Source organism: Pseudoalteromonas sp. R3 (assembly GCF_004014715.1).
Classification (GTDB): Bacteria; Pseudomonadota; Gammaproteobacteria; order Enterobacterales; family Alteromonadaceae; genus Pseudoalteromonas.
The window spans coordinates 749,730-807,400 of sequence record NZ_CP034835.1 but is presented as its reverse complement, the minus strand read 5'-3'; the positions used below and the strand labels follow the sequence as shown (position 1 = coordinate 807,400).

At 48.7% G+C, this 57,671-nt stretch carries 51 protein-coding genes and 3 pseudogenes (2 of these 54 cut by a window edge); 27 read left to right on the top strand and 27 right to left on the bottom strand.

Annotated elements, in window-relative coordinates:
* Nucleotides 1-336: the 3' portion of a DUF1415 domain-containing protein gene (locus ELR70_RS08430; RefSeq protein WP_054014555.1), read on the top strand. The gene continues 213 nt to the left of window position 1, outside the view; only the last 336 of its 549 coding nucleotides appear in the window; its start codon lies beyond the left edge, outside the window; its stop codon occupies nucleotides 334-336.
* Nucleotides 337-366: 30 nt separating this feature from the next.
* Here ELR70_RS08430 and ELR70_RS08425 read toward each other — a convergent pair whose 3' ends face one another.
* From ELR70_RS08425 to purL, 6 genes are all read right to left on the bottom strand, one after another.
* On the bottom strand, nucleotides 367-687 hold the full coding sequence (locus tag ELR70_RS08425; RefSeq protein WP_054014554.1) for a YdbL family protein: 321 nt from the start codon (nucleotides 685-687) through the stop codon (nucleotides 367-369).
* Between the two features lie 11 nt (nucleotides 688-698).
* Nucleotides 699-878 (bottom strand): YnbE family lipoprotein, encoded by a 180-nt coding sequence (locus ELR70_RS08420; protein ID WP_010383032.1) that lies wholly within the window; start codon nucleotides 876-878, stop codon nucleotides 699-701.
* A 12-nt stretch (nucleotides 879-890) separates the two neighbouring features.
* Nucleotides 891-1,505: a YdbH domain-containing protein gene (locus ELR70_RS08415; protein ID WP_164881438.1), complete on the bottom strand. Its 615-nt coding sequence runs from the start codon at nucleotides 1,503-1,505 to the stop codon at nucleotides 891-893.
* A complete protein-coding gene (locus ELR70_RS08410) occupies nucleotides 1,502-3,481 on the bottom strand; it encodes a hypothetical protein (protein ID WP_128064540.1) in 1,980 nt (659 codons plus the stop codon). Before ELR70_RS08410 ends, ELR70_RS08415 begins: the two co-directional genes overlap by 4 nt.
* Before the next feature lie 135 nt (nucleotides 3,482-3,616).
* Complete coding sequence (locus ELR70_RS08405) at nucleotides 3,617-4,159, bottom strand: hypothetical protein (protein ID WP_054014552.1); 543 nt, start codon at nucleotides 4,157-4,159, stop codon at nucleotides 3,617-3,619.
* 662 nt (nucleotides 4,160-4,821) lie between these two features.
* A complete protein-coding gene (purL, locus tag ELR70_RS08400; protein ID WP_054014551.1) occupies nucleotides 4,822-8,706 on the bottom strand; it encodes a phosphoribosylformylglycinamidine synthase in 3,885 nt (1,294 codons plus the stop codon).
* A 182-nt stretch (nucleotides 8,707-8,888) separates the two neighbouring features.
* Here purL and mltF point away from each other — a divergent pair, with 182 nt between their 5' ends.
* Nucleotides 8,889-10,277 carry a membrane-bound lytic murein transglycosylase MltF gene (gene mltF / locus ELR70_RS08395; protein ID WP_054014550.1) on the top strand — a complete coding sequence of 463 codons (1,389 nt, stop codon included), beginning with the start codon at nucleotides 8,889-8,891 and terminating at the stop codon, nucleotides 10,275-10,277.
* A 118-nt stretch (nucleotides 10,278-10,395) separates the two neighbouring features.
* The gene (locus tag ELR70_RS24810) at nucleotides 10,396-10,560 is read left to right on the top strand and encodes a hypothetical protein (protein WP_164881437.1); all 165 of its coding nucleotides are present in this window, start codon (nucleotides 10,396-10,398) and stop codon (nucleotides 10,558-10,560) included.
* Here ELR70_RS24810 and tadA read toward each other — a convergent pair.
* A complete protein-coding gene (tadA, locus tag ELR70_RS08390; RefSeq protein WP_054014549.1) occupies nucleotides 10,551-11,072 on the bottom strand; it encodes a tRNA adenosine(34) deaminase TadA in 522 nt (173 codons plus the stop codon). The genes ELR70_RS24810 and tadA overlap by 10 nt on opposite strands.
* Nucleotides 11,073-11,242: 170 nt before the next feature.
* Here tadA and ELR70_RS08385 point away from each other — a divergent pair, with 170 nt between their 5' ends.
* Entirely contained in the window at nucleotides 11,243-12,547 is a 1,305-nt protein-coding gene (locus ELR70_RS08385) for an inosine/guanosine kinase (protein WP_054014548.1), read from the top strand.
* A gap of 48 nt (nucleotides 12,548-12,595) precedes the next feature.
* Here the strand turns inward: ELR70_RS08385 and glsB are convergent, their stop codons facing one another.
* The 6 genes from glsB to ELR70_RS08355 form a co-directional block, all read right to left on the bottom strand.
* Nucleotides 12,596-13,525 (bottom strand): glutaminase B, encoded by a 930-nt coding sequence (gene glsB, locus ELR70_RS08380; RefSeq protein WP_054014547.1) that lies wholly within the window; start codon nucleotides 13,523-13,525, stop codon nucleotides 12,596-12,598.
* Nucleotides 13,526-13,641: 116 nt separating this feature from the next.
* The gene (locus tag ELR70_RS08375; protein ID WP_054014546.1) at nucleotides 13,642-14,205 is read right to left on the bottom strand and encodes a phosphoribosyltransferase family protein; all 564 of its coding nucleotides are present in this window, start codon (nucleotides 14,203-14,205) and stop codon (nucleotides 13,642-13,644) included.
* Nucleotides 14,206-14,465: 260 nt separating this feature from the next.
* Complete coding sequence (locus tag ELR70_RS08370; RefSeq protein WP_128064539.1) at nucleotides 14,466-15,272, bottom strand: hypothetical protein; 807 nt, start codon at nucleotides 15,270-15,272, stop codon at nucleotides 14,466-14,468.
* A gap of 51 nt (nucleotides 15,273-15,323) precedes the next feature.
* Nucleotides 15,324-16,877 carry a hypothetical protein gene (locus ELR70_RS08365; RefSeq protein WP_054014544.1) on the bottom strand — a complete coding sequence of 518 codons (1,554 nt, stop codon included), beginning with the start codon at nucleotides 16,875-16,877 and terminating at the stop codon, nucleotides 15,324-15,326.
* A 693-nt stretch (nucleotides 16,878-17,570) separates the two neighbouring features.
* Nucleotides 17,571-18,125, bottom strand: a complete 555-nt coding sequence (locus ELR70_RS08360; RefSeq protein WP_054014543.1) for a hypothetical protein — start codon at nucleotides 18,123-18,125, stop codon at nucleotides 17,571-17,573.
* Nucleotide 18,126: 1 nt separating this feature from the next.
* On the bottom strand, nucleotides 18,127-18,432 hold the full coding sequence (locus tag ELR70_RS08355; RefSeq protein WP_054014542.1) for a helix-turn-helix transcriptional regulator: 306 nt from the start codon (nucleotides 18,430-18,432) through the stop codon (nucleotides 18,127-18,129).
* Between the two features lie 214 nt (nucleotides 18,433-18,646).
* Between ELR70_RS08355 and ELR70_RS08350 the strand changes: the two genes are divergently transcribed.
* The 3 genes from ELR70_RS08350 to ELR70_RS08340 all read left to right on the top strand — a co-directional run bounded on the left by ELR70_RS08350 (nucleotide 18,647) and on the right by ELR70_RS08340 (nucleotide 22,237).
* The gene (locus ELR70_RS08350) at nucleotides 18,647-19,186 is read left to right on the top strand and encodes a DinB family protein (RefSeq protein WP_054014541.1); all 540 of its coding nucleotides are present in this window, start codon (nucleotides 18,647-18,649) and stop codon (nucleotides 19,184-19,186) included.
* A gap of 262 nt (nucleotides 19,187-19,448) precedes the next feature.
* Nucleotides 19,449-20,594 carry a hypothetical protein gene (locus tag ELR70_RS08345; RefSeq protein WP_054014540.1) on the top strand — a complete coding sequence of 382 codons (1,146 nt, stop codon included), beginning with the start codon at nucleotides 19,449-19,451 and terminating at the stop codon, nucleotides 20,592-20,594.
* Nucleotides 20,595-20,644: 50 nt separating this feature from the next.
* A complete protein-coding gene (locus ELR70_RS08340; protein WP_054014539.1) occupies nucleotides 20,645-22,237 on the top strand; it encodes a hypothetical protein in 1,593 nt (530 codons plus the stop codon).
* Nucleotides 22,238-22,286: 49 nt separating this feature from the next.
* On the opposite strand, the gene ELR70_RS08335 is transcribed toward ELR70_RS08340, so the two are convergent.
* On the bottom strand, nucleotides 22,287-23,792 hold the full coding sequence (locus ELR70_RS08335) for a Calx-beta domain-containing protein (protein ID WP_054014538.1): 1,506 nt from the start codon (nucleotides 23,790-23,792) through the stop codon (nucleotides 22,287-22,289).
* 313 nt (nucleotides 23,793-24,105) lie between these two features.
* On the opposite strand from ELR70_RS08335, the gene ELR70_RS08330 reads away from it, so the two are divergent.
* Nucleotides 24,106-24,366, top strand: coding sequence for a hypothetical protein (locus tag ELR70_RS08330; protein ID WP_082353140.1), 261 nt, complete (start codon nucleotides 24,106-24,108; stop codon nucleotides 24,364-24,366).
* A 66-nt stretch (nucleotides 24,367-24,432) separates the two neighbouring features.
* Here the strand turns inward: ELR70_RS08330 and ELR70_RS08325 are convergent, their stop codons facing one another.
* Nucleotides 24,433-25,548: an FAD-dependent monooxygenase gene (locus ELR70_RS08325; protein WP_054014537.1), complete on the bottom strand. Its 1,116-nt coding sequence runs from the start codon at nucleotides 25,546-25,548 to the stop codon at nucleotides 24,433-24,435.
* A 101-nt stretch (nucleotides 25,549-25,649) separates the two neighbouring features.
* On the opposite strand from ELR70_RS08325, the gene ELR70_RS08320 reads away from it, so the two are divergent.
* Nucleotides 25,650-26,531, top strand: a complete 882-nt coding sequence (locus ELR70_RS08320; RefSeq protein WP_054014536.1) for a LysR family transcriptional regulator — start codon at nucleotides 25,650-25,652, stop codon at nucleotides 26,529-26,531.
* A gap of 85 nt (nucleotides 26,532-26,616) precedes the next feature.
* On the opposite strand, the gene ELR70_RS08315 is transcribed toward ELR70_RS08320, so the two are convergent.
* Nucleotides 26,617-28,089: an alpha/beta hydrolase gene (locus ELR70_RS08315; protein ID WP_054014535.1), complete on the bottom strand. Its 1,473-nt coding sequence runs from the start codon at nucleotides 28,087-28,089 to the stop codon at nucleotides 26,617-26,619.
* A 400-nt stretch (nucleotides 28,090-28,489) separates the two neighbouring features.
* Here ELR70_RS08315 and ELR70_RS08310 point away from each other — a divergent pair, with 400 nt between their 5' ends.
* Entirely contained in the window at nucleotides 28,490-28,669 is a 180-nt protein-coding gene (locus tag ELR70_RS08310; RefSeq protein ID WP_054014534.1) for a hypothetical protein, read from the top strand.
* A 45-nt stretch (nucleotides 28,670-28,714) separates the two neighbouring features.
* Nucleotides 28,715-30,052, top strand: a complete 1,338-nt coding sequence (locus ELR70_RS08305) for a radical SAM protein (RefSeq protein ID WP_054014533.1) — start codon at nucleotides 28,715-28,717, stop codon at nucleotides 30,050-30,052.
* Nucleotides 30,053-30,230: 178 nt separating this feature from the next.
* Here ELR70_RS08305 and ELR70_RS08300 read toward each other — a convergent pair whose 3' ends face one another.
* The 7 genes and pseudogenes from ELR70_RS08300 to ELR70_RS08270 all read right to left on the bottom strand — a co-directional run bounded on the left by ELR70_RS08300 (nucleotide 30,231) and on the right by ELR70_RS08270 (nucleotide 37,907).
* Complete coding sequence (locus tag ELR70_RS08300; RefSeq protein WP_128064538.1) at nucleotides 30,231-30,803, bottom strand: hypothetical protein; 573 nt, start codon at nucleotides 30,801-30,803, stop codon at nucleotides 30,231-30,233.
* Between the two features lie 367 nt (nucleotides 30,804-31,170).
* Nucleotides 31,171-33,476 (bottom strand): annotated as a pseudogene (gene parC, locus ELR70_RS08295) (DNA topoisomerase IV subunit A).
* 109 nt (nucleotides 33,477-33,585) lie between these two features.
* Nucleotides 33,586-35,475 (bottom strand): DNA topoisomerase IV subunit B, encoded by a 1,890-nt coding sequence (gene parE, locus ELR70_RS08290; RefSeq protein ID WP_054014530.1) that lies wholly within the window; start codon nucleotides 35,473-35,475, stop codon nucleotides 33,586-33,588.
* A complete protein-coding gene (locus ELR70_RS08285) occupies nucleotides 35,472-36,068 on the bottom strand; it encodes a YqiA/YcfP family alpha/beta fold hydrolase (RefSeq protein WP_054014529.1) in 597 nt (198 codons plus the stop codon). Before ELR70_RS08285 ends, parE begins: the two co-directional genes overlap by 4 nt.
* On the bottom strand, nucleotides 36,053-36,826 hold the full coding sequence (locus ELR70_RS08280) for a metallophosphoesterase (RefSeq protein ID WP_054014528.1): 774 nt from the start codon (nucleotides 36,824-36,826) through the stop codon (nucleotides 36,053-36,055). Before ELR70_RS08280 ends, ELR70_RS08285 begins: the two co-directional genes overlap by 16 nt.
* Nucleotides 36,813-37,253 (bottom strand): DUF1249 domain-containing protein, encoded by a 441-nt coding sequence (locus ELR70_RS08275; RefSeq protein ID WP_054014527.1) that lies wholly within the window; start codon nucleotides 37,251-37,253, stop codon nucleotides 36,813-36,815. Before ELR70_RS08275 ends, ELR70_RS08280 begins: the two co-directional genes overlap by 14 nt.
* Before the next feature lie 24 nt (nucleotides 37,254-37,277).
* A complete protein-coding gene (locus ELR70_RS08270) occupies nucleotides 37,278-37,907 on the bottom strand; it encodes an NUDIX domain-containing protein (RefSeq protein ID WP_082353139.1) in 630 nt (209 codons plus the stop codon).
* 233 nt (nucleotides 37,908-38,140) lie between these two features.
* On the opposite strand from ELR70_RS08270, the gene tolC reads away from it, so the two are divergent.
* The 3 genes and pseudogenes from tolC (at nucleotide 38,141) to ELR70_RS08255 (ending at nucleotide 41,210) form a co-directional block, all read left to right on the top strand.
* Nucleotides 38,141-39,487 carry an outer membrane channel protein TolC gene (gene tolC / locus ELR70_RS08265; RefSeq protein ID WP_054014526.1) on the top strand — a complete coding sequence of 449 codons (1,347 nt, stop codon included), beginning with the start codon at nucleotides 38,141-38,143 and terminating at the stop codon, nucleotides 39,485-39,487.
* 162 nt (nucleotides 39,488-39,649) lie between these two features.
* Nucleotides 39,650-40,572, top strand: a pseudogene (gene lpxL, locus ELR70_RS08260) (LpxL/LpxP family Kdo(2)-lipid IV(A) lauroyl/palmitoleoyl acyltransferase).
* A 30-nt stretch (nucleotides 40,573-40,602) separates the two neighbouring features.
* A pseudogene (locus ELR70_RS08255) lies at nucleotides 40,603-41,210 on the top strand (TcpQ domain-containing protein).
* Nucleotides 41,211-41,247: 37 nt separating this feature from the next.
* On the opposite strand, the gene glnE reads toward ELR70_RS08255, so the two are convergent.
* Nucleotides 41,248-44,043: a bifunctional [glutamate--ammonia ligase]-adenylyl-L-tyrosine phosphorylase/[glutamate--ammonia-ligase] adenylyltransferase gene (glnE, locus tag ELR70_RS08250; protein ID WP_054014523.1), complete on the bottom strand. Its 2,796-nt coding sequence runs from the start codon at nucleotides 44,041-44,043 to the stop codon at nucleotides 41,248-41,250.
* A 71-nt stretch (nucleotides 44,044-44,114) separates the two neighbouring features.
* On the opposite strand from glnE, the gene ELR70_RS08245 reads away from it, so the two are divergent.
* From ELR70_RS08245 to ruvX, 6 genes are all read left to right on the top strand, one after another.
* Complete coding sequence (locus tag ELR70_RS08245; protein ID WP_054014522.1) at nucleotides 44,115-45,008, top strand: hypothetical protein; 894 nt, start codon at nucleotides 44,115-44,117, stop codon at nucleotides 45,006-45,008.
* A gap of 12 nt (nucleotides 45,009-45,020) precedes the next feature.
* Nucleotides 45,021-45,503, top strand: a complete 483-nt coding sequence (locus ELR70_RS08240) for a hypothetical protein (RefSeq protein WP_054014521.1) — start codon at nucleotides 45,021-45,023, stop codon at nucleotides 45,501-45,503.
* A 63-nt stretch (nucleotides 45,504-45,566) separates the two neighbouring features.
* A complete protein-coding gene (gene rsmE / locus ELR70_RS08235; protein WP_054014520.1) occupies nucleotides 45,567-46,301 on the top strand; it encodes a 16S rRNA (uracil(1498)-N(3))-methyltransferase in 735 nt (244 codons plus the stop codon).
* Between the two features lie 75 nt (nucleotides 46,302-46,376).
* The gene (gene gshB / locus ELR70_RS08230) at nucleotides 46,377-47,336 is read left to right on the top strand and encodes a glutathione synthase (protein ID WP_054014519.1); all 960 of its coding nucleotides are present in this window, start codon (nucleotides 46,377-46,379) and stop codon (nucleotides 47,334-47,336) included.
* An 18-nt stretch (nucleotides 47,337-47,354) separates the two neighbouring features.
* Nucleotides 47,355-47,912 (top strand): YqgE/AlgH family protein, encoded by a 558-nt coding sequence (locus ELR70_RS08225; RefSeq protein ID WP_054014518.1) that lies wholly within the window; start codon nucleotides 47,355-47,357, stop codon nucleotides 47,910-47,912.
* Nucleotides 47,913-47,974: 62 nt separating this feature from the next.
* Nucleotides 47,975-48,421 (top strand): Holliday junction resolvase RuvX, encoded by a 447-nt coding sequence (ruvX, locus tag ELR70_RS08220; RefSeq protein WP_054014517.1) that lies wholly within the window; start codon nucleotides 47,975-47,977, stop codon nucleotides 48,419-48,421.
* On the opposite strand, the gene ELR70_RS08215 is transcribed toward ruvX, so the two are convergent.
* From ELR70_RS08215 to ELR70_RS08205, 3 genes are read right to left on the bottom strand one after another with little or no spacing between them, the layout of a single operon-like run.
* On the bottom strand, nucleotides 48,384-49,331 hold the full coding sequence (locus ELR70_RS08215; protein ID WP_235577069.1) for a hypothetical protein: 948 nt from the start codon (nucleotides 49,329-49,331) through the stop codon (nucleotides 48,384-48,386). The genes ruvX and ELR70_RS08215 overlap by 38 nt on opposite strands.
* Entirely contained in the window at nucleotides 49,303-50,427 is a 1,125-nt protein-coding gene (locus ELR70_RS08210) for a PilT/PilU family type 4a pilus ATPase (RefSeq protein WP_054014516.1), read from the bottom strand. Before ELR70_RS08210 ends, ELR70_RS08215 begins: the two co-directional genes overlap by 29 nt.
* A 15-nt stretch (nucleotides 50,428-50,442) precedes the next feature.
* Complete coding sequence (locus ELR70_RS08205) at nucleotides 50,443-51,489, bottom strand: type IV pilus twitching motility protein PilT (protein WP_054014515.1); 1,047 nt, start codon at nucleotides 51,487-51,489, stop codon at nucleotides 50,443-50,445.
* A 29-nt stretch (nucleotides 51,490-51,518) separates the two neighbouring features.
* On the opposite strand from ELR70_RS08205, the gene ELR70_RS08200 reads away from it, so the two are divergent.
* The 7 genes from ELR70_RS08200 to ELR70_RS08170 form a co-directional block, all read left to right on the top strand.
* Nucleotides 51,519-52,202 carry a YggS family pyridoxal phosphate-dependent enzyme gene (locus ELR70_RS08200; RefSeq protein WP_054014514.1) on the top strand — a complete coding sequence of 228 codons (684 nt, stop codon included), beginning with the start codon at nucleotides 51,519-51,521 and terminating at the stop codon, nucleotides 52,200-52,202.
* Nucleotides 52,203-52,217: 15 nt separating this feature from the next.
* The gene (gene proC / locus ELR70_RS08195; RefSeq protein ID WP_054014513.1) at nucleotides 52,218-53,039 is read left to right on the top strand and encodes a pyrroline-5-carboxylate reductase; all 822 of its coding nucleotides are present in this window, start codon (nucleotides 52,218-52,220) and stop codon (nucleotides 53,037-53,039) included.
* A 10-nt stretch (nucleotides 53,040-53,049) separates the two neighbouring features.
* A complete protein-coding gene (locus tag ELR70_RS08190; protein WP_054014512.1) occupies nucleotides 53,050-53,583 on the top strand; it encodes a YggT family protein in 534 nt (177 codons plus the stop codon).
* 18 nt (nucleotides 53,584-53,601) lie between these two features.
* Nucleotides 53,602-54,048: a DUF4426 domain-containing protein gene (locus ELR70_RS08185; protein ID WP_054014511.1), complete on the top strand. Its 447-nt coding sequence runs from the start codon at nucleotides 53,602-53,604 to the stop codon at nucleotides 54,046-54,048.
* A gap of 1 nt (nucleotide 54,049) precedes the next feature.
* On the top strand, nucleotides 54,050-54,643 hold the full coding sequence (rdgB, locus tag ELR70_RS08180; protein WP_054014510.1) for an RdgB/HAM1 family non-canonical purine NTP pyrophosphatase: 594 nt from the start codon (nucleotides 54,050-54,052) through the stop codon (nucleotides 54,641-54,643).
* Nucleotides 54,640-55,776 carry a radical SAM family heme chaperone HemW gene (gene hemW / locus ELR70_RS08175; RefSeq protein WP_054014509.1) on the top strand — a complete coding sequence of 379 codons (1,137 nt, stop codon included), beginning with the start codon at nucleotides 54,640-54,642 and terminating at the stop codon, nucleotides 55,774-55,776. Before rdgB ends, hemW begins: the two co-directional genes overlap by 4 nt.
* Nucleotides 55,777-55,908: 132 nt before the next feature.
* Nucleotides 55,909-57,671: the 5' portion of a DUF885 domain-containing protein gene (locus ELR70_RS08170; protein WP_054014508.1), read on the top strand. It continues 76 nt past the right edge of the window; the window shows 1,763 of its 1,839 coding nt (coding positions 1-1,763); its start codon is at nucleotides 55,909-55,911; its stop codon lies off the right edge, out of view.

Sequence of the window (57,671 nt, the reverse complement as noted above, 5' to 3'; positions counted from 1 at the left end):
TTCACTGCTGGCTTTAGCGATTTTGATGATTTCTTGGATTTGGTCGATTTAGCGAATGCATTGCTGGTCGCACAGGGCTACGAAGGAGTTTTCCAGCTCGCCAACTTCCATCCAGATTATGTATTCGCTGATTCAGAGCAAGATGATCCGGCCAACTACACCAACCGTGCCCCTTACCCTGCTTTGCATGTGATCCGTGAAGCAAGTATGGCAGAAGCGCTGGAGACCTACGACGATCCAGAGTCAATTCCGGATAATAATATCCGCCTGGCACGCAGAAAAGGCGCCGCTTTTTGGCAGCAGCTGCTGCGCCAGTGTCACCCGCACCAGGATTAAGCATTGGGGCGGTTTGAGCCGCCCTGATTGCTATTTTTTAACCCACTTACCATCAACCTTAACAAAGTGGCCTGGTGCCGTTTTTGCAAAGGTTTTCTTTGCAGCCATAGCTTCCACCTGACTCAGGCTGATGCCATTTTTCTTGGCGAGTTGCTGATACTTGGCCTTGCGCTTGTTGTTAACTTCATCAACCAGCTTCTTAACTTCACTACTACCCTTGATCACACCAAGGTAGCCGGCTGCGGTTTCTCCAACCAGACCTTGTGACTTAGCGTCGTCCAGTGAAATAGCGAATACCGAAAAGCTCATGCAAGCCGCGGCAATCGTTGTCAGTAACTTAGATGCATTCATGATCTGGCTCCTTAGAATAATTCACTGTCATCGCTGAATAAGTCATCCAGCTCTTTGTCGACCTTAACACGGATCTCGTGGTCAACTTTGACGTTTAAGTTGATGGTGATAGGCTCTTTGGTTTCTACCTGTACTTTATGCGTACAAGCCGATACCAAACAAGCAAACACCAAAGTTAGCATCCATTTCATGCTGAGTTGCTCCTATTGGTTTAAAGCTTTTTCTACTTCCTGAGTGATTTCGTCACTCAGGCGCAATGCCCTGAACAGGGTATAAATATTTTCACTGTGCGTATAATTAAAATTCACAGGTTGTTTTTGCTGTTTGTTCTCACCGGCAATTTGCACAGCCAGCTCCAGTTGTCCGTCCTGAGCCATATTCACATCACAGCTCAGGGTTTCAATACTTAATTCATCCAGTACACCAAACACAGTTTCCAGCTCCGGACGCTGAGATTTTAACGCATTAAACGACGCATTATCTTGTACTTTCAGCATGCTATCTACCTCATTACTGAGATAACCACCGCGGATCTCAGCCTGTCCATTGTGCATAAACACAGGTAACCTGCCAGATACTCGGCCATGTAGCTCCACCCCGGATTCCCGACCGGCTTCAGAGATCAACATCAAATCGAGACCTCTGGCTGTCACTATAATCTCCTGGTCCTGCTTACTCAGTAATATCTGCTCGGCTGCTAACTGACCATCAAAGACCCTGGCACTAAACTCACGTAATACCGGCAGGTTGTTATCAGACGTTAGCTGGCCGCGCACCTCCGTTAATACCGGCCCTGAGCGTACTTCAGTGATACTCAAGGGGAAGACTCTATGATTAATTCGCCAGCATGCCATTTGCCCTTTACCGGTAAATCAAGCTCAGAGACATAATGGTGCTCATACAGAAACGCGGCATCATCGACATTAAGCTGAAAATCAAATATCTGACGCGTTAACTCACCGGAAACCTTGGCATTTATCAGACCCTGCTCAATCTTGAGCTTTGGTACAAACTGGCTGGCCAGCGGTTGCAATGCGCCCAGACCATGTTCGGCCAGAGTCAGAGTGAATGGCATTAATCCCGCTTCCAGACGATGAGTAAGCTGCAGCTCAAGATTATCCAGTGTGAGCCGGTGATCTAATGTCAATTGCTCGCTGCCGGCAACACTCCCTTCGCTTTGCAGCACAACATCTCTGAGCACTAGTTGCGGATGTGCGAGCAGCTCAATGGTAGCGCTGCCAGTCAGCTCACCTAGCGGTCCTTCAGGTTGCCACTGACCGGTAAACGCCAGGTGTTGGTTGAGATCTTTGCCACGGAACTCATCATGTTTAAATGAGCCAACCCGAATGTCTGCTTTCATGGTCGTTTCCAGCTGCCCGTTGACGTCTCCCTGACCACTCAGGGCTAGACTACGTCCCTGAATTGAGCCTGCCTGATAGCGCTCGGCTTGCGTTTCCAGCTCCCACTTCACTTGTTTAAATGGTGTATATTCCGCCGATTTATTGTCAGCAGTCACGGCCAACACTGTACTAGTGGACAGGGTACCTGACAGGTTATCTAATCGTATTTCTTTCAGCGATACTGAATTGGCCTGAGGCTGTATTGTGGTATGTAGCGTCAGCTGCTCAGCAATATTTCCTGCCAATGAAAACTGACCTTGCAAAGCCAGATTCTGCCAATCAAGGGGCATTTCTGCCGGTGCCTGAGACACTTCAATCACAGCGCTACCTCTACTATCCAGCTGCGTATCAGCCAGTAAAAAATCCGCTTGCGCATCGAGCTGATTAAGTTCATCACTTTGATGTGAGATCCTCAGCTTACCGCGTAGCTGCTGCCCGCCAACCTGATACTCCAGCTCACTGAGCGTGGCTGATGAGGCTTCATTCACCCCATGCACGGATAATTTTGCTAAGCCGACCATTTGCGTATTAAATGTCACAGGCTCAGCAATTCGGACCTGCCACTGCTTTGACCAGAGGCTGTCCAGCCAGGGTTTTGGAACCTGTGCAAACAGCAACTCGCATCCGGCTGTATTCACTTCAACCGGTAGCTGACTCAGATCCAGCTTGCCACTACTGCTGGTGAGGTCCCATTGCCCCGAGATAGCCCCGTTAACCTGGACCACTGGCTGGCACTGAGCAGATGGATAAACCAATAAGCTACTCAGCAGGATATCCATACTGACAGCCTGACCATCAAATGTTGACTCTAAGGTTCCGGCCAGCTCAGAAACAGTAACGGGGAGTTCTGCTTGCTGTAACAACGTCTGTATAACCGGACTGGACAACTTCAGTGCTGCACGCAATTGTGTATCACTCAGGGTAACATCTGCCTCCACATCACCACTGATGGCAAATGCGAAATCCCCCTTCTGCATTACACTGAGATTGAGTGGCTCTGCCAGCAACGGGCTGGATACGGTGAGCGCTTCAACCTCAAAACTAGGCATGCCTTCTGGCAAGTCGAGCTCTAAAGGCGCCGGGGAATGGACCACCTCGGTCGTATTATCGGTTTGGGTGTGCTGATGAGTCACCATCATACTGGCTACCTGAAAGTGATCTCCATCAAAGGTGGCGTTACTGATTTCAACCGACACCGCTTCACTGCGCCAGCAGAGTCTCTCGACCGCCAGGCGATCCCAGCTGTCGACTGACCACTCCAGGCACTCAAGTAAGCCCTGTTCTTCAGTCAGTATCTGCTTGCCAATGGTGAGTGTCAGTGGCACGCGAAAATAATAGACAGTGATCCCTATCGTAAACAGGGCAAACAGCATAATAAGAAAAAAGCGCCGCATAGGTACCAGGCAGTTAGTGAAAACTGGCTTAAGTGTAAGGGATCTTGATGGCGATGTAATGTTTGCCAAAGTAAGAAGATGTTAAGCCTGCAAAAGTCCCTTACAAGTTAGCCATCATATTGGCCATAGACACGATTATAATTTACCCTTGCGCTTAAGCTCTTCCAGTCGCTCACGCTCAGCGAGGATCATTTTTATCATATTAACGCGAATATCAGCTTCCTGTTGCTTATATTCGGACAACTGCTGTTCAAGCACTTCTATTTCGTCCACTTTTGAAGCGTCACGATACTGCTTCAGGCCTATATGCTCAATCGCCACAGACTCCTCAGATATCTCAGCATCCGCGTGCTGTTGTACCTGCAAGTGACGCTGCTGAACGGACTGCATTAACTTGTTGATCTGTGCCTGTAGTTTACGGATCAAGGCCTGGATCAGCTCCATAGCTTTTTCCAGATCTTCATAGTCCTCTTTGAATACCGGGTTGTCTTCTTTGTACTGCCCCGCCTCTTCATCCAGCTCTTTTGACAGTAATGGAGGTACTGTGTCGACCTCTTCATTACTTTGTGCTTCTTGGTCTGGGGTAGTAGCAGAGACTTTGTCGCTGTTATCACGAATCTGTGAATGCGATACGGGTTTACTTACAGACGCGCTGCCTGGGTGTATTTGTATATCCATACTCACTCCTTGATTGCCATTATTGGCCTCCTGCATCGCTTTGGCGATTAAGAGAGCCACTAATTCAAACAACTTATCGGTATTTGCACAGAAAACTTAAGGAGAGAAAGTATAAGGGACAAATAATACTAAACGATGAACAGGGTGATATTACAGGCAATAAAAAAGGCCACCGCAGTGACCTTTTTCTATTATAGAGTTCTCAATTAACTCACATTCTTACGTGCGTTGCGGAACATGCGCATCCACGGGCTGTCATCATTCCACTCTTGTCGTGGGTATCGCTGCCAAGAGTTAGCTCTTTTCAAGCAATAAAAAAGGCCACCGAAGCGACCTTTTTCTACTATAGAGTTCTCAATTAACTCACATTCTTACGTGCGTTGCGGAACATGCGCATCCACGGGCTGTCATCGTTCCACTCTTATCAAAGGTATCGCTGCCAAGAGTTAGCTCTTTTCAAGCAATAAAAAAGGCCACCGCAGTGACCTTTTACTATTATAGGGTTCTCAATTAACTCACATTCTTACGTGCGTTGCGGAACATGCGCATCCACGGGCTGTCATCGTTCCACTCTTGTCGTGGGTATCGCTGCCAAGAGTTAGCTCTTTTCAAGCAATAAAAAAGGCCACCGAAGCGACCTTTTTCTATTATAGAGTTCTCAATTAACTCACATTCTTACGTGCGTTGCGGAACATGCGCATCCACGGGCTATCCTCTTTCCACTCATCCGGGTGCCAAGAGTTAGCGACTGCACGGAATACGCGCTCTGGGTGTGGCATCATGACTGTTGCACGACCATCCGTTGACGTAATACCTGTAATACCTTCTGGAGAACCATTCGGGTTGTTCGGGTATTGCGTTGTTGGATTGCCATAGTTATCAACGTACTGAACGGCTACTGTGCCAGACTCAAGTGCTGCTTTCACTGCTGCGTCGTTGGCAAACTCAGCGTGACCTTCACCGTGAGATACTGCGATTGGCATACGTGAGCCAGCCATCCCCTGGAAGAATACTGACGGGCTTTCTTGTACTTCAACCAGGCTGAAACGTGCTTCAAAACGCTCTGACTTGTTGGTTACAAAACGTGGCCAGTGCTCAGTGCCCGGGATAAGCTCTTTCAGAGTTGATAGCATCTGACAGCCGTTACACACACCTAAGCTGAACGTGTCTTGACGCTCAAAGAATGTTTGGAACTGGTCGCGTGCCATGTCATTAAATAGAATTGACTTAGCCCAACCTTCACCTGCACCTAGTACGTCACCGTAAGAGAAACCACCACAGGCTACAAGGCCCTTGAACTGGTCTAGCGTTAAGCGACCTTCAAGGATGTCACTCATGTGTACGTCTACTGCTGCAAAGCCTGCACGGTTAAATGCGGCTGCCATTTCAACGTGTGAGTTTACGCCTTGCTCACGTAAGATTGCCATCTTAGGCTTAGCACCGGTTGCGATGTAAGGTGCCGCTACATCTTCGTTAATGTCGAAGCTTAGTTTAACGTTAAGACCCGGATCTTTTTCGTCAAATTTGGCATCAAATTCTTGCTTAGCACACTCTGGGTTATCACGCAGTGCCTGCATCTTATATGTGGTTTCAGCCCAAATCGTACGTAGTTCAGTACGTGTATTTGCCAGTACGGCTTCGCCGCCACGGTTGAAGATAACCTTATCTTCTGTGTTTAGCGCACCGATAGTATGGCTGATAGCTGCAAGGCCGTTGTCAGCAAGAATTGCTTCAACAGCTGCAAGGTCGGAATTTCGAACCTGAATCACTGCACCCAGCTCTTCATTGTAAAGCGCTTCGATGTCAGAGCCTGTCAGGCTATCCAGGTTTACCGTGACACCGGTACGACCTGCGAAGGCCATTTCAGCAACCGTTGTGAATAAACCACCGTCTGAACGGTCGTGGTAAGCAAGTAGCTTCTCATCAGCGACAAGTGCTTGCATTGCGTTGTAGAAGCCTTTTAACAGCTCTGGGCTATCAACGTCAGGCGTCTTGTCACCAAGCTGCTTGTAAACCTGTGCAAGGCTTGATGCACCCATGCGGTTTTGACCTGCACCTAAATCAACTAAGATCAGGCTTGAATCGCCTTTGTCAGTACGAAGCTGAGGCGTGACCGTTTTACGAATGTCTTCTACACGGCCAAATGCAGTGATGATAAGAGAAAGTGGCGCTGTTACCGCTTTATCTTCACCGTCATCTTGCCATGTTGTCTTCATTGACATTGAGTCTTTACCAACTGGGATCGTTAGACCAAGTGCTGGACATAACTCTTCACCCACAGCTTTAACTGCTTCGTAAAGACCTGCGTCTTCACCCGGGTGACCCGCTGCAGCCATCCAGTTTGCAGATAGCTTGATGTTCTCAAGACCACCAATGTTTGCGCCAGCAATGTTCGTTAACGCTTCTGCTACTGCCAAACGTGCTGATGCACCATAGTTTAGAAGTGCTGCAGGTGTGCGCTCACCCATTGACATCGCTTCACCGTGGTAAGTGTCAAACGCAGCTGCCGTTACCGCACAGTTTGCTACCGGTACCTGCCAAGGGCCAACCATTTGGTCACGTGCCACCAGACCTGTCACCGTACGGTCACCAATGGTGATAAGGAACGTTTTCTCAGCAATCGTTGGTAGGCGAAGTAAACGCTTGGCGGCTTCTTCAACGTCGATGCTGTCAGTGTTAAGTGCTTCACCTTCAACTTTCTTTGACTCAACGTCACGGTGCATCTTAGGTGCTTTACCAAGTAATACTTCAAGCGGAAGATCGACAGGGTTGTTATCAAAGTGGCTATCGGCAACGGTTAGATGACGCTCTTCGGTTGCTTCACCGATTACAGCGTACTGTGCGCGCTCACGCTTACAGATCTCTTCAAAACGAGCGAAGTCTTCTGCCGCAACAGCAAGTACGTAACGTTCTTGTGATTCGTTACACCAAATCTCGTGTGGTGCCATGCCCGGCTCATCATTCGGGATATTACGTAGTTGGAATTTACCACCACGGCCACCGTCGTCTACCAGCTCAGGGAATGCGTTTGAAAGACCGCCCGCGCCCACATCGTGGATAAATGCGATGGGGTTTTCGTCACCTAGCTGCCAACACTTATCGATAACTTCCTGACAACGACGCTCCATCTCTGGGTTTTCACGCTGTACAGAAGCAAAGTCTAAGTCTTCGTTTGATTGACCTGATGCCATTGATGATGCAGCACCACCACCCAGACCGATGTTCATCGCCGGACCACCTAGTGCGATTAGCTTGGCACCAACTGGGATTTCGCCCTTTTGAACGTGTTCAGTACGGATGTTACCCAGACCACCGGCAAGCATGATTGGCTTGTGGTAACCACGTACCTCTTCACCATTGTGGCTGTTCACTTTTTCTTCGTAAGTACGGAAGTAGCCAAGCAGGTTAGGACGACCAAATTCGTTGTTGAACGCCGCGCCACCCAGAGGGCCGTCAATCATGATGTCCAGCGCATTAACGATACGACCGGGTTTACCAAAGTTAGTTTCCCACGGCTGCTCAAAACCAGGGATGCGAAGGTTAGACACAGTAAAACCAACCAGACCAGCTTTTGGCTTAGAACCACGGCCTGTTGCGCCTTCGTCACGAATTTCACCACCTGAACCCGTTGATGCGCCTGAGAATGGGGCAATCGCAGTTGGGTGGTTGTGGGTTTCAACCTTCATCAAGATTTCAATGTTCTCTTGATTGTAGCTGTACTCACCGTCTTTATTTGGGAAGAAACGACCCGCTTTAGAGCCCTTCATAACCGCTGCGTTGTCTTTATAAGCAGACAGGACATTTTCCGGGTGCGTCTCGTAAGTATTTTTAATCATTTTGAACAGCGACTTAGGCTGTTCTACGCCGTCAATAGTCCAGTCAGCATTGAAAATCTTGTGACGACAATGTTCAGAGTTCGCCTGTGCGAACATGAATAACTCGATGTCGTTCGGGTTACGGCCTAGCTTAGTGAAGTTCTCAACCAGGTAATCAATTTCGTCATCCGCTAATGCAAAACCTTGCTCTATATTTGCAGTAACAAGCGCTTCACGGCCACCACCAAGAATGTCTACTGATGACATTGGGCGCGGCTCTTCAACGCGGAAAAGCTGACCCGCGTCTTCCAGTGTGCTGTGCACTGACTCGGTCATGCGGTCGTGCAATAGTTTAGCGACCTCAGCTGTCTGCTCTGCACTCAGCGCGCCCTCAACATAGTAGGCAATACCACGCTCTACGCGGTGTACTTTGTCCAGGCCGCAGTTGTTAGCAATGTCTGTGGCTTTAGATGCCCAGGGCGAAATAGTACCAATTCGCGGCGTAACTAAAATCAGGGTTCCTTCAGGCGCATGTTCGGCAATGGTCGGGCCGTACTTTAAAAGCTTGCTCAGCTTGTCCAGTTCAGACTCAGAAAGTTCCGCTGTCAGGTCAGCAAAATGCATGAACTCGGCATACACACCAGTGACTGGCAATTGCGCATCGTTACAGCTTTTAAGGATTTTTTGAACTTTGAAATCAGAAAGTGCAGGTGCACCACGTAGGATCAACATAGGTATTTTCATCCGGGGTTAAGGATTGAACGATATTTTGGGCCGCCATTATAGTCGATTTGCCCTCCTTATTTAACTCAAATTTAGCAATTATCGAAAAAAAGCCCCTTCACAAAAGCACCGTTAATTGCGAGCATGGAACCCTCTGCCACCCTCGTTTACCAAGGAGCCCAAAGTCACTTATGCATTTGCTTTCCTCTGTGCTAATACTGTGCTGTTTGCTGTTACTGAGCAGCTGCGAAAAAATGCCTGCCACTCAGTTGCAACGGATCAAAACGCAGGAAGTGATCCGCATTGGCACTTTGGTTGGTCCAGCGACCTTTTATCAGGGCATTGGTGGTGAACAGGGGTTCGAATATGAACTGGCTGAGCAATTTGCCGATGAACTGGGCGTTGAGCTACAGATGGTGCCTTTTTTTAGTCTGAAAAAACTGTTTGAACGCCTGCAAAGCGGCGATCTGGATATTGCAGCGGCCGGACTCAGTTATCACCCGCAGCGGGCTGCCGATTTTCGTTTTGGCCCTAGCTATAGGGAGATCAGCCAAAAATTAGTCTTTAAGCAAGGAAACACACGACCACGGAACTTTGCTCAGTTGAATGGCCCCGTCACCGTTTTAGCCGACAGCCACCATGTGATTTCTTTACAAGCGGCACAGCAGCAATACCCAGAACTCAGCTGGCAGACGGTTGACGACCGGGATCAGGAAGAATTATTGCAAGGGATCATAGACGGTGACGTCCAGTATACCGTTGTCGATTCGCACTCTCTGGCACTGTTTCGGCGCTATCACCCCAATGTCAGTATAGCCTTTTCAGTCACTCAGGCCGATCCGGTTAGCTGGGTGCTGCGTCACGATAAAGACGATTCATTGTTCGCGTTACTGCCACCGTTTTTTGCCAAGATGCAACACTCTGCGCAGCTGGTAGCACTCGAGGAAAAGTACTTTGGCCATGTCAAACGCTTTAATTATGTCAACACCCTGGCATTTGTCGAGGCTAGTAAAACCACACTACCCAAATATCAGGACTGGTTTATCCAATATGCGGAGCAACACCAGCTTGACTGGCGCTTACTGGCCGCATTGAGCTATCAGGAATCCATGTGGAACCCCAGAGCCAAGTCTCCCACGGGGGTGCGTGGGATCATGATGCTAACTCAACGTACCGCCAAGCAGGTGGGCGTAACCCACAGACTGAAACCCGAACAAAATATTCGCGGTGGAGCCCGCTATCTGCGTAAGCTCATTGACCGTATTCCCAAACAGATCAGTGCACCGGACAGAACCTGGTTTGCACTGGCTGCGTATAACGTTGGGTGGGGTCACGTGAATGATGCACGTAAGCTGACTGAACGCCAGGGCGCAGACCCAATGAGCTGGGCCGAGGTGAAAAAACGACTACCACTGCTCACCAAAAAGCGCTACTATCGAAAGACAAAATATGGATATGCGCGCGGCGATGTGGCAGTAACTTATGTGGATAACATTCGCCGGTACTACGACGCCCTGATCTGGTTAGATGACAATGGGGCCCTTCAAGTCAATACAGACTCAGAGCAACCAACCAACTGATCTGCAAGGCGCTGTGTTAAGTATCCGGTATTATGTCCTGACTCTGTCATTAAGCTGACATACTATTACGCTATAGCTATCGCGCGTAGTTGTTCTCTCACTAAAAATGGAGGTTACGATGCTAAGAAGACGTCGTACTCATCAATTTAAGCGTAACACGCGCAACACGAGCCCAAATCGTCGCCGTATTATGCTCCGCAACATTCACCGTAAAATTTTACTGCGCCGCCGCATCTATGCATTGATCCAGATAGCGGCAGACGAAAGAGCGGCTCAACCCTGAGCCGCTTTGTCGTTTAAATCGGCCTGTCTGGCCTTTTTCTGTGCTTTTATCTCTTTACGACGACGGCGAAAGAACGCCGATAACTTATCACCACATAGCTCTGCTAATACCCCTGAGGTAACCTCAACCTGATGATTGAGTTTGGGCTCCTGCAATAAGTTCATAATCGATCCCGCGGCGCCTGTTTTTGCATCCGATGCGCCATACACCACCCGCTTAATACGACTATGTACCAGTAAGCCGGCACACATAGGGCAAGGCTCTAATGTGACATAAAGGGTGCAATCCACCAGCCGATAATTTTCGACGCGCTGGCCAGCATCTCTGATAGCCAACATCTCGGCATGAGCGGAAGGATCGTGACAACAGATCGAACGATTCCAGCCCACCCCAACCAGCTCACCGTCTTTTACCACTACGGCGCCAACCGGGATCTCATTTTCCTGCTCGGCCTTGTCGGCATACTCCAGTGCCTGCTGCATCCAATAAAGATCTTGCTGTTGTTCGTCCACCTGTGTGCTCCTGGGTACAAAATGGAGGATATTCTAGCGTATTGTCACGAACTGCGCACTGTGACAGTTATATTGCTAAAATTAGCAAATTGCCATGGCTCATTGATATCAATTTAAGCTATAATTCGCCGCTTTTTTTATTTGACGAGCTCAACACACACGGGTAAAACATGAAATTTCCGGGCCGCAGAAGACATAAACATTATTTTCCAGTCGAAGATAAAGACCCTATAATTAACCAGTTACACGTCGTCGACCGACTTAAACGCAACTACATTTGTGGTATAGACCAGATAGTAGTAGACATCGAAGCTAAGGTCGATCAGGCCTTCCTTGATGAGTTTGGGCTGCAACGCGGTATGTCTCAAGTGATAGACAATGATGTCACCAACGCGCTCTATGACCGCCTGAAACGTGATGACATGATTGACTATGAATTTGCTGGCGGCACCATAGGGAACACGATGCACAACTACTCCGTGCTGGCAGATAGCCGCTCGGTGTTACTAGGCGTTATGAGCGAAAACATTCAAATAGGCAGCTATGCCTATAAGTTTTTGTGTAACACTTCCAGTCGCGTCGATCTTGATTATCTGCAACCAGTGCCCGGTCCTATCGGCCGCTGCTTTACCCTGATTGACGACAGTGGCGAACGTACCTTCGCGATCAGCGCAGGTATGATGAATCACCTCAAGCCTGAGTCTATTGACAAGTCGTTGATTGAAGACGCCTCAGCCTTAGTGATCAGCGCCTATCTGATGCGCACCTCAGGCGAAGAAACCATGACTCAGGCGACCATGCAAGCTGTCAAGTACGCGAACGATGCAGGGGTGCCTGTCGTACTCACGCTCGGCACTAAGTTCTTGATCGAACAAGATCCCGCCTGGTGGGCTGAGTTTGTTGAAAAACACGTTGATATTCTTGCTATGAACGAGGAAGAAGGCGAAGCCATCACCGGCTTTGACGATCCACTGCTGGCCGCCGATAAAGCGCTGGACTGGGTAGATTTAGTGATCTGTACAGCCGGACCAAAAGGCCTGTTTATGGCCGGTTACGTGGACGAAGAGAAAAAACGCGAAACCGAATATCCGCTGCTGCCAGGGGCCATTCCTGAATTCAACCAGTATGAATTCTCACGGGCAATGCGTCGCAGCGCTTGCGAAAAGCCAATCAAAGCATACAGCCACACCGCCCCTTACATGGGTGGTCCAGACACCATTAAAAATACCAATGGTGCCGGGGATTGTGCACTGGCTGCGGTATTGCATGACCTGTCTGCCAATGTGTATCACAAGATCAATGTACCCAATTCTGCCAAGCATGAACAACATGCCATCACCTATTCTTCACTGGCGCAGATCAGCAAATATGCTAACCGTGCCAGTTACGAAGTATTAGTGCAGCATTCGCCGCGCCTGTCGCGTGGTTTGCCAGAGCGAGAAGATTCGCTGGAACAAACCTACTGGGACCAGTAAACATCAAAAACGGGCGCCGCGGCGCCCGTTTTTATTTGTGCATCACAGTTAAAACAGCGCGGTACCCAGTTTTTCAGCCAGCTTCTCAAGCGCTGCAATCCCGGCCACAGAATTCCCCACTTTATCTAACCCTGGCGACCACACAGCTACTGTAAAGCGCTCGGGAGCGACCGCAATGATGGTGCCCGACACCCCGGATTTACCCGGCATGCCTACCCGATAGGCAAAGTCTCCGGCGGCATCATATAACCCACTGGTAAACAACAGAGAATTGAGTTGTTGAGTCTGACGTGTGCTCAACACCCGCTGACCACTTTGCTGACACACACCACCGGTTGAAAGGTAAGAGAACGCCCGGGCTAATTCACACACATTCAGCTCAATGGCGCAAAAGTTAAAATACGACCACAGCACCTCTTCAACCTGATTGTCAAAGTTGCCAAATGACTTCATCAAATACGCCATGGCTGCATTGCGATAGCGGTGATCATACTCTGATTGTGCCACCACCTTGTTGATCCCCACCTTAGGATTGGCGGTGTGGCTTCGGTAGCTCTCCAGCATAGTGTGGATTGGCGCACTCAGGCGGCTGAATAAAGCATCACAGGTAACAATGGCACCGGCATTGATAAAGGGATTACGGGGAATGCCGTTTTCAAACTCGAGCTGAGTCAATGAATTAAATGCCGTGCCAGACGGTTCTTTACCTACCCGCTGCCAAAGCTCATCGCCATAACGCTGTAAGGCGAGCGTCAGAGTCATCACCTTGGAGACAGACTGAATGGTAAAGCGGCTATCGCAATGACCGGCACTATAAGTCTGCCCGTCGGCAGTGTGCAAGGCGATGGCAAATTGTCCCAGAGAGTGCTCTGCCAAAGCAGGAATATAATCGGCCACTTTTCCCTGATGGGACAAGGGCTGCACTTGCTGTGCAACCTGTTGCAAAATGGCCTGATAATCGGGCGCAGCAGTAGTCATAGAGAGCTAAATTCATATCAAAAAGCACAATAGCGCGAGTGTAACAGATCTGCGCCCACAAAAAAGCCGCCCTGATATCACTCAGCGCGGCTTTTTAGCTAACGAGTCGGCCTGATTTACTTAGTAAACAAATCTTTGATATTGGCCAAATCTGATTTTCCGGCGATCAGCTCGTCTGGTGTTAACCCTGACAGCTCATGGGGGAAGACCAGCCATTCATCCGACTCATGGATAAAGTAATCCGGCGTCATCGGCACTTTTTTATTGGTTGGCTTGTAGTATGGACAGGCAACACGAATGTCTTTTGGCAGGTTCAGACGCATCAGCTCTTCGAGCTTTTCACGTAACGCATAAATACTGCGCCCAGAATCAAATACATCGTCCACAATAAGCAACGAATCGCCGGCATTTGCGTTTTCGATAATGTAGTGCAAACCATGCACTTTGATCTCTTTCGACTGCTTGCCAATACCATAGTAAGACGAGGTGCGCACCGCAATGTGGTCTGTTTCTATGCCTTTGTAATCGTAGTACTCCTGAACCGCAATACCGATAGGCGCGCCGCCACGCCAAATACCGATAATAAAGTCGGGACGAAAGCCGTCTTCATAAACCTGAGCCGCCAGTCGAAATGAATCTTCAAGTAATTGTTGCGCCGTGATATAGCACTTGTCAGACATACAAACCCCGTGTCATTGAGCAAAGAACACCGTGCAAACCTGCGTTTTAACGTGCCACTACAGACACCACAGCAATCAGCACGGCTGAGAATAACGTATAACCGAGTATTTTAGCTGAGTCGAAAAAAAATTGCTTGCGCTAGCGCAGTTTTTTTACAGGATGATGACTAGCCTTAAGATCTTAGAGGCTTAAATATCGCAACCAGTATAGGAGCGAGTCAAAACCATCATGCTTTGTTATACACTGCTTATTTGTGAAATCATGGGTTCTGTTCTAGCTCACTGAGCGTTATAACCAAACTAGAAGCGAGCTTAGCGGTTAAAGACTTACCGTATGTTGTACTTTTTACGGGAACGCTCACACTCTCACTACTCAACCCGACTTCAATACTGATAGGAGATGGGCATAAATCAATCAGCTCAGCTGGGATGATAAGCTGTTCTTCGACGCTAAAATTATCCGGATCGACAGTCACATCACTGCTTAGTACCATGGTTTGTTTAGCGTTACACTTTTCACCTTCTTTCAATGTACGGATCTGAAAATAGAAACTTTTTAAATCGCTGGCTGAATTGGGATCCCATGTAATGATGACATCACTACCTGAATAGACGAACGTATCATAGTCTTGCTCGCTGGCTGGGTAAGTTAGCTCTACAAGTTGAGGAAAATCAAGCGGATAACTATCTATTTGCTTTGATTGCCTGTTAATACTAAGTTGCCATTGGCCATCAACGGAAGCCGATATATTTTCTGACGCCCAGTACACGTTACAACAATAATCTGTGCCTGTTGTTTTTGACCGGTTATGGGCCGTGATTTCGATCTCGCCAGGACCGGCTAAGATCACAGAGTCATTCCCAGTCAAAGTTGCGCGCTTTGTGTTTTCATCGGCAAGCCATACTTCGCCAATTACTTCCGATTTTAGATGAGTGCCTCGCCATTCGGAAATACTTATGTCGATATTACTTAGGGTAAAATTGGCCTCTGATATCTCATCAGAAGATTTACCACTACAACCTGCCAGAGTCAGTATTAACATGCTTAAGAGTATCGGCTTTGTCATGATGTTACGTTTCCTTGTTGAGGCAGCCACAATGGCTGCCAATTTCTAAAATTAATCTATTCCAATATCTGATTTGGAAAATAATATAATGCGATGATCATAATGCTTCTTGACACTTGCGTTGTAGTAGCGAGATACATCAAAAGCAGCCCTATCCAACGCGGAAGATGCACTAACAAAACTCATGCGTCCGGTTATGTCGTCTGTATCTCTGATACCTCTGTCATAGCCAATGGCCCAGGAAGCGGCATTATCCATCTCCCGAGAAATATCGTAGTAGAGCTGAATATAACTGCCGTTATCATCGGAGCGGGCGCTGCTATATAGCCGGGAGTGGCGGCCACCTGACAGGTGCCACTGAATATCCACCTTGAGATCCAGCGAGCGGTTGCCAGTATAGACTCCAGGAATAGATCTACCATCATCAGAACCATAACTGATGGCCGTAGTATGAGTACCGCTCATATTGGCAAAGTAGTTATCCAGACTACGGATATGGTTTTGTAAGGTGTTGTTTGCCGCGCTGCCCTCATGCAGGTCTTTAAAGGTTGTGCTGGTAAAAATGTCTTTAATTGAGCGCAGGCGATCCCGTTCTCGGCGGCACTGACTACGTCTGGAACCACTGAAAGGGTAACGAACACCGCATCTCATTTTATTGGCCTGATTTTCAATCTCATAGGCAAAACTGATCACATCCGCTGGCATATGCACGCCCCTGAAGGGGGCATCTACAGCCACAAAGTTTTTTACCTTATGGTTAAAGCCTTCTTTTTCCAGATACCCCAGTGCCAGCCGCCCGGCTACGCCACCCATGGAGTGTCCTACTAAGCGAATTTCACTGCTCTGCACCGCCAGTGATTTAAGTGCTGCCGCCAGTGCGTTGGCGTTGTGGCGAACTCCGTCATCCTGCTTGGCATAGCGGAACACCACCAGATCATAGCCATTATCGTATACAGAACGATAATATGACTCATACATCCTGGTGTTGTAAGCAAAATTATCCAATACCTCCCGCTCACTGGGCACCCGATTCGGTGTAAAGCCCCGCATATCAAAATTATAGCCCTGTACCAGTACAATGGGTTTATTCAGCCGGTTGTCATTACCATAGCGAATGCTGACATGGCCACCGGTTTCAGTAAACGGGCGCGAAGCGTACTCTTCACAGATCCTGAATCCGCCCTCTTGTGGAACAATGCTATTGGTGCTCAGTTCCAGCCCGTCGCTGTAATGTACCGGTTTATCCACTCCTACGGGTTGCTCGTCATCCCAGCGCCAGCGAATACAGACATACCGATAGCGAGTCACCTCTGTATCAAAACTGCGGTTTGGATAAACCGTGTAACCACTGTCGAAACGAGTTCGGGTTGGAGGAGGGTTAAAATCGTCGCAATTACGCTGCATAGGCATGAGCGCATCGGGGCTGCGCCTTAATGCTTGCCCACTCGTTTCTCCCTGAGCAGCTTCCAGCGGTGCAACCGGACAAGGCTCCGGATCTGTCCACGCAGGCGCATCCGATAGCATTGCTTCATTTGCATTAGCAATGCCGCAAAGCATCAGGGCCGCAGTGACAGACGTTGCACTTTTTATCAATGGTTTAAACATTAAATCTCCTTTTATTTAAAGTTACCACAACAAAGAAGATACAAAAATATCATGAACCGTAATTATTAAATTCATCAATTTGAAACATACTAAAGGGCCCGCTGGAGGACACTAGGCTATGCAGGTCCGGCCATTAAACCGGCTTAGCCTGCTCTGGTGGTTGCAGCAAATGCATCCTACACGCTTACAAACCACAAAAAGCACATACGTGTGACTGCTGGCCTTTTATGTTGGCTTACTTGAAAGATGTTGGCTTACGTGAAATGACGCCTGACGCACAGTGACAGGCGTTTAAGATATGAGTTGCAGATAACGCTGCTATTGACCCTGCATCCAGCCTTGAAGTTGACCTGACCTGTCAATATTTAGCAATATAACCCCAAACTCACTGGAGCTCTTTTGCAGGAGCTGCGGTTACGACTTGGGGGCTTTTCAATTGGTTGCCTTCTTGGTGGTAAATCCGTATCACCGGGCTTGTTAACCCCACCCTGAACTTTTAACAAATCTGCTTTGCTGATGTTTTTCATTCCTACGCTTCCTCGCTATTTACTGACACACCCTATGGGATTGTACTCAGCATGATGAATTTATTAATACAAATACACACTTTGCGGCCATTAGTAAACCCTGGCTTGTAAGCATGCCCGGCACTAACGACCCCTAACAATCAGTGGCGCCAAGCATTTTGTACTACTAATCGGGTGCTTTGGTAGCAAAGCTTTCCCCACGCTCCTTATAGAAAAGCTCACGGGCTGGTGTTTTAGCGGCATAAGTTAACAAACATAAGTACATCAATAAGTTTAAGGAAACCAATATAAAATTGCGCACACCATTACTCATTATCCAGCCATCAATCACATAAAACTTGTATAGCCATACCTCAAGGTAATTAAATGCGGCCAAAATGAAGTCTATAAGGTGTAAGAATATCAAACCAATCTCTTGCACCGAGAAGTGATGATTTTTATAAACACGTAAAAAGAAAGGAATACCTGTCAACTTATATATAGAAAGCGCAATTCGACTACGGTAAACAACAGGCACTACGATTAACATACATATCACCATGTTGTATAAATACATGTGCGTCGTCCAGGTATAACTAATCTTGTATAGGGCTAAATCGACGACTTCCAAGAGCAACATCAAGAGCAAAAAGTACCGTGAGCTTTCATACTTCCAAGTGTAAACCAGTGCAAATAGTAAAAACGGAATACCTGAATAACTGACTATTGTATAAAAATCCATCTTATGACTCCTCTTCTTCGTTTTGTTTATCCGGACAGTCCGATGGTTTGTCGCTCAGAAAGCGAAAATACAAAGACACCAGGTCCTTACCAAAAATCATAAAGATATCCAGCAGCTGGGCACTGGTCATATCCGTTTTGCCACTTTCCCAGTTGCTGACCGTTGACTGGTCAACCGATGACGACATTTTGGCAGCCAATTCTTTTTGGCTTAAACCGAGCTCATTGCGCATCTGGCGAATGGAGCGCTGAACCAGCTGATTGAATCTAACAATTTCCTGCTGTCGCTTCCTTGGGCTATGCTTCATTCTTTTTTCCATGGGTTAAAATTGTAAACAGATAATTACTATAGGTTAACTAAAGCAACAACTTAAATGCATATGCTCAGGTACATCTATGAATATATTCATCGCCTCCCTGTCTTTTTTATTTATCTTTATAATTACTTATCAGCCACTTGTATTAGTATTACACTGTCTTTATAACAACCACTAAGCACATGCGAAAGGAAATGACACAACCATGAGCCAACTTACTCAGTTCGGATTACTCGCCGACTACAACCAGTGGATGAATCAAAAAGTTTATCAGGCGGCGGCGCGTCTGAGCGAAGAGGCATTAAAACAGGACCAGGGGGCATTTTTTGGCTCAGTACTGGGCACCTTAAACCATCTTGTGGTGGCTGACACAATCTGGCTAAAGCGCTTTGCTTTGAACGCTGCCTGCTCCAGAGCTCTGCAACCCATGTTGGAACAACCAGACCCCACCAGTCTGGACCAGTGTCTTTTTCAAGACCTGACTTGCCTGGCTACACATCGCCAGTGGCTCGACAAACACATTTTATGTTTTATTAGTGAACTACAAGAATCCGATTTAGACACTTCTCTGACCTACCGAAATACCAAAGGCATTGTTTTCAGCAAGCCCCTGAGTAGCGTACTGATGCACTTTTTTAATCATCAGACTCATCACAGGGGGCAAGTTTCTACCCTCTTTTCTCAACTGGGCGAAGATATAGGTGATACAGATCTATTGCTGCTCATTAACAATGTCGACATCTAGATATAGCAAATTGGTATAACAAAAACCTCAAATCACTTTCCCCAGCTTTATTCGCTATTGCAGGTGCCCACTTGCCAGTTCAGAGCTATCCAGCTCTGAGCACCCAGGCCACAAGCTCCTTATCACATTGATGTTGAATTATTACATTTATATACATGAATAAAATTAATGTAATTTAAAGATTAATGCATTGTGTTTAAATTCCGCACAATGTACCCTAATCAGGTTCTCTGTGACACTACAAAATCAATAAGGAAAATGAATGAAATATACCCTACTGGTGGTAGCAATTGCGACATCCTCCTTTGCCGCAAACGCTGCCAGAACAATATCCGCCAGCGCCTATGGTCATACTCAGGAACAAGGGAAGGCCGCGGCAATCTCGTCGCTTGAGCAACGTGCAAATGGTAATCCACTTTCCAACGTACGTGCCAGCTGTCGTTCGGAAAGTTATCCATTACCATGGTACTGTACAGCAACCGCCCAGGTCGCAACGCTCTCTTACGGCAGTGACAGCTATGAAATGTGTGGGCGCTCACACAGTAAGCATGATGCGACCGCACGATTCGAAGCCGCCATTGGTCGAAAGTCCTGTGACAGCAACAAGTACTCGACCTATCGCTCAAATTTCGCAGTCAATGAAAGCAGCTTTGCCGGTAACGCATGTGATTACACATCTCCCAAGGGGCGATTATTCAACAGCATCTGGTTGCTGGATAATGCGGATAAATCAGGTGATAACTCAATTTTAGGCTGGGTCTATCACGAAACACAAAAAGACGTTCACAACACCCATTCTATTTGCGATGAAGGTGTGTATGCCAGATTCAAATGGAAGAAAAAATTCTACAGCTGGGAGTGGGTAAAACGCTCAGAAATGAGCATCAGCCGTCCGGGTTTATATGATCAGGATGTCATTGGACGAGCCGCAACCTTAGTGCACGAAGCCAGACATATGGACAAAGCACATGGTAGCGCTGGTGGCGCATGTAGTGGTTCAAGCTGTGATTCCAACTGGAGTTATAATGGCTCGAACACCTATGAAGCCTTATGGCTATGGTGGTTCGCAGTAAATGGCAAGGATGCAACTCCTGCCATGCGTGCCAGCGCGGAACAACAAGCAAACTATACTATCAATCATCGCTTTGTCACGCCGCCGCCATATCATGCAGATAAAGATGCTGAGATCATCAACAAATCAACTGCATCTGGTTTAACGCGTCCAATGGAGCCTTCAAAAACAGTAACCTACACTGCTGCTGGTGGAGTTGAGTCAACCGTTCGCTCGCAAGCAACCTCGGGCTTTGTCAATAAATATGGTAAACAACCCACCAAAGTTGAATGTCGCCATAATCCACACAGTATGGGCCCTCCTCCGTGGATCTGTGTCGCGACAGGCCCCAGATAACGCTCGATTTAACACTCAGCCCCTGCAAAGGGCTTTTGAAAGGTTATTGTATGAAGTACTCCCATTTTCTGCCTGTGGTCATCGCACTCGGCCTGTCTGTATCTGCATTCGCTGCCAATCAAGCCGATGCTTCAGACCCGCTTAAGCCCGTAACCTGTGAAACAACACAGACGGATGTTACCTGCTCTGTAGCGCTGTTCAGGCTAAATACCACCGCGCTTAAACACATACCTCTGACAGCTTCAGAGTCGCTAGAGCTGGCAAGCTCAGTGCAGTTGAGTGCAATTGAACACCTGCCATCGGGCGATGTTAAGACAGTCCCGGGGTCCGCAGTCAGTTATAAAACGTTCGATATATCAGGGGAAGGTCATGTTGTGCGCCATGCACTGGCGTTTACAAAACTGAACTTTGAGCTGGCACCACCCGGCAATACACAGCTCTATGCCAGGCAATATAACACTCAGCCACCCAAGCCAGGTACCAATTTGCAACCTCTGGCAGCACTGGATATGAACATTGAAGCGTTGAACTGGCAGATCAGTGCAGCCACAAGCCAGCTCAGTGTCACAGCTTCGCAAGCACCGCAAAAGAAAGCCCTTGTTAGTCAGCCGGGCAGTTACCAAAGTGTCACTCTTGAGCCCAACTCAAGCTGGTACATTACTCCCGGGGTGTTTCACCTGATGGCATTCACGGCAGGTGAAAACAGTAAAATCGTCATACAACAAGAACTGAAAAAACGCACCCCCACTACACTTTACGTGTATGGCGACCTGGAAACTCTGCCCGCTATTGAAAACCGTACCAGTGGCTCACTGGCAGTGATATATCTGGGCACAAGCGAAGTCAGGCTCTCACACCGTTTCAACGGCGCGTGGTTTTCACCAGCTGCGCGGCTAACCCTGGCAGCATTACCCAACAACACGCCACAAATTGGTCAGTTCAGAGCGAAAAGTATCCGCGTAGAAGATGGGGCCCACATTCAACATTACCCATTTGACCTGTTCAGCCTTATCCCAGCAGAGCTGATCACTGAAGCAGAAGATTTGAACCCACAACCTGAGCTCAGTGCAATAAATTACAGTAATGCCCGGCTGGAGCAAATGATTGAGGCCCACCTCAACAATTTGTTTGGTATGGGAGAGGATGCCAATCAACAGTATGCGGATTCTCTGGAAGCCCTGCGTGAAAACGCTCATATCGTTGTCCCAGAGCTTATCAAAATATATGACAATACAGAGCTCTCAGTTGCGGGCCAGATGCGACGCTGGTCTGCGGTTCACATATTGAGTGAACTAAACAGCCCGTTGGCAAACAACAAACTATACGAGATTGCTGTCTCCAAACCAGACTATACGTACGCGCCAAAAATTTCCTCTGACCACACACATGGCCCTTCTTATGAATCTCGTGAACTGAGTATTCGCGCCGCAGCGATGGATGGCATTGCAAACCTGGCAACACTGGGCTATTCGCAAAGTGATGAAACATTGGCAAACTACTTACTCGGGCCGCAAGATAAGGAGCCTATGACGCTAAGGTATGCCATCAAAGGCTATTTGCAAGGCAATGACACAGAGGAGCGACGTGAGCAATTGCTAAGGCATTTGGGCCCGGAATATCACGCTTTTATACAAGGCGAATAATCGTTCTTCACAAACCAGTCGGGACTGCCTGAGGCAGTCCCGGAGTTTGTCACTCACACCCTTTTTGAATACTGGACGTCCAGACCTTCAACACAAAGTCGTTGTAGTCACGGTCATTTTGGTCTTCCCAGTATTGCTTATCACCGTAAACACGATAGTTGGAGGTCAACTGATTAGGATTGCCATTAATTGACAACACATAGTCGTAACTGGCGCCGTCAATCACATCGTAGCTACCTGCACCACCGTACTCATCCAGCAACTTAACGTAACTGCCATTAACCCTGATCCCCCAGTCGTTGTTATAGCCTGCACTTTCGCTGACAAACTGATAATGAATGCGCGTATAGTCATCTGGTATACAGGCTGGATCATTATCTTCAATAGTCCCGTTCAAAGAGGCTGTGCCACTGGTATTTGTCGCGCCATCAACCTGTAAAGTCAGTGTTTCACTTGCTTCGTGCGTTGCATCATCAAGGGTTGGAATTGCTATGGTCGCGCTCGTTTGTCCGGCACTAAGGGTGATGCTGGAAACCGGCGCCGTATAATCATCCGCGGACGTCGTGCCATCCTGGACACTGACATCAAGGACCACATCCTGATAGTAAGGGTTACTCAGGGTAACTTGATATTCCAGCTGCCCACCTTCAGGCACAGTATCTGTGAGCGGCACCAGCGTAAAGGTCGGTTCAGGATCTGTCTCACAGCTTGGCGTAGCATAACAGGCAACTGGCTGATCCGTATTCACCGCTAAGTCGTTAAGCCTGACCGGCACGGTGGCAAGCAAACACGTATTACCTGATTGTGGATTCAGTTTATAGAGTTTAGAACGATTAACGTGGCCATAGTCGTTGATCAGCGTGCGGCTGACCACTATGTCACCTGCCTGATTCAACGCAGCCCCGGTTGCCGCAGTCAGGCTGTGATTTGCCAGCTTGGTTGCCTGGAAGGTGGTTTTATTTATCTGATAAACACTTCGACTGGTGATCAGGTACCAGTTACCATTTTGGATCACCAGGTCGCCGCGAAACTTGCCTTTGAGCGAACCCAGTGCCCCCAGTTCCGTCGCCTCCCCCGTATTTTTGTTAATCTCATAGAGCTTTTTAAAATCAGTACCGAGCAGCGCATCGCGCTCAGGATCATAGACCATACTCAATACCTGAGCACTCCTGCCAACCACAGTATGGGTATCAGTTGCAAAGTCGTAGTAAGCCAGGCGCAGGTATTTAAAGCGTTTACCTTCAATCGGTAAATGGGTTAGTTGCTCAGCGCTGAGGTTCAGATGACTCACGTCAACCTGATATTCAAAAGGCCTCGGAGCGGAGAGATAATACATGCGCTTGCTGGTTTCATCGTAGGCCAGCGCGGATGCACTAAATTCTGCCAGGGTCTGAGCAAACGCACTGTTATTTTGCTCATTCAGGCCAAACAAGATCCCCACATCGCCACGCCCTGCATTAATGCCATATAACTGGCCAGTACAGGTATTTGCGAAGCTCACGGAAGAAACGGAAGACGCCACCAGGGCAATCAAAGAAAGTGATGTTTTTAGCATGGTAATAAACTCGTTCGGTTCATCCAAATTCAGGCTAATACAACACAAAGTAATGACACATCCACGTCCATTGTACGATGCGATTTCCTATTCCATTAGGATGAGTGCTTCCATTATTATCTTTGCAATCTGCCGATATGATGCGCTGCACGACACAAAAAATCAACACTAAAATAAGAAAAATGGATTAATTTTGACTTCATGGTGTGTGAAATTAAAAATTTTTAAATAATCTCAATGCAATACAAACTGCTTGATTTTTCGCCACCACGTCCCTATTTCGTATCCTAACTGACTTAAAGGAACAAAGACTATGGACACAGACAGTTTCACCCTATTTGACCTGCTCATGCGAGTGGCGCTGCTCTTCACACTGGTGGTAACCTGCCTCTGGTGCCTGATTAGGATCGTCAGGTGGGCCAAAGGCATGCCCAAAGCCGCCTACCTGGTGATGGCGATTTTTCCATTACTCTCTTTGTTTCCCATCCCACCTCCTGTGTTCAAAAATGTCGCCAAAGCAAAGCAGGAACAACGTAAGCGCAAAGAAGATCAGGGAGATCCTCCCGACTGCTAGCGGTTACTGCAACAATAAAATCGTGACCAACACGTTATTTCATCAACAGCAATACCTACGGCTTTTTTAGGATTCTAACCCCTGCATCCACAGTTGATTCAGCTTTGCCACGGAAAGTGGCGAGCGCTCTGTTGGGCTCTCGTGATGTGCAAAGAAAATCTGCCTGGCCAGTTGCCGGCCACTGTGCTGTGCAGCCGTTGCCTTGGCAATACGCCGCTCATAAAATGTACCCAGCAAAACTGATGGGTCATCATATTTTGATATCAGTCCAGCCAGGTGCCAGGCATCTTCCAGTGCCTGACAGGCCCCCTGCCCCGAGGTCGGCAATGATGCATGAGCCGTATCACCAATGAGTACAACGTTGTCTTTGTGCCAATATGGCAGTGTATCCAGATCATGTACGAAAATACGCTGTATCGCGTCGGTATTGGCCGCTTTGAGCACTGACCGTACGGGCTCAGCCCAGGAACTAAAACGCTGATTTAAGTCATGATACAAGGATGCTTCTGGCCGGTTTTCCTCAATTTCTGAACGCCAGGCACCGGCCCAGAAACATAGCTCCTTTTTTACCGGTACAATGCCAAAACGTTCGCCCGGACGACGAAAATCACAAATGCTATTGTTTAGCATCCCTGGCTCAGCCTTACTGATGCCAATAACATTCACCACACCCTGATACACTGGCTCAATATGTTGAGGATACAAGTACTGACGTACCGCCGAATTCATCCTGCCATCCGCCCCAACAACCAGGTCATATTCTTTCCTAAGTCCGTCAATTTCCTCATGAGTAACAGCCGTATTAAACCGGATCACGCCCCCCAAGGCTGTTAACGCGTCAGCCAGTAAGCGGATCAAATCACGACGCAGTATGGTCACCGTTAGATAGCCACTTAATTTGTTTAACTGCTTAACACTCAGCGCGCTGATCTCTGTTCCCTGGTGGTCATACTGACATAGTGAATCAGGTAAGCCGCCAGCCTGAACGATTTGCTGAGTCAGGCCCATTTGCTCCAATACAAATAATGCATTTGGCCATAAAGTGACGCCAGCCCCCATCGCAGCATGTGCCTGCGTACGCTCATATAAAACAACCTGATGCCCTTGCTTTTTGACCAGCAGTGCCAATGCCATGCCAGCGATACCTGCCCCGACAATCGCAATTCGACGTTTTTCTTGCATGCTTTTCTCCATTCATTGATGTCTTCATGAAGTGTTACAAAGCAACCAGATGGGATAAACATGCTAGTATGACTTTATTAATCCCATTTAATGAGAGAATCATGATAGAGCGAAGCGATCTTCAGTGGCTGCTAAGCTTTCTGGCAGTGTATGAGCAACTGAGTTTTAAACGTGCAGCACAACAACGCCAGTTACCCACTTCTAATGTAAGCCGGCATGTCGCTTTGCTGGAGCAACACCTGAATATCCGCTTACTGGAGCGCACAACCCGTAAAATGCGCCCCACTGCTGCTGGTACCCGGCTTTATCAGACACTCAAGCCACTGACTCTGGCGATGAATGATGCACTGGTCGAAGTGTCACAGCAAAGCAGTCAGCTGTCGGGACACCTTAAAATTGTTATCCCGGATCTGCCCATTCTGGCAGAGCTCATTACGCACTTTTGCCAGCTGCACCCAGATATACAACTCAGCTGTGACACGCAACTCAATCCAACGGAAGGGGTGCTCGAAGGCTTTGACATGATAGTGCGCTTTGACCGCGGCACACTGGAAGACTCGGGCTGGGTGGCTAAAACGCTGCTCCACTTTCCAAGTTGCGTTGTCGCCTCCCCGGAATTAATTACTTCCCGGGGTTTGCCTGATTCCCTTGATATGCTCAGCAAAATGCCCTGCATATCCAGTTTCACTGTACTTCAGGGGGCACCTTGGCGCTTTAAGGGCAATAAGACCCTGCACCTGCCATCACGTTACAAGGTAAACAGTGGCCATATGGCTAAAGCGGCTGCACTTAAAGGGCTGGGATTTGCCATCTTGCCCGAGCATGCCTGCGAGGCAGAAATCGCAGCGGGTACACTGGTCAAAGTCCCGTTAGACCATGAGCCTGAAGATCTTATTCTCTATGCATTTTATTCGGGCAGAAAGTACCCGCAGAAAAAAGTAACCGCACTGCTATCACATATAAAGCAGGGCCTGACTATGTAGTACTCGGCTGAAATAAAAGCGTTGCGTGCCTGTCGTCGTTATCAGACAGGCCCGCAACACTCTATGAATGGTAATTGGCGCCTGGTTATTTCAGCCAGTTCACCATATTTTCCATCAGTGCTTTGGTGGCAACACTCCCTTGCTCACCGCCAACATCACATAAACCTAACCCGCAGCCATCAAAGTGATGCCCCGCATTTTCCAGCAGGTGTAACTCACTGCCGCTGCGACACTGGATTTGCGCATACTGCTGATTAAAATTAAGCGTGTTAGCCTGAGCGGGTCCATCGCTAATATCGCCTGAAAGTGCGTTACAAAGCCTCAGCGATTGACTGGGGGAAACGATGATATCCGCCATCCCGTGACTGATAAACATATCAGGGGCGATGCCAGGATATTGCTCTATGTATTCCAACAGGCTGTTATTCACGATCAGTGGCTCATTGCCACTGAGCTCTTGCCAATCCGATTTGCCGGACAAAATTGCAAGCATATTTTTGATATAGCTGTGTGGATAGCTGCCATCTTGCAATTCCTTCAGCTGATGAGCAAAATCTGCTACCGGGAACATAGGCGCAATTTTGTTGATTAAAAATGGAAACTGCTGCGACAGCCATACCGCCATATGCCCGCCGGCAGATTGCCCCAATAAACGAATAGATTTGAAGCTGTGTGTGTACTTGTAATTGTTAAACAATACCCACAAATAAGCATCTCTTATGTCGTTTTTGCTATCCTCAATCGACACATTATTACACGCAGGCCCAGCCTCTTGATCCTGAGCCAGACGATAAAAAGGCATATACACAACGAAGCCAGCCTCGGTCAGCTGGGCAATTTGCGCCTCCATTAAGCGTGCCGTTTTCAGCCTTGCTAACCACCCTCCACCGTGGATGAGCATGACGGGCGTTGCGCTATGATTATCCATGTTTTTATAAACACGCATTTCAAGATGACACATGCCTTGTTCATTGTGCACTCTTTTATAGGTGCTGCGTTGCAGCAGTGGGATCTCACTAAAAGACTGAGGACGAGTTGTAACAGGTAGTGTGGCACTGTAGCCAGGCATCCAGGCATCACTGGTAGAGTTTAAATCAGCGGTACTGCCATATTTTTCCGCTTTGTGGTCAAATTCACGCACACAAAAATCTATATCCGTTTCAGTTTTATAGTCGATATCGATTCGACATTGGCTGTCACTGTAGTAGTGCCCCTGCTCCGTCACTTCATCCTGAACCAGAAGGCAGCGTCCATCTTGGTAGTGAAAAAGTTCAGGTAATAAATCTGGGCCGGGTTTTGTCGCAATTGCTGCATAACAATAGCTCGCGCTCTCCAGTATATCGACCAACTCCGGCGATTGATTTAAAAGTACCTCTCTCAACTGCTGGTCATGGTGCTGAAAATAGCCCATTGCAGCCTTTAAAGGCGCATCTCCATCGTTATAATCGCCTGAAAGATATTGCTGCAACAACGCCTGGGGGTCAGGTAACGCCGCGGCGCTCACTGATGATGTGGCTGCCAGAGCAGCAAGTCCTAATATATGCGGTAGATGTTTCATAATAGTTCCTTGTTTGATCACCGCCAGCTATGACGCCCTGCGCTATAAAATATTTACTCTGTTTTGTTTGAGTACAATCGCATCACTTGCCCGATCATTACATCTTCACCATCAGTGCGGATTACCGGCCACACCTCAAGCTCAGCTCCTTCGCAATATCCACTTATCAAACCTTATTGAGTTCAATCCCGCTTATAACACAACGACCTAAATAACTGTTTTAGATGTTTATTTTTATTATCCACTGATTTTGACAGCCTTCAAGAGAACTCGCATGATTGATGGCGTACCGATTAGAACTGACTTGCATATCTAACTTGGTGCATCAGTAGCTCAGTTATCGCTACTGACAGGTCAACAGGCCATATGATTGATAATTAACTCATTACAAGGAAATACCATGAAAACAACTAAACAAAACGTAAAAGCAGTCATCGAAGCAGAAGAGCTACTAGCAAAAATTGAAGGTGGCTCAAAGCTGAGTAACAACTATATGAGCAAAGGCATGGCACATGACGTGATGTGCGCAGATGCAGTTGGTCCGGGTGTACAAATCTACGGATGCAGTCTGGCTGACTAACAGCCTGCTTAGTAATACGCACAATACAAATGATTAGGGGCCGGTATGACTGATTTAACAAACAGATCTGATATTCGAATAAATGCTGCATACAGACAAACTTATGCAGTCTGGGAAATTACATTGAAATGCAACCTTGCCTGCAACCACTGTGGTTCGAGAGCTGGCGATGCAAGAGTTGATGAATTATCCACCAGTGAAGCACTGGATTTAGTCGCGCAGATGGCAGATCTGGGTATTAAAGAAGTCACCCTAATCGGGGGCGAGGCTTTTATGCGCCCCGACTGGCTACAAATTGCGGCAGAGATCACCAAAAAAGGCATGAAGGCAACCATGACAACGGGTGGCTACGGGATTTCTCTCGGTACGGCTAAACGGATGAAGGAAGCAGGGATTGCGGCGGTCTCTTTATCAATTGACGGGATGGAACGCAGCCATGACTTACTCAGAGGCAAACAAGGCGCCTGGCAGAAGTGTTTTGAAACCATTGCCCACCTGCGTGAAGCAGGGATCCCGGTCGGCTGTAACTCACAGGTAAATCGTGAGTCCATTGCCGAACTCCCTTCCCTGTACGAAGAGTTACTCAAAGCAGGTATTTCCGCGTGGCAATTGGCCCTCACGGTCCCTATGGGTAATGCCGTCGAAAACTCGCATATCTTACTACAGCCTTATGAACTTCTGGATGTGTTCCCGTTGCTCGCCTACCTGTCCAAACGGGGTAACAGCGAGGGGATACGAGTACACATGGGCAATAACATTGGCTATTTTGGGCCGTATGAGCGATTGCTGAAAGAGCCCATCGCATCAGAAGCAAAGTGGGCCTTCACCCGCGGCTGTAGCGCAGGTCAAAATGCAATAGGCATTGAAGCCGATGGCAGCATCAAGGGCTGCCCATCATTACCAAGCGCGGAATATACCGGCGGTAATATTCGAGACCGTAAGTTGCAGGATATTTACCAGAATAGTCCGGAGCTGCGCATCAACGACATCACCACACCCGAAGATGCCACCCGCCACCTGTGGGGCGAATGCAGCAGTTGTGAATTTGCCTCTGTATGCCGTGCAGGCTGTCACTGGACCGCTCATGTGTTTTTTGGCAAGCGCGGTAATAACCCCTATTGTCATCACAGAGCACTGAAAAAAGCAGCTAAGAATCAAAGAGAAAGGTTCTATGTCAAACAAGCTGCTCCTGGCAAGCCGTTTGACCATGGGGTCTTTGCGATACACGACGAACTGTGCATTGTGAACGAAGATTCAGGTCAGTTCCGCATTGATGACATGGCGATCCCTGATCGCTGGCAGGAAGACGGACTGGATCTGCTCGCCCTGATTCGTGAAGAAAAAGCCAGTGCGATTGAGAGTTATCGGTCATTGGTTAACTAAAACTCACTCCATAGCATACAGGCGGCCTCTGACCAAAAGCAGGCCGCTCTGCCAGCCCTTAACGATTATCCAGTCAGTTTAAAGCTGCTCAGTCAGTTTCTGAAATTTGACACTCGCAGAGACACACTCGTACACCTCGGTAATCACCGGCTTGATGTGTATATTGCTATTTATGGTCTCAGCGTCCACCTGTACAATTCTCAACAAACCTGGACGAAAACGACAATTTACCATCCGTAGTTTGCCAATAAGGCTGTAGCAAATAATAAGGTGATGGCACTGCAACCACCTTGTTCTGCTGGGTGTCCTCAAACTGAATTTGGATATACCAATAGGTTCCCATTGTGCCATACGTATCCCTGAATAAGCCGACTATCTTAAATCGGCTGCCTTTAGGAACACTTGCAACATACTCGCTGTCTCTCAGGCCTGCAGTGCCTGACCACCGCTCGATCCTTGCATTCCATCTAGCTGGATTGGCATGCAATTCTTCTAAGGTGTTAGGAACATCTCGACCTTGCTCACTACGATTTGATTGTGCACCAAAAGCCTGAATACCAAAACACTCCTTGGTTTCCCCTTTACAGTAATTCATAGTGTACAAAAAACTATCTTGGGAAAGTTGATAGCACTGACTGCTGAATTGCGCATAACGCGTATCATTCGCCAAATTTGGGCTTGCTGAGCACCCCATCAAATAGTATGACAAACTTATCAGTGCTACTTTGCCACTTCCCCAAAGTTTCATCATAGCGCTCCTTTTTTTATGATTGTAGTCGAATGGGTGACATGCAAAGCCCAAGAGAAACCGCAACTCTTGTCCGATTGATCAACCACCTCAGACCAGGGGTTCAAATACCCACCCAAGAAAAAGCCATTTATTGGGTCTCCACTACCCAAGCGCGTGGTTTTCATATTGCCCCAACCGCAATATTGCCAAATGGTAGCGAATTTAACTCTGCAGAGTCCGCATAACCTCTTAAATAAAAAAACAGCCACTTTGTAATACCTGGGCACGTGAAGAGGAGACCTCTGTCTGGTGATGAATTTGATGTTTATGAGTACAGAGTGAAGAAAAGCAAGTGGACATCATGCATGCACAATGTCCACACGATAGATTAAGACTCGCTCAAAGGCTGTTCACTGTCGTCTGCTTCAGCGACGTCATTGCCATTGTGCTCAATCTCAAAACCATCAACCCGTTGCAGGCCTCTGGGCAGCTTGTTACCACGACGACCGCGTTCACCATAGTAGTGTTCCAGATCGCTGGGCTTAAGTGTGAGTTTACGCTTGCCGGCATGTAGGGTTACAGCACAACCATCGGGTATTGCTGCGAGCACTTTTACAAACTCCTCGCGGGCCTGCACTTTAGCACTCGGGATAGAGATGATCTTGTTACCCTTACCTTTGGCCAGTTTGGGCAGATCGCGCAGTGGGAAGATCAGCATCCGGCCTTCGTTAGAAATGGCCATACACCGGTCGGTCGCCACATCTCCCACTGTTATGGGTGCCATCAGTTCAGCCCCTTTCGGGATGCTGACGAGTGCCTTACCATTTTTATTTTTACTGACCAGGTCGTTAAACTCAGCAATAAAGCCGTAGCCGCCATCGGTGGCCATTAAATAAAGCGACTGCTCTTCACCCATCACCACATGCTCAAAGTTGGTGCCTGCGGCAAGGTTAAAGCGCCCCGTCATGGGCTCCCCCTGACTTCGGGCTGATGGCAAACTGTGAGCATCGGTGGCAAATGCCCGGCCAGAGCTGTCGAGGAACACCGCCGGCTGATTGCTACGGCCTTTGGCCGATGCCTTGTAGCTGTCTCCGGCGCGGTAATTGAGTCCTTCGGCGTCGATGTCATGGCCTTTGGCAACCCGGGCCCAGCCCTTTTCAGACAGCACCACAGTAACCGATTCCGATGGAATCAGGTCTTTCTCGCTCAGGGCTTTGGCCTCAAGGCGCTCTACTACAGGTGAGCGACGCTCATCACCGTGTAATTCGGCGGCTTCGCGAATTTCTTTTTTCAGCAGCGTCGACATTCTTCGCTCTGAGCCCAGCGTTTGCTCCAGCTTGTCACGCTCAGCGCTCAGTTCATCCTGCTCGCCGCGGATCTTCATTTCTTCCAGCTTCGCCAGGTGGCGCAGTTTTAAGTCTAAGATAGCTTCGGCTTGTTTGTCCGACAGCCCAAAGCGGCTCATCAGCTCTTCTTTGGGCTTGTCTTCGGTGCGGATGATTTCAATGACTTCGTCGATATTCAAAAAGGCAATCATTAAACCTTCAAGAATATGCAAACGCGCCAGCACCTTATCGAGGCGATACTGCAAACGACGACGCACAGTTTCGCGGCGGAAAACCAACCACTCTGCCAAAATAGAACGTAGGTCTTTAACCTGAGGACGACCGTCCAGGCCAATCATGTTGAGGTTAACCGATAGTTCTTTTCCAGATCTGTAGTGGCAAACAAGTGTGCCATCAGTGGCTCAACTTTCACCCGATTGGAGCGTGGTACCACCACGATGCGGGTTGGGTTTTCATGATCCGATTCATCGCGTAAATCAGCGACCATAGGCAGCTTTTTAGCCGTCATCTGCGCCGCTATTTGCTCCAGTACCTTGGCACCGGATACCTGATGGGGCAGCGCAGTGATCACCACCTCGCCCTGATCTTCTTCATACACCGCACGCATTTTAATCGAGCCGCGTCCGGTGGTGTAAATCTTCTGGATCTCGGCTTTCGGCGTGATGATCTCGGCTTCAGTTGGATAGTCCGGCGCCTGCACCATCTCCAGCACTTCTTCAAGTGTGGTTTTCGGCTTGTCCAGCAAAGTACAGCAGGCTTCAGCCAGCTCGCGCACGTTATGTGGTGGAATGTCTGTGGCCATACCTACGGCAATACCAGTCACACCATTAAGCAGAATATGTGGCAGTCGTGCCGGCAGTACCATTGGCTCATTCATGGTGCCGTCAAAGTTCGGGATCCAGTCAACCGTGCCCTGGCCCAACTCTTTTAGCAACACTTCTGAAAACTTAGACAAACGCGCTTCGGTATAACGCATCGCAGCGAACGACTTAGGATCGTCAGCCGCACCCCAGTTACCCTGACCATCGATCAGCGGGTAGCGGTAGGAGAATGGCTGCGCCATCAGCACCATAGCTTCGTAACAGGCACTGTCGCCGTGCGGGTGGTATTTACCCAGCACGTCACCCACAGTACGGGCAGACTTTTTATATTTGGCTGCGGCCGACAGGCCCAGCTCGCTCATGGCATACACAATACGCCGTTGTACTGGCTTGAGGCCGTCACCAATGTGTGGCAAGGCCCGATCCATGATCACATACATGGAGTAATTGAGATAGGCGTCTTCTGTGAAGCGGCCCATCGCCAGTTGTTCAATCCCCTGTAACGACAGGGTTTGCGGATCTGTCATGATACACCTTATTGTTTGTTGTACCGCACACGAGTTATCGCGTTGGCGTAATCATCCGAATTCAATACTTGACGGCGCGCTTCATCGGCGCAGCACCATGGCAGCCAGCTTACACTTCTGCCTTATCACCATGTTGTTCCAGCCAGGTCTTTCTGTCGCCTGCACGCTTTTTGGCCAATAGCATGTCCATCACTTCCAGCGTTTCCTCTGGTTCATCCAGGGTCAATTGCACCAGACGGCGGGTATTGGGGTCCATAGTGGTTTCGCGCAGCTGTATTGGGTTCATTTCACCCAATCCCTTAAAGCGCTGTACATTTACCTTACCGCGCTTTTTCTCCGCCTCAATACGGTCTAATATGCCGCGCTTTTCATCTTCATCCAGCGCATAAAACACTTCTTTGCCCACGTCGATTCGGAACAAAGGAGGCATGGCCACATACACATGACCACGACGCACCAACTCAGGAAAGTGTTTAACGAACAAGGCGCACAACAAAGTAGCAATGTGCAGTCCGTCGGAGTCAGCATCGGCCAGAATGCACACTTTGCCGTAGCGCAGCGCCGACAAGTCTTCAGAGTCCGGGTCGATCCCCAGTGCCACTGAAATATCGTGGACTTCCTGCGAGGCCAAAATCTGCCCTGAATCCACTTCCCAGGTATTCAGAATCTTACCACGCAGCGGCATGATGGCCTGAAACTCGCGATCGCGTGCCTGTTTGGCAGAGCCACCCGCAGAGTCCCCTTCCACCAGGAACAGCTCAGAGCGTTCGGTTTCTGAACCGGAGCAATCGGTTAGCTTGCCCGGTAATGCCGGGCCACTGGTGACCTTTTTACGCACCACTTTTTTAGCCGCACGCATGCGTTTTTGCGCGTTGCTGATACACAGTTCAGCCAATGCTTCGGCAGTGTCGGTGTGCTCATTCAGCCACAGGCTGAAAGCATCTTTGACAATCCCAGAAACAAAGGTGGCGCAAGACCGCGATGACAGTTTTTCTTTGGTCTGACCGGCAAACTGCGGGTCCTGCATTTTCACCGATAATACATAACTACACTTGTCCCAGACATCATCGGAGGTCAGCTTCACGCCGCGTGGCAATAGGTTACGGAATTCACAGAATTCACGCATGGCTTCCAGCAACCCCTGACGCAGGCCATTGACGTGTGTACCGCCCTGTGCGGTAGGAATAAGGTTCACGTAACTTTCAGTGATCGACTCGCCACCCTCAGGCAGCCAGTGCAATGCCCAGTCAACGCCTTCGGTAGAGCCGCTGAAACTACCCACAAACGGGCTTTGCGGCAGCGTTTCATAGCCTTTCGCACTGTCTTTTAAGTAATCTTCCAGACCTGACTCATAACACCATTCCTGCGTTTCTTTGGTTTGCTTATTGATAAAGCGAATGCGCAAACCCGGACACAGCACGGCTTTGGCTTTGAGCAGATAGTTGAGCTTGCTGAGTGAGAAGTTGGCAGAGTCAAAATAGCTGGGGTCAGGCCAAAACTGTACAGAGGTGCCGGTATTGCGTTTACCAACCGTGCCTGTCACTTCCAGGTCTTCAACTTTGTCGCCATGTTCAAATGCCATCTGATACACCTGGGCATCACGCTTAACCGTGATTTCAACCCGGGTTGATAAAGCGTTGACCACAGAGATCCCCACCCCGTGCAGACCGCCGGAAAATTGATAGTTTTTATTTGAGAATTTACCACCAGCGTGCAGTTTGGTCAGGATCAGCTCTACGCCTGGGATCCCCTCTTCTGGGTGAATATCGACAGGCATGCCGCGCCCGTCGTCAATCACCTGGAGCGAATTGTCTTCATGCAGGATCACATCGATCTTGCTGGCATGGCCAGCCAGGGCCTCATCGACACTGTTGTCTATGACTTCCTGACCCAGGTGGTTTGGCCGCGTGGTGTCGGTATACATGCCAGGCCGGCGCTTCACCGGCTCCAGGCCATTCAACACCTCAATGGCTTCGGCATTATAATTCTGCTGACTCATAATTGGATCTGACTTTCTTTGTTCGTGTTGGTGATTTCGAGAAACCTGACAAGGGTGTCAAAGTACCGCTCAAAACCAATAAAACTATGGTCCCCGCCAAATTCAATATGACTGGGGCTGGCGCTGAAGTAGTTTACAGCCTGTTGATAGGGTAACACTTCATCGCCGCTTTGTTGTAGCAATAATATATTTTCTGGTGAGTGCAGTGACTCAACGTAGAGCTGACGCAGAGTTTCAACATGTTGATGCGTCAACGTGTAATGCTGTTGCTGGTAGGGATTATACTGAGGTCCAAGATAGTCATGCAATAGTTCAAATGGCCTGACCGCCGGGTTGACGACCACAGCGCGTACACCATGGCGTTGCGACAAATAAGTCGCATAAAACCCACCCAGTGAACTGCCAATCAACGCAGCGTCTTTGTCTATCAATTGCTCCAGCTGGAGCACAGCTATCGCTGGGTCGAAATGTAAGCGGGGTGTGAGGTACGTGCAGTCTATCGGCTGCTGTGCAAGCCACTGGCCTAATTGTTGCGCCTTAAAGGATTGTTCCGAGCTGTTAAAGCCATGAATGTAGATTAATTTGCGAGCCATTTGACCTCAGTGTGCAGACCTTGTGCTGTCCAGTGGATCAGCCGAAAAGCAGGCCCGAGATTTTGCTGTTGCCACTGCGCCGTATGCTTGGTGAATTGAATAGACGTTGCAGGCGTGGCATAAACAGGTAAGCCTCGGTACTGCTGTGTATAAGCATTATGTACATGACCATGAATAAGTGCCTCAACACACTGACTGTTTACCAGCGTATTAAGTAGCTGTGGGCCATTTTCCAGTATGTGTTTATCCAGATAACCGTCAATCGGGACCGGATGATGGTGACAAAATGCCAACACAGGCCGTGTTGCGTCGCACAGCACGCCCTCCAGCTCTGCCAGATGCGATTTATCGCACCAGCCTGCGGGTGTCGGTCCCTTGCTGTTAAGTAACACAATATCACCCTGCTCGCACTGCAAGTACTTAGCGGCACTGATCTGTCCTTCGCTGATCTGTGCCAGCAAAGCAAGATCATCATGGTTGCCGGGCACCCAAAAGAGCGGGCAATCAAGCGCTGATTGCGCCAGTAACTCAGCAAATAAAGCATAAGAGGCGCTACTGTGATCCTGGGTTAAGTCGCCACCAAATACCACGCCATCGAGCTGCTCGCCAGCCAGGGCATCAAGCACCCTGCTAAAATGCGCCGCCGTGTTAACCTCAAAATAGCATCCCTCACGAGTCCCGAACAGGTGGCTGTCTGTGATATGTGCCAGGCGTAACTCTGCACCGCCGAACTGATACGACTGCTCAAACCAGGCCATTATTGACATCCCAGTTGAGTGGTACCCTGCCACTTTCCAGGCAAGCCATTAACCAGTCCGCTAAAAACGCATTGAGCTGATATTTTTCGTCTTTATGGTGCATGTCCGGATTAGGATAGCGATAGGACGGTTTAATGCGCTGATGAAAATCGTGATGGATCACCTCAGCCACTTTGGCATCGTGATATAAGCGTACAGATAAAGCGAAATCATCCAGATGGGCGCTGATCTGTTGTTTCTGCACCACCGCAATATCTGTGGTGTAACGGGCAATGCCGTCAATGCGGATCTGGTAACTGGCTGCGCCAAGGTGTACTTCACGGCTGCTTCCCACGCTTTCTTCGGGAAGCAGTTTTAGCGCCCGCAGATAGTTGCGTTCGCATAAAGTGATGTATTTGGGTAATGACTGGATGTACTCTTTTTGCATAACCGCTGATCAAACGACCTCATTTTAGATGGACTGAGATTGCCACTGCGCCAACATCTCGGGTTTGTGTAACGCCAACCATTGTAGACTAATCACAGTAGCAGCGTTATCTATTTCCTCATTTTCGAGCCGTGCCATAGCCTCAGAAAAAGGCATCACATGCACTTTGATGTCTTCACCTTCTTCAGGCAAACCATAGATACCACCAGCCTCACTGAGGTCAGCTTTGGCCAGATATAAGTACAAACGCTCCGTAGAACCACCAGGGCTGGATAAATACGACGTCATATAGTGCAGCTCATCTAACACCAGCCCAGCCTCTTCCACCGCTTCTTTGCGCACCACAGCTTCATAATCCAGGCTCCCTTCTGCCATGCCAGCGATGCATTCCAGCAACCAGGGAGAGTCCTTAGTTGCCAGCGCACCGATGCGGATCTGCTCAATGAGTAAGACCTGATCCGTTTTGGGGTCATATGGCAGCACAGCTACCGCATGGCCCCGCTCTAATATCTCGCGATAAATGGTCTGTGACTGACCACCGGCAAACAGCGCATGTTTAAATGCATACAGGTCAATCTTAAAGAATTTGTCATAACAGCGCTCAGGCTCATTAAATTCGACATCCTGATGATTAAATTGTGCAATTGGTTTCATCTTTAATCCCATTTTTTTCATGATCGGGGTTTAATTTTTAACCCCAAGCCCCCATCATAGGGGTTCTCGAATTTTATCTTATTTTACCGTTCTTTAACTGGGGAAGCCCCAAACTGAACCGTATTATATTCTGTTACACTTGTTCTGACGGATTTGCCACTTTCCTTATATAGGAAATGACGAAAACAAGGTAACATGCCGACAATGAAAATTGTCTAAGGACTGAGCAAATAATGAAAAAAAGCATTCTATCTCTGTTTATCGGTGTTGCCTGCGCCCTTTCCAGCACAGCCTCACAGGCAGAAGATCTGTTGCAAGTGTACGAAATTGCCACGGCAAACGATCCCACTGTATTAAAAGCCAAAGCCCAGGCTGACGCACAAAAGTATGCCCAGGACGCAGCCCTTGGCGATCTTTTACCATCACTGGGATTCCGTATGAATTATACGGACAACGATGGTGAATCTACACTGCCTGGCCAGAACGATTCAACCGGCTACACCGTTGTTGATACCTGGGGAGACCAACTAACTCGTACTGTGACACTGAACCAGACTATATTTAGTATGGCAACCTGGCAAAACCTGACCATTGCAGAAAAACAAGCAATGCAGTCGCTGACCAATTATGAGCAGCAACAACAGGATTTGATTGTGCGTGTTGCAGAAGGTTACTTCGACGTACTAAGCAAGCTGGATACACTGGAATTTGTACAAGCCGAAAAACGCGCCATTGAGCGTCAGCTGGAACAAACCAAACAGCGCTATGAAGTGGGTCTGACCGCCATCACCGATGTACACGAAGCTCAGGCACAGTTTGACCAGTCTGTGGCAAACGAGATTGTGGCACAAAATAATGTCGAAACTGCCCGTGAAACCTTGCGTACTATCACAGGTAAGTACCATGCCAAGCTGGACAAACTGAACACAGACAAGTTCTCAACCGTTAAGCCTGGCAAACAGACCAACGACTTTATTGCTCTGGCTAAAGAGCAAAACCTGTCATTGCAGGTCGCAAAATCGGCGTTAGATATTGCTCAGGATCAAATCGACCTGGCTCAGTCTGGTCATTACCCGACCCTGGACTTAACGGCGTCTTATACTGATACATTGAGCAACAGCGAAGGCGCTGAATTACAGCCTCGCACTGATGGTACCAGCATTGGCCTGACGCTAAACGTGCCAATTTACTCAGGCGGTAAAACTGTGGCTGCGACCGATCAGGCACGTGCGTTATACGTTGCAGCCAGTGAAGACTTAGAAGCCGCAATGCGTAACGTGACTCGCTCAGTGATCACCTCTTACAATCAGGTGATGTCGGACGTTGCAACCTACCGTGCGCTAGAGCAGGCCGTTGTATCAGCCGAGAGTGCATTACAAGCAACAGAAGCTGGCTTTGAAGTTGGTACACGTACCATCGTGGATGTATTGGTAAGTACCCGTAACCTTTACAACGCCAAACGTAACCTGGCTGACCTGCGTTATCAATACGTGCTGTCTACGCTAAGACTAAAGCAAGCAGCAGGTACTTTGAACCGTAGCGACTTAGAAGCCATCAACCGAGGTCTGGTTGCAGGCTAACCCTAAGTAAGTTATGAAAAAACCGGCATAAGCCGGTTTTTTTCTGCCCTCAGAAAACCTTGCTCTGGCATGAATTAGAGGTCGGCGCTCATTGCCGCTCTCTTGAGCTGTTCAGCCGATATCGCTAAACTAACCCTTTGAAGTTTGAACGAGAGTCCACCTTTGGTTAACAACCCCACCTTTAAGCTGGCATTTTTAGCCCCTAAGTTCTGGCCAACCTGGCTCAGCGTGTTTTTCTTATATGCCCTGTCCTGGCTTCCGCAGGGCCTGCAATTGTGGCTGGGAAAAATGCTTGGCCGTCTGGTGCACCGCCTGCTGAAGAAACGTCGGCATATTGCCGATGTGAATCTGCGTTTGTGCTTTCCTGATATGGATGAACAGCAGCGTGCCAATATGGTATTAAAAAATATGGAGAACACGGGCATAGCTACATTCGAAACATCGATGGCATGGTGGTGGCCACAGTGGCGTATCAACCGCGTGATAGGCTCAATCAAAGGCATGGAACATATTGAACAGGCACAGAATAATGGCAAAGGCGTACTCCTGCTAGTGCCGCACATGCTACACCTGGAAATGCTTGGCAGAGTATTGGGCACTGAGCAACCTGGTATTGGCTTTTATCGTCCGCATAACAATCCTCTGATGGAATACTTTATGACCAAAGGCCGGTTGCGCTCTAATGAATTCTTGATTGGTAAGCGCGACGTAAAGGGGCTACTACAGGCACTGAAGAATAAAAAACTCTGTTATTACCTGCCCGATCAGGACTATGGTCGCAACCGCTGTGAATTTGCACCTTTTTTTGCCGTACCTGATGCTGCATCTACAACGGGAACACTGCTCTTTGCAGGAAGCAAAAATTGTGAGACATTAAGTTTACATGGCGCCCGGGATGATAAGGAAAATATCATATAGAAATCCAGCCCGCGCTTGCAGCTTTCCCCAGTGGCGATCCTCAAACCGACGTCACGCGGGTTAACCAGCGTATGGAGCAGGCCATTGAACAGGCCCCGGAGCAGTATATGTGGTTGCACCGACGCTTTAAAACGCGTCCGGATGAAAACGCGCCATCGTATTATTAGTAACTTTAGCATTAAGTGTGTCGTGACAGTATGGCTAAAAAACGTTCAAAACGCTTATCAAACATGTGGTTCTGGACCAAACACCTGTCGTTAGGTGTATTACTGGTGTGGGCCGCATATTATTTTTGTATGGCAATCTTCCCTCAATGGAATTTAGGGATACCACTAATGCCGCCGCGCAGGGGTTTACGCAGTTTTACGAGGGGTTTAAACGCAACTTCAACGAGCGTAATACTGAGCGGGACAAATACGTACTGGATCTGGGCAAACCCACCTACCCGCTGGACGATGCCATCGCACAGCGCGGCTTAGTGGTAAAACCCGCACCTCAGCGCTGGACCGGCGAGATCCAACCCCGTCGTTTTGACAGCGGCGAGACCCTGCGTGGTGTGCTGAGCAACTACGCAAAGAAAGAAGACGTTGAGCTATTCTGGTATCTGGATAAAGACTATGTGGTAAAACACAATTTCCGGGTCGACACGAACTTTGTGTCTACTCTGTATCAGGTTGGCACAGCCATTAACGACGACTTTGAATTTGAAGTCTATACCTTCTTTTGTCATCGCCAGCGAGCGGCAGTCATCACCCAAAACCCATCACGCTTTGTGCGCGAAAACTGCCGTCGCCTGACTAAATAATCCATTGAAGCCGGAGAGAGAAGCACTTTCTCCGGCCTTACCCTAATAACTGTTGCCAGGCTGCCCGCACTGCTACCACCAGTTCAGAGACATCCTGCAAGGGTACGCACCGCCCTGCCGCGTTCAGGCTATGTAAGTGATACTGATCACGAAACTCGCAATACGCCTCGGTCAGTGCCTTCTGAGTGCGCTCATCAATGACACCTGCATGATATGCCATCTCGAGAATGCGGATGTTATCGGGGAAACGTGCCAATTCAGAGTGCGCATGGCTGTAATTCAAAACCAGATACTGAGCAATGAACTCAATGTCTGTCATGCCGCCTACGCCCTGCTTCAGATCGAATTGTGAGTCTGTGCTCTTATCCAAATGTCCTCGCATCTTTTCTCGCATCTCAACAATATCCTTGCAAAGTGCGCCACTATCTCTGCTATGGCACAAAACTTCACTGCGGATCTCATTGAATCGAGAAACAAGTTCAGGTTCACCCAGTATCATACGAGAGCGTACCAAAGCCTGATGTTCCCAGGTCCAGGCCTGCTGCAGCTGATACTGATAGAAACTCTCGATATTGATTGCCAGCAAACCAGAATTGCCTTCAGGTCGTAAGCGGGTGTCTAGTTCATACAGGATCCCCGAGTTAGTCCGGGTATTGAACAAGTGCATCAAACGCTGCGCCAGCTTTAAATAGAATTGGCGTGAAGAAATCGACTTATCACCTGTGGTAACGCTGTTACCATCGCGATTATGGACAAACACCAGGTCAAGGTCTGAGTTGTACCCCAACTCCAGCCCACCCGCTTTTCCGTAGGCCACCACAGCAAAGCCTTTGTGTTCGACATCAGCCCCTTCGGGCGCACCATAACGCGCCACCATTTGTTGCCAGGCAATATCCACGGCCTTGGCAATAATGGCTTCTGCCAGCGCAGTGAGGTGATCGCTCACTTTCATGATATCCAATACACCGGTCGCATCTGCCGCAGCAATACGCAGCGCCTGAGTTTGCTTAAACTGGCGCAGCGCTTCCATTTGTAATTCGAGATCCTCACTGTCGATGCGTAAAAAGTACTGCTGTACTTCACTGTAATAGGCACTCAGCGGCAACGGCCGATAAAGCACCGCCGGATCGATCAGCTCATCCAGCAAAATCGGGTAGCGGGCAATTTGCTCTGCTATCCAGACACTGTGAGCACACAATTTAATAAGCTGCTGCAGTGCACCGCGGTTTTCAAACAACAGTTCAAGATAAGCCGTTCGCGAAGCAACTTTCAGTATCACCTGCAGTACCCGCTCCAGTATCTCAGCAACGGGTGCCTGGGTAATCTCACTAAGTAGTGCAGGCATCAGTTTATCCAGTACATCTCTGCCACGCGTCCCCATTTGTATTTTGCTCAATCCCAAATGAAAAGCATCAAGCGACGTTTGCCAGGCTTCGCTGACCGCGTCAGGCAGGGGCGACTCCAGATAACTGATATCGCGTTGCTCCCATGCCGAAATAAACTCTGGCGCCAGCGCTTCTCCCAGCTCAGGCTCTTCACCAATCACCTGAGTAAATTCGGCCCTGACAGCAGCCTGGGCCTGCTCCAGCTTGTTAAGTACCTCGCTGTATTGGGTGCAATCAAGCAACACCGTCAAGCGCAACTGATCCTGTTCGTGATCCGGCAGCGTTTGTGTCTGACTATCGTCAAAAGCCTGTAAATACTGCTCTGTGCGACGTAACAAGAGGTACTGCTGAGACAGCACTTCGCCTACTTCAGCGGGGATTAAACAAAGATGCTGAAGTTGCTGCAATGCCGATAACAAAGACGGCGTCTGTAGCTCTGGCTCGCGGCCTCCGCGGATCATCTGCAGTGCCTGAACAATGAACTCTACTTCCCGGATCCCGCCAGCGCCAAGCTTGATGTTGTTTGTGAGCCCTTTACGCCGTACTTCCTGCGCAATCATATGCTTCATTTTACGCAAGGATTCAATGACCGAAAAATCTATGTAACGTCGAAAAACAAAGGGCCTGATAAGGGTTTTAAATTCGCTCCAATAGCGGTTTTCTTCGCCCAGCAGGCGCGCCTTAAGCATGGCATACCTTTCCCACTCACGCCCCTGATCCTGATAATAGTCTTCCATAGCAGCAAAGCTCATCACCAAGGGCCCGCTATCACCAAAGGGGCGTAAACGCATATCAACCCGAAATACCTGACCGTCGGCAGTGCACTGGTCCAATGCTGCAATGAGCTTTTGTGCCACTTTGGTATAAAACACCTGTGCCTCAATGCTGCGACGTCCACCTTCGGTGGATTTGGCAAATGGATAGGTAAAAATCAGGTCGATATCCGAAGAAAAATTCAGCTCTCCCCCGCCCAGTTTGCCCATCCCCAACACGAGCATAGGTACAGCCTCGCCTTGCTCATCGCACACCTGTCCATTGCTTTTTGCCACACTGGCGTGTGCCCAGCGATTTGCCGCGTCAATCAGCTTTTCACTCAACCGTGACTGATAAGCAATACTGTCGTCAATGGGGTTACCTGCCACCAGGTCGAGCCACATCAGCTTAAGCCAGTAACGCTTGCGGTACTCTCGCAATTGCCTGAAGCAGCTGGCTTCATCGAGTTCACACAGTGGCTCAGTCAGTGGCGATGGACAAGTCCTCAGCCGCATCTGTTCGGCATCCAGCAACCAGTCAATCCACTGTGGGTGACGCTGCAAAATACGATAGGCGAAATCACTCAGGGCGAGCAGCCTTAAAACAGCCTGATTATTCGAGTGTTGGGCAAAAAGTGCCTGACAGCGTTCGAGTGCAAGATGCCCAAGTGAATGGGGCAAGCCACCGAAATCCATAGAAAAATCTCCAGTGCAATTGCAAAAAGCGGTGTTATAGTAAACTTAACTGCCATCACCTTACACTTAGCATGAGTTATTTGTCTTTAGCCAATATCAACTTTTTCGCCATCTTAGTCAGTTTTATCGTGATTTGTCTGTTCACGGTCGCCTTGCGTTTATATGTTCAGTTCAGCGCCAGACAAATGCTGGAAGACGAGCTGGCTAAACGGGATAACTTTGCCTTAGGGATCAGTTATGCCACCCATCTGGCCGTACTGGTGATCTGTTGTGCCTATGTGTTCAATGACACCGGCATGATGGTGTTGCAAGCAGAGTCCTTTCGTAGCGGCGTTATTTTACTCCTGATCTTGGTCTTTATTTATTTCGGCCAGCATATTCATCGCAAGTGGATCCTCTATCAATTCAATGAAGAACAGGCGATTTTAAAACAAAATGTCTGTGCCGCAGTGGTCGACTCGGGCATGTTGATCGGCAACACCATTTTGGTCCTGGGGCTGTATCACTGGATCCACCCGCAAGGCTTTGGCAACTTGCTGGTCGTCACGCTGAGCTTTTTGGTCGTTCAGTTAATGTGTGCACTGGACAGTAAAATTCGCGAGCACCGCTTTGCCAGATATAACCAAGGTGCTTCTTTGCAACAAAACTTTAATCTGGCCAATACCTCGATTGGGATCCGCTACGCAGGCAAGAGTATTGGGCTTGCACTGGCGATTTATGCCGGTTTACACAGCGCACCGTATCATGGTGCGAAAGTGGTCGAAAACCTGTTTGTAATTGTCATGCATTGCGGCGTAATGTGGTTACTTTTATATGGTATCAGTTACTTATTGTTGCAACTGGCGTTACCCAGAGTGGACATTGGGCTGGAAGTTGACCATCAGGACAACATCGGGATTGCTTGTCTGGAGTTTGCTGTTTTCTGCGCAATAGGCTATTTACTTATTAACATGTTCTCAATGTAACCAGGCCTGTTAGTGCGTTTAAACTTAGAAAACTTTTTGCTGGTCGACAGCAACTGGGAGTTCAGCAGAGAGTTTGCTGCGCATCTAAAAGCGCAGCGTCCTGACGTGCCCAGTGAGTTACTGATTGCCGGTGACAACACTAAACAGATGCTGAAAATGATGTTTCAGGAGCAGGTTAAAGATTACTGTTACTGTGACTTTGCAAATGAAATCAGTGTGTCTGAGCTGGCCTCATACCTGCACGAACATCATAAGGTCCGTGGCGTATTGATCTATGCAATTGACTATCACCTCGCCGACGAGACACAAAGGTTTATATTTAATTCATTGCATCGTCAACGAATTACCGTCGAGCAAACCGCCCGGGGATATGTGTACCACCCGCTCAGAGATCCTTTTAATAACAACCATCTGACATGTCATTCCACCGTCTCTGCAACCACCCAGGATACGGTTATCGACTTTGCACAGCATCACACGGACAAAGCAGAATAGGTGCTGGACTCACTGTACATAACCCCTTACCATGACGGCTATTTAACAGCGGAATAGTCCACCATGCGCATACCTCATATTTACCAGCCTTCCGACCTCACCATTGGCCAGACGATTGACCTTGGCGATGATGCTGCCGGGCATGTAGCCCGAGTGCTGCGTATGAGCGAAGGAGATAAACTGAGTTTATTTAATGGCCAGGGCGGAGAGTACCTGGCAACCATCAGCGAAGTCAGTAAAAAGAAAGTCAGGGTCACGCCAGAACAATTTATTGATAAACACGTTGAGTCTCCGCTGTCCATTCACCTTGGCCAGGGCATCTCTCGGGGAGATAAAATGGACTTTACTATCCAGAAATCCGTTGAGCTGGGGATCACTGAAATCACTCCTTTATTTACCACCCGTTGTGGCGTCAAGCTCAGCGGCGAGCGCCTGACAAAGAAACATCAGCAATGGCAAAAAATCGCCATCGCAGCTGCGGAGCAATCTGGCCGCAACACCATTACCACTATCCATCCACCCATTTCAATTGATGAATGGCTGGCGCAATCCAGCGAGGCACTTAAGCTGACGCTTCACCCCAGAGCTGAGCACTCTATCAAAACGCTGCCCGTGCCTGAGCACGGTATTCGCTTTTTAGTCGGCCCTGAAGGGGGTTTTACCGATGAAGAAATGGCTGCAACGGCACAACAGGGATTTATCGATATTCGCCTCGGCCCACGCGTACTGCGCACCGAAACAGCCGCTCTGACGGTACTCAGTGCATTACAACTAGAGTTCGGCGACCTGGCCCTTTAAAACGCCAGTTTCGCCCTCATATCCTAGTCATACAGTTAGCAGTTGAATTGATTCACTTTATATAAGGTTACCCCAATGGCAGCGAAACTTGGGATCATCTCAGATCCAATCAGTGGCTTTAATATCAAAAAAGATACTGGCTTCGCCATGATGCTGGCAGCACAGGCACGTGGTTACGAGCTTTATTACATGGAAATGCAGGATCTGTACTTGTACCAGGGTGAAGCCCGGGCAACCGCTGCCAAAGCAACCGTGTTTGACAACGAACAACATTGGTACGAATTGGCAGAGAAAGACGATATTGCACTGAGCGATCTGGATGTGATCCTGATGCGCAAAGATCCGCCTTTCGATACCGAGTACATCTACGCCACTTATATGCTGGAACGTGCAGAACAAGCCGGCACACTCGTCATCAACAAGCCACAAAGTTTGCGTGATGCCAACGAAAAGCTTTTTACGGCCTGGTTTAGTGAACACACGCCAGACACCTTAGTGACTCGCTCAAGTGCACAGATCCGTGAGTTCCTGACCAAACATGGTGACATCATTCTGAAGCCCCTGGATGGCATGGGCGGCGCCTCAATTTTCCGAGTTCGCCATGACGACCCGAACATCGGCGTGATCTGTGAAACACTCACCGAGCACGGCAGTCGTTTTGCCATGGCGCAAAATTATGTCCCGGCCATCAAAGACGGCGACAAACGGGTTCTGGTCGTCGATGGTGAGGTAATGCCTTACTGTCTGGCACGTATTCCACAAGGCGGCGAAACCCGGGGAAACCTGGCTGCGGGTGGTCGAGGCGAAGCACGCCCTATCAGCGACAGTGACCGTAAAATTGCCGAAGCCGTAGCCCCGGTATTAAAAGAAAAAGGGCTCATTTTTGTTGGTCTGGACATCATAGGCGACAAGCTGACCGAGATTAATGTGACAGCGCCAACGTGTGTGAAGGAAATAGAAGCCGCGTATGATATTTCCATCATGGACAAGTTTTTTGATGCCATTGCGGCAAAACTCGACCATACTAAAGAGTAACGAAAAGGGGGTCTCGCTATGCAATCACTCGCAAATCATTTTTTGGTCGCTATGCCAAATTTGCAAGATCCCTTCTTCAAGCACACAGTCACTTACATTTGTGAGCATAACGAAGAAGGCGCAATGGGCCTGGTCGTCAATCACCCTATTAATGTGACTGTGGGTGAGCTGCTCGATCAGATAGAAATAGATAACGACAAGTCCAGTCAGGCTGCCAGCCAGTCCGTGTTTGCGGGTGGACCAGTTCATACTGACCGCGGATTTGTCCTGCACACCCCAAAGCCGGGCTATGCGTCCAGTCGTGAATTGAGCTCAGATATCATGATCACGACCTCAAAAGACGTACTTGCATCGCTGACATCACATAATTGTCCAGATGCATTTATCATCACACTGGGCTACTCAGGATGGGAACAAGGACAACTCGAAAAAGAGATCCTGGAAAACTCCTGGCTAATCATTGAAGCTGATCCGGCCATTATTTTTAATACCCCACCGGAGAAACGCTGGGAAAAAGCCGTCGAAATGCTTGGCATTGATGCCGGACAACTGAGCACTGAGGCCGGCCACGCCTGAGCACTCACTCTATCGCCACACTGAATGTGACGATTTCTGCGCCTAATGTTTGAGAATACACAATGAGTAATAACGAAAAAAAAGCACCCGGCCAGCGTACGGTCATCGGGTTTGATTTTGGTACCCGCAGTATTGGTCTGGCCGTCGGCCAGGAGCTTACCGGTACAGCCAGTAGTTTGGGCGCAGTAAAAGCCCGTGATGGCATTCCCGACTGGCAGGATATTGCGCCCTATATCGAACAGTGGAAGCCCGATTTACTGGTTGTCGGCTTGCCATTAAATATGGACGGTACGAATCAGGATCTAACCTTCCGCGCCAAGAAATTTGCCAACCGACTGCACAATCAATTCAGGCTACCCGTCGAAACTCAGGATGAGCGATTGACGACAGCCGATGCCAAAGCCCGGTTATTTGAACAAGGTGGATACCGTTCACTGGCTAAAGATAAGATAGACGGCATGTCTGCTATCATCATTCTGGAGAGTTTTTTTGAGGCGCAATGGAGTTAAGTACACGATAGCGCCTTAGATCGGGGATAAATCCGGCCTGCTGGTAAGCCTGACGGATCCGCCCTTGTGATCTGAGCTGGATTAACCCACTTTGTAATGCCTTAAATGCCCGTTCACCGTCAGGATGCAGCCGCGAAACCACAAAGTGACGACTGCCATCAAGCTGAACCACTAGATTTGGATGTGCCACCAGTAAAATGTCATCCAACCTGAACTCATTATTTAAACTCGGCATCAAAGGCATCAACATAAAATCCACCCATTGACGATTGACCATTTGCGCCTGTGAGGCCCATACCGGCTCATTCATTATATGCTTAAGACCCAGGCTGTTTAGCGTTTTCCAGTCTGTCCGCCAACGACTGGTTGACACTGCACTGAGTTCACGCAACTCACTTAAACGGGTCAGGCGTGCAACGGCTAAATTTTCCGGCGCATAGAAAATCCCGGCAAAATACTCACCGCGGCGGATCACTGCCTCACTGATAAACAGTTTATCAGCCTTAGCCTGCGCATCATCAAGCCAGTAGCTGTCAAAACTCAGCAGCAGCTTGCCCTGCTCAAGCAGATTGGAATGACGAAAACTGACATTTCCTGGTCGATATATGAAAGTTTTTTTGAAGCCCCCCAGCGCCAGGGCCTGTTGTACCAGCACCATATCCACCACATCCCGGCGGATGTAATCACCAGAAAACTGTGTCACTTCCAGTGGTGCACGGCCATTGAGAAATCGCAAATAATCGCTATACACATCGTCACGGATATACATTTCCACCGCGTTATGTGTATCACTATTTTGCTCACTGCTTCTCGCCGTTGCATTAAAAGACACGGAGCCGGCAAGCAAACTCAGGGCCAATGCGGCCCCGTATAATGCTTTATCAGCGCTTTTTATCGTCCAGGCCGTCAACAGTAACCCCTTGCAAAAAGCCCGCGCCCTGCTGCTCATTGTTCTGCAATTTAATCATCAGACGAAGATCGTTGGGTGAATCGGCATGGTGTAATGCATCGGCATAGTTGATCCTTTGTTGCTTGTATAAATCAAACAACGCCTGATCAAAGGTTTGCATACCCATTTCTTTGGACTTAGACATGGTTTCTTTAATTGATCCAATATCCCCTTTTTTGATTAACTCCGCGATCATCGGAGAGTTAAGCAATACTTCAATGGCCGCTTCACGCCCTTCCCCTTTGGCCGACGGAACCAGTTGCTGCGCAACAATGGCGCGCAGGTTCAATGCCAGGTCATACTTCAGCTTATCGTGCTTTTCCTTTGGCACCAGGTGCATGATCCGGTCAATCGCCTGGTTAGCATTGTTGGCGTGTAAAGTCGCAACGCATAAGTGGCCAGTCTCAGCAAAACTTAAGGCATATTCCATGGTCTCCCGGGAGCGGATTTCACCAATCAGGATCACATCGGGTGCCTGACGTAAGGAGCTTTTTAATGCTGCTTCAAAGCTTTCTGTATCCAGCCCGACTTCTCGCTGCGTAATGATACTTTTGCGATGCTGGTGAACAAATTCAATGGGGTCTTCGATAGTCAGAATATGACCGCGTTGGTTACGATTGCGATAGCCCAGTAAAGCCGCCAATGAGGTTGACTTACCCGTACCGGTTCCACCAACAAACAATACCAGACCACGCTTAGACATGATCACATCGGTCAATACCGAAGGCAGACCTAAATCGGTTACTTCAGGAATATCCGTTACGATACGGCGGATCACCATACCCGCACAATCGCGTTGCCAAAATGCAGACACCCGGAAACGACCAATCTCGTTCGCCACAGCAAAGTTGCACTCTTTTTCGTCGTGAAACAGCTGCTTTTGCTTGTCACTCATGGCCGACTCAACCATAGCCAGCGATGCCTCAGCATCGAGCACATCGTCATCCAATGCACGTAACTCGCCGTCAATTTTAGCACTCACAGGCAATCCGGCTGACACAAACAAATCTGATGCGCCTTTGTCTTTCATCATTTGCAGATAATGTTCAAGCTCCATCATGACCTCCCGAGATTAATATGTGGTACCGAATTGACTCTTATCATGGGCTTTCGCCTGCGCATCCTGATTAGTGATAAGGCCACGATTCACCAAATTGGTGAGACACTGATCCATGGTCTGCATACCGTGCATTGCACCGGTCTGAATGGACGAATACATTTGCGCAATTTTGTCTTCACGGATCAGGTTACGAATTGCCGGGATCCCCATCATGATCTCATGAGCGGCTACCCGACCGCCGCCGACTTTTTTCACCAGAGTTTGCGAAATAACCGCCTGCAATGATTCAGACAGCATAGAGCGCACCATGTCTTTTTCCTCACCAGGGAAAACGTCTATGATACGGTCAATGGTTTTAGGAGCTGAGGTAGTATGTAGTGTGCCGAACACCAGGTGACCGGTTTCTGCGGCAGTCATAGCCAGTCTGATGGTTTCCAAATCACGCAGCTCCCCCACCAGAATAACATCCGGGTCTTCACGCAGCGCACTGCGCAGTGCAGCATTAAAACTGTGCGTGTCACGGTGCACTTCACGCTGATTGATCAGGCTTAACTTGTTGTCGTGCACAAATTCAATTGGATCTTCAATGGTCAGAATATGGTGATGCTTGTTGCTGTTGATGTAATCCACCATCGCAGCCAGCGTTGTTGACTTACCCGACCCTGTAGGTCCGGTGACCAGCACTAAACCACGCGGACAATCCGAAATTTTTCGGAAGATGTCGGGCGCCCCAAGGTCTTCTAATGTCAGCACTGAGCTGGGAATGGTCCGAAACACCGCCGCAGGGCCGCGACTGGCGTTAAACGCATTAACACGAAAACGCGCCAGATTGGGTACTTCAAACGAGAAATCCACCTCAAGATTTTGCTCATAGTCCTTACGCTGGTTATCATTCATAATATCGTAAACGAGGCTGTTAACGTCCTTCGCTTCCAGTGCAGGAATGTTTACCCGGCGTACATCGCCATCGACACGGATCATCGGTGAAACCCCCGACGAAAGGTGTAAATCCGATGCTTTGTGTTGCACACTAAAGGCCAATAATTCAGTAATATCCATCTAAGACTCCACAACGAGCAAATAATAATATGGTTACAATAGCAGAACGGCTGAACAACGCCTATGATCGCATAGCAAAAGCACAGCAAAAGTGTGCCACAGACCAAGAGGTCGCATTGCTGGCCGTATCAAAAACCAAACCGGTCGAACTCATTGAGCAAGCATACGCTGCCGGGCAGCGCCGGTTTGGTGAGTCCTATGTTCAGGAAGCAGTCGACAAAGTCCGCTACTTTCAGCCGCAAAAAGACATTGAGTGGCATTTCATTGGTCCCATTCAATCTAACAAATCGCGCCAGATTGCAGAGCACTTTTCCTGGGTGCAAAGTGTCGATCGCCTCAAGATCGCACGTCGTCTGAATGAGCAAAGACCCAATAATCTGATGCCGATTAACGTTCTGATCCAGGTGAATATCAGTAACGACGAGCAAAAATCAGGATGTGCTCTGGATGAGCTTGATGAACTGGCCGCCTATATCGACGGCGCGCGTCAGCTGGAGCTGCGTGGACTCATGACAATCACAGCGCAAACCGATGATGCCCAACAACAGCTGGAATATTTTAGCCAAATGAAGGCTTGCTTTGATAAACTAAAGACTCAATATCAACAGCTGGATACCTTGTCGATGGGCATGAGTGGCGATCTTGAAATGGCAGTTCAGGGTGGTGCAACCATGGTACGCATAGGCACGGACATTTTTGGCAAACGACAATAAGGTGACACACTCCTAATGGCTAATAAAACGATTGCATTTATCGGGACCGGAAACATGAGCTACGCCATCATTGGCGGCATGATAAAAAACGGCTTTGCTCCACAGAGCATCATCGCAACCAATCGCAACGCTGAGAAGCTCGCTAAGGCCCATGCCGATTTCGGGGTGCGTACCGAACAAGACAACCTAAAAGCAGTTCAACAAGCCGATGTCATCGTACTGTCTGTGAAACCACAGATGATGGCCGATCTGTGTCAGACCTTTGTCGATGCCGGGCTGGATATCAGCGATAAGCTGTTTGTGTCTGTTGCGGCAGGGATCACCGTCAAACGCCTCAGAGAAATGCTGGCACAAGACGTTAAGCTTGTGCGCTGCATGCCGAACACCCCGTCACTACTTGGGCGTGGCGTGTCAGGTCTGTTTGCCGCTGATATCAGTGATGAAGAAAAAACCTATATTGAGCAAGTATTTTCATCAACTGGCATCGCTATTTGGCTGGATAAAGAATCACAAATCAACGATGTTATTGCCGTCACAGGGTCGTCACCTGCCTACTTTTTCCTGTTTATGGAAGCCATTGAAGAAAAAGCCATTGCGCTGGGCTTTTCACCACAACAGGCGCGTGCACTGGTGCAACAAACCGCACTGGGCGCTGCAGAGATGGCGCTTTCTCAGCAAGACATCAGTATTGAGCAATTGCGTGCTAACGTTACCTCCAAAGGCGGTACCACACACGCAGCCGTTGAACATTTAAAAGCAAATCAGCTACCACAAACTGTAGCCGATGCCATGGATGCCTGTATTGCACGGGCAGAAGAAATGGAACAACAAATCTAGAGGACACACGATGAACGCCATGCAATTTTTGGTAGGGATTATTTTTGACCTGTTTTTGATGGTCGTACTGTTGCGTTTTTGGCTACAATTAGTCAAAGCGGATTTTTATAACCCGCTGAGTCAGGCCGTGATCAAAGCGACCTCTTTCGCCGTTAACCCATTGCGAAAACTGATCCCGGGGTTAGGCGGGCTGGACCTGGCATCTCTGGTACTGGCGCTGTTGGTCGGCTTTGCCAAAATGTCGGTACTGATGCTGATGTTTGGTGGCTACTGGGATGCCATGCAGGCAGCCATTTCAGGTGCCCTGACCGTGATCAAAGAAGCCTTCTCACTGGTGTTCTGGGTATTAGTTATCCGTGCCATTTTGAGCTGGGTGGCACAGGGCTATAACCCGATTGCCGCGGTATTTGATCAGCTTACTGAACCTATGTTGCGCCCAATTCGTAAAATTATCCCACCGCTGGGCGGCCTGGATTTGTCGATACTGGTGGTACTGATTGGCATGCAGTTTTTACAGATTTTAGTGATGGACCTGCTTCGTTAAGCAGTCGGAGTCGTAACAATGAAACCCTTTTTGACACTTATTTCAATGCTGGCCATGCTGCTTTTAGCTCAGCCAGCACAGGCTTCCAATCCACAAGGAGGCCAATACAAACAACTCGGCGACTGGCAGGTACACTATATCGCCTTCCCGTCGACCTTTATTCAGCCAAATATTGCCAGCGCATATGGGTTAACCCGCAGCAACAGCAAGGCCATCATTAATATTTCCGTGCTGGCTGATGATGCCAACAACACAGCGCAGCGCGCCACGCTCACCGGTCAGGCGCGCAACCTGATCGGCAACAAAACCACCTTAACATTTAAAGAAGTGGTTGAAGGCGATGCGGTATACTATCTCGCGCAGATGGATGTGGATCACGAAGACACCTATCGCTTCGAAGTCACCATCCAGCAGGGTAACACGCGCCACGTGCTCAAATTTCAGCAAAAGTTTTATGTAGATTAATATGACCAGACAAATCGTTCTCGCTACCGGCAATCCGGGCAAAGTCGCCGAGCTTGGCAGCATGCTCAAAGATCTGAATATCGAAATCCTGCCGCAAAGCCAGTTTAACGTGGGGGATGTCGAAGAAACCGGCACTACCTTTGTGGAAAATGCCATTATCAAAGCCCGTCATGCAGCCAAAATTACCGGCTTGCCAGCCATTGCAGATGATTCCGGTCTTGAAGTTGATGCCCTCAAAGGCGCGCCTGGAGTGTATTCGGCGCGCTATGCAGGTGCAGGAGCCAGCGACCAGGACAATATCGATAAACTGCTTGAAGCAATGACAGACGTTACAGAGCGGACTGCACGATTCTGGTGCGTACTGGTTTACATGCGCCACGCCGATGACCCTACGCCGGTCATTTGTCAGGCCAGCTGGGAGGGGCGCATTACCGACGATCAGCAAGGTTTACAGGGTTTCGGCTATGACCCGGTTTTCTGGGTTGAACAAACGCAATGCACCTCAGCTCAGCTGAGTAAAGAAGAGAAAAATGCCCGCAGTCACCGCGGTCAGGCATTACAGCAACTGCTGGCGCATTTTAAAGGTCAGCTGTGAAACTCCCACCGTTAAGCTTGTACATTCACGTGCCCTGGTGCGTGCAAAAATGCCCTTATTGCGACTTTAACAGCCATGGCCAAAAAGGCGAGATCCCGGAGCAGGAGTATATTCAGCACCTGCTTGCGGACTTGCGAGCCGACCTGTCTCTGGTACAGGGTCGTAAACTCCACAGTATCTTTATCGGTGGGGGAACCCCCAGCCTGCTCAGTGGCGCAGCCTACACTCAGTTACTGGGAGAAATTGAAGCGCTGATAGGCTTTGCTGATGACATAGAAATCACCCTGGAAGCTAACCCGGGTACGGTGGAAACGGATCGCTTTAAACACTATGTTGCTGCCGGTATCAACCGTATCTCTATCGGCGTGCAGAGCTTGCAAGCAGATAAGTTAAAAGCGCTGGGCCGTATTCATGGTGAACAAGAAGCCCGACATGCCGCCTTTGAAGCCCATGATGCCGGACTTAATAGCTTCAATATGGATCTGATGCATGGTCTGCCGGATCAGTCCGTTGCAGATGCACTAAGCGATCTTCAACAGGTGATAGATCTGAACCCACCCCATTTATCCTGGTATCAGCTCACCATTGAACCCAACACTCAGTTTGCATCTAAGCCACCGACCTTGCCTCAGGATGACATCCTGTGGGATATCCAGGAGCAAGGCCAGGCTTTGCTTGCCAAACATGGCTATCAGCAATACGAAATTTCCGGCTATGCCAAGGCCGGTTACCAATGTCGGCATAACCTGAATTACTGGCAATTCGGCGATTATCTGGGCATTGGCTGCGGAGCTCATGGCAAAATCACCCAACCAGATAGCAATGAAATAGTGCGTACCGTCAAGGTCAAACATCCGCGCGGCTACATGGATCTCACTAAACCCTATTTATACGACAGTTGGCAGGTAAAACCCGCCGATCGCCCGTTTGAGTTCTTTATGAACTGTTTTCGCTTACAGGCGCCATGTACAAAACAGGATTTTTGCGATTATACCGGCTTATCCCTGAGCGAAATTGAACCAGCAATTGCCCGGGCGATTGAACAAAAACTGCTAATAGACCAGGGCGATTCATGGTTGGTAACAATTAAGGGCCACAGATATCTCAATGACCTGCTAGAATTGTTCGTCTGATACCTGCTCTTAGGATAAGATTGGGCTGGTAAGCTTGCCGGTAGATGATAAAACACCTGCCGGACACAATTTTTGTTGGTGACATTGCACCAACACCCGAATCCAAGTGGAACACAATAAAAAAGGTAACCCATGCGTAAAATGACACTCCTTGCCGCAGCCGTGGCAGCAGCGCTCCTCTCAGGTTGTCAGCAAACTGCAGAGCAACCAACTAACACCGCCAAGGCGGAAGTAACACAACAAGTGGTACAAAGCGAAGTAGAAAAGGCTAATGCCTTTTTCGATGAAGTTTTTATGCGCGGCGTGATGCGCAGCCCGGTTTACCAAACTTACCTGGGTATTAAACAAGATTACGACAAGTGGGATGATGGCTCTGAAGCTCGTGCCAAAGAAGATCTGGAGCTCACCAAGAAAGACTTGGTTACTTTAAAGGCAATTGACCGTAGTAAGCTGGATGCACAAACTCAGGTAAGCTATGACTTATTCAAGCAAAACCTGGAGAATCAAATTGCCGATTACAAATGGCGTTATCACACCTATCCGGTCAATCAAATGTACGGCACTCACGCGATGGTCCCTGCATTTTTGATCAACCAGCACCAAATCACTGATGTAAAAGACGCAAAAGCGTATATTTCACGCCTAAATGGTGTTCCTGCAGTATTCGATCAGCTAGTACAAGACCTGGATACCCGTGCTGACAAAGGCATTATCGCGCCTAAGTTTGTCTTCCCTCACGTCATTGATTCAAGCAAAAATATCATCAAGGGTGCGCCGTTTGCCAGCGGTGACGATTCAACTCTGTTGGCTGATTTTAAGCGCAAAGTCAACAAACTTGACATTGCAGACAGTGAGAAGCAAGCCCTGATTGGCGAGGCAACAGAAGCACTTAAAACAGCGGTTAAACCAGCCTACTCTAAGCTAATCAGCTACCTGCAACAGCTTGAAAAGCGTGCTGATACTCGTGACGGTGCCTGGAAGTTCCCTGATGGTGAGAAGTATTTCAACAATGCGCTGGCACGTACCACCACCACAGACTTAACCGCCGCAGAAATCCACAAAATTGGCTTGTCTGAGGTTGCACGTATTCATGATGAAATGCGTGAAATCAAAGAAAAAGTTGGTTTCAAGGGCGATCTAAAAGCCTTTATGCAGTTCATGCGTACCGACAAGCAGTTCTACCTGCCTAACACTGAAGAAGGCAAAGCCAAGTACCTGGCAGACGCGACAGCCATGATAGACAACCTGAAAGGTCGTCTTGACGAGCTGTTCATCGTCAAGCCAAAAGCCGACATGATAGTCAAACGCGTAGAAGCTTTCCGTGAAAAATCAGCGGGTAAAGCCTTCTATCAGCAACCAGCTCCTGATGGCTCACGCCCGGGTGTTTACTATGCAAACCTGTATGACATGGAAGCTATGCCAACCTATCAGATGGAAGCACTGGCTTACCACGAAGGTATTCCTGGCCACCACATGCAAATCGCCATTGCAATGGAACTGGAAAACATGCCTAAGTTCCGTAAGTTTGGCCGCTATACCGCTTACACTGAAGGCTGGGGACTGTACTCTGAGCTGGTACCAAAAGAAATGGGCTTGTATGAAGACCCGTATTCTGACTTTGGCCGCCTGGCGATGGAACTATGGCGTGCTTGTCGCCTGGTCGTAGACACTGGTATCCATGCAATGAAGTGGACGCGTCAGGAAGGCATTGATTACTATGTAAACAATACACCAAACGCGAAGTCAGACGCAGTGAAAATGGTAGAGCGCCACATCGTGATCCCATCTCAGGCGACGGCTTACAAGATTGGTATGCTGAAAATTGTTGAACTGCGTGAAGCTGCTAAGAAAGAGCTGGGCGACAAGTTCGATATTCGTCAGTTCCACGATGTAGT

Bases quoted from the DNA above. Each gene is read 5' to 3' on its own strand.
- ELR70_RS08360 (WP_054014543.1), bottom strand. From the start codon at position 18,125: ATGGATTTTTATACAATAGTCAGTTATTCAGGTATTCCGTTTTTACTA.
- ELR70_RS08375 (WP_054014546.1), bottom strand. From the start codon at position 14,205: ATGTCTGACAAGTGCTATATCACGGCGCAACAATTACTTGAAGATTCA.
- ELR70_RS08340 (WP_054014539.1), top strand. From the start codon at position 20,645: ATGAAGTACTCCCATTTTCTGCCTGTGGTCATCGCACTCGGCCTGTCT.
- ELR70_RS08350 (WP_054014541.1), top strand. From the start codon at position 18,647: ATGAGCCAACTTACTCAGTTCGGATTACTCGCCGACTACAACCAGTGG.
- rsmE (WP_054014520.1), top strand. From the start codon at position 45,567: ATGCGCATACCTCATATTTACCAGCCTTCCGACCTCACCATTGGCCAG.
- ELR70_RS08330 (WP_082353140.1), top strand. From the start codon at position 24,106: ATGGACACAGACAGTTTCACCCTATTTGACCTGCTCATGCGAGTGGCG.
- ELR70_RS08325 (WP_054014537.1), bottom strand. From the start codon at position 25,548: ATGCAAGAAAAACGTCGAATTGCGATTGTCGGGGCAGGTATCGCTGGC.
- ELR70_RS08305 (WP_054014533.1), top strand. From the start codon at position 28,715: ATGACTGATTTAACAAACAGATCTGATATTCGAATAAATGCTGCATAC.
- ELR70_RS08205 (WP_054014515.1), bottom strand. From the start codon at position 51,489: ATGGATATTACTGAATTATTGGCCTTTAGTGTGCAACACAAAGCATCG.
- ruvX (WP_054014517.1), top strand. From the start codon at position 47,975: ATGAGTAATAACGAAAAAAAAGCACCCGGCCAGCGTACGGTCATCGGG.
- ELR70_RS08315 (WP_054014535.1), bottom strand. From the start codon at position 28,089: ATGAAACATCTACCGCATATATTAGGACTTGCTGCTCTGGCAGCCACA.
- ELR70_RS08355 (WP_054014542.1), bottom strand. From the start codon at position 18,432: ATGAAGCATAGCCCAAGGAAGCGACAGCAGGAAATTGTTAGATTCAAT.
- ELR70_RS08345 (WP_054014540.1), top strand. From the start codon at position 19,449: ATGAAATATACCCTACTGGTGGTAGCAATTGCGACATCCTCCTTTGCC.
- rdgB (WP_054014510.1), top strand. From the start codon at position 54,050: ATGACCAGACAAATCGTTCTCGCTACCGGCAATCCGGGCAAAGTCGCC.
- ELR70_RS08300 (WP_128064538.1), bottom strand. From the start codon at position 30,803: ATGATGAAACTTTGGGGAAGTGGCAAAGTAGCACTGATAAGTTTGTCA.
- ELR70_RS08280 (WP_054014528.1), bottom strand. From the start codon at position 36,826: ATGGCCTGGTTTGAGCAGTCGTATCAGTTCGGCGGTGCAGAGTTACGC.
- glsB (WP_054014547.1), bottom strand. From the start codon at position 13,525: ATGACTACTGCTGCGCCCGATTATCAGGCCATTTTGCAACAGGTTGCA.
- ELR70_RS08190 (WP_054014512.1), top strand. From the start codon at position 53,050: ATGAACGCCATGCAATTTTTGGTAGGGATTATTTTTGACCTGTTTTTG.
- ELR70_RS08385 (WP_054014548.1), top strand. From the start codon at position 11,243: ATGAAATTTCCGGGCCGCAGAAGACATAAACATTATTTTCCAGTCGAA.
- ELR70_RS24810 (WP_164881437.1), top strand. From the start codon at position 10,396: ATGCTAAGAAGACGTCGTACTCATCAATTTAAGCGTAACACGCGCAAC.
- proC (WP_054014513.1), top strand. From the start codon at position 52,218: ATGGCTAATAAAACGATTGCATTTATCGGGACCGGAAACATGAGCTAC.
- tolC (WP_054014526.1), top strand. From the start codon at position 38,141: ATGAAAAAAAGCATTCTATCTCTGTTTATCGGTGTTGCCTGCGCCCTT.
- ELR70_RS08420 (WP_010383032.1), bottom strand. From the start codon at position 878: ATGAAATGGATGCTAACTTTGGTGTTTGCTTGTTTGGTATCGGCTTGT.
- ELR70_RS08335 (WP_054014538.1), bottom strand. From the start codon at position 23,792: ATGCTAAAAACATCACTTTCTTTGATTGCCCTGGTGGCGTCTTCCGTT.
- ELR70_RS08225 (WP_054014518.1), top strand. From the start codon at position 47,355: ATGCAATCACTCGCAAATCATTTTTTGGTCGCTATGCCAAATTTGCAA.
- ELR70_RS08405 (WP_054014552.1), bottom strand. From the start codon at position 4,159: ATGGATATACAAATACACCCAGGCAGCGCGTCTGTAAGTAAACCCGTA.
- ELR70_RS08370 (WP_128064539.1), bottom strand. From the start codon at position 15,272: ATGACAAAGCCGATACTCTTAAGCATGTTAATACTGACTCTGGCAGGT.
- glnE (WP_054014523.1), bottom strand. From the start codon at position 44,043: ATGGATTTCGGTGGCTTGCCCCATTCACTTGGGCATCTTGCACTCGAA.
- ELR70_RS08320 (WP_054014536.1), top strand. From the start codon at position 25,650: ATGATAGAGCGAAGCGATCTTCAGTGGCTGCTAAGCTTTCTGGCAGTG.
- ELR70_RS08425 (WP_054014554.1), bottom strand. From the start codon at position 687: ATGAATGCATCTAAGTTACTGACAACGATTGCCGCGGCTTGCATGAGC.
- parE (WP_054014530.1), bottom strand. From the start codon at position 35,475: ATGAGTCAGCAGAATTATAATGCCGAAGCCATTGAGGTGTTGAATGGC.
- ELR70_RS08365 (WP_054014544.1), bottom strand. From the start codon at position 16,877: ATGTTTAAACCATTGATAAAAAGTGCAACGTCTGTCACTGCGGCCCTG.
- ELR70_RS08410 (WP_128064540.1), bottom strand. From the start codon at position 3,481: ATGCGGCGCTTTTTTCTTATTATGCTGTTTGCCCTGTTTACGATAGGG.
- ELR70_RS08275 (WP_054014527.1), bottom strand. From the start codon at position 37,253: ATGCAAAAAGAGTACATCCAGTCATTACCCAAATACATCACTTTATGC.
- mltF (WP_054014550.1), top strand. From the start codon at position 8,889: ATGCATTTGCTTTCCTCTGTGCTAATACTGTGCTGTTTGCTGTTACTG.
- ELR70_RS08270 (WP_082353139.1), bottom strand. From the start codon at position 37,907: ATGAAACCAATTGCACAATTTAATCATCAGGATGTCGAATTTAATGAG.
- ELR70_RS08245 (WP_054014522.1), top strand. From the start codon at position 44,115: ATGAGTTATTTGTCTTTAGCCAATATCAACTTTTTCGCCATCTTAGTC.
- purL (WP_054014551.1), bottom strand. From the start codon at position 8,706: ATGTTGATCCTACGTGGTGCACCTGCACTTTCTGATTTCAAAGTTCAA.
- gshB (WP_054014519.1), top strand. From the start codon at position 46,377: ATGGCAGCGAAACTTGGGATCATCTCAGATCCAATCAGTGGCTTTAAT.
- ELR70_RS08200 (WP_054014514.1), top strand. From the start codon at position 51,519: ATGGTTACAATAGCAGAACGGCTGAACAACGCCTATGATCGCATAGCA.
- ELR70_RS08310 (WP_054014534.1), top strand. From the start codon at position 28,490: ATGAAAACAACTAAACAAAACGTAAAAGCAGTCATCGAAGCAGAAGAG.
- ELR70_RS08185 (WP_054014511.1), top strand. From the start codon at position 53,602: ATGAAACCCTTTTTGACACTTATTTCAATGCTGGCCATGCTGCTTTTA.
- ELR70_RS08285 (WP_054014529.1), bottom strand. From the start codon at position 36,068: ATGGCTCGCAAATTAATCTACATTCATGGCTTTAACAGCTCGGAACAA.
- ELR70_RS08210 (WP_054014516.1), bottom strand. From the start codon at position 50,427: ATGGAGCTTGAACATTATCTGCAAATGATGAAAGACAAAGGCGCATCA.